41 protein-coding genes and 2 other annotated features (1 of these 43 only partly in view) are annotated in these 57,671 nt (G+C 53.6%); of the genes, 10 read left to right on the top strand and 31 right to left on the bottom strand.

Annotated elements, in window-relative coordinates; all coding sequences use genetic code 11:
- The 3 genes from DQG23_RS12710 to DQG23_RS12700 all read right to left on the bottom strand — a co-directional run.
- Positions 1-3,675, bottom strand: the 5' portion of a protein-coding gene (locus tag DQG23_RS12710) for a DUF4838 domain-containing protein (RefSeq protein WP_113031226.1). 660 nt of this gene lie to the left of the window's left edge; 3,675 of the gene's 4,335 nt are visible here — the first part of the coding sequence; its start codon is at positions 3,673-3,675; its stop codon lies off the left edge, out of view.
- Positions 3,676-3,949: 274 nt separating this feature from the next.
- A complete protein-coding gene (locus DQG23_RS12705) occupies positions 3,950-4,822 on the bottom strand; it encodes an AraC family transcriptional regulator (protein ID WP_113031225.1) in 873 nt (290 codons plus the stop codon).
- A gap of 41 nt (positions 4,823-4,863) precedes the next feature.
- Complete coding sequence (locus DQG23_RS12700) at positions 4,864-6,738, bottom strand: arginine--tRNA ligase (protein ID WP_113031224.1); 1,875 nt, start codon at positions 6,736-6,738, stop codon at positions 4,864-4,866.
- Between the two features lie 48 nt (positions 6,739-6,786).
- Positions 6,787-7,020: a binding site (T-box leader), on the bottom strand.
- Between the two features lie 242 nt (positions 7,021-7,262).
- Between DQG23_RS12700 and DQG23_RS12695 the strand changes: the two genes are divergently transcribed.
- Entirely contained in the window at positions 7,263-8,372 is a 1,110-nt protein-coding gene (locus DQG23_RS12695) for a GIY-YIG nuclease family protein (RefSeq protein WP_113031223.1), read from the top strand.
- Here DQG23_RS12695 and DQG23_RS12690 read toward each other — a convergent pair.
- The 4 genes from DQG23_RS12690 to DQG23_RS12675 all read right to left on the bottom strand — a co-directional run bounded on the left by DQG23_RS12690 (position 8,367) and on the right by DQG23_RS12675 (position 15,123).
- Positions 8,367-9,308 (bottom strand): VanW family protein, encoded by a 942-nt coding sequence (locus DQG23_RS12690; RefSeq protein WP_238177869.1) that lies wholly within the window; start codon positions 9,306-9,308, stop codon positions 8,367-8,369. The genes DQG23_RS12695 and DQG23_RS12690 overlap by 6 nt on opposite strands.
- 64 nt (positions 9,309-9,372) lie before the next feature.
- Positions 9,373-10,764 carry a cobyrinic acid a,c-diamide synthase CobB gene (locus DQG23_RS12685; RefSeq protein WP_158560436.1) on the bottom strand — a complete coding sequence of 464 codons (1,392 nt, stop codon included), beginning with the start codon at positions 10,762-10,764 and terminating at the stop codon, positions 9,373-9,375.
- A 51-nt stretch (positions 10,765-10,815) separates the two neighbouring features.
- The gene (locus DQG23_RS12680) at positions 10,816-13,467 is read right to left on the bottom strand and encodes a LamG domain-containing protein (protein ID WP_113031221.1); all 2,652 of its coding nucleotides are present in this window, start codon (positions 13,465-13,467) and stop codon (positions 10,816-10,818) included.
- Between the two features lie 48 nt (positions 13,468-13,515).
- A complete protein-coding gene (locus tag DQG23_RS12675) occupies positions 13,516-15,123 on the bottom strand; it encodes an RNA polymerase sigma factor (RefSeq protein WP_158560435.1) in 1,608 nt (535 codons plus the stop codon).
- 252 nt (positions 15,124-15,375) lie between these two features.
- Here DQG23_RS12675 and DQG23_RS12670 point away from each other — a divergent pair, with 252 nt between their 5' ends.
- Positions 15,376-16,716, top strand: a complete 1,341-nt coding sequence (locus DQG23_RS12670) for a DegT/DnrJ/EryC1/StrS family aminotransferase (RefSeq protein ID WP_113031219.1) — start codon at positions 15,376-15,378, stop codon at positions 16,714-16,716.
- Positions 16,717-16,902: 186 nt separating this feature from the next.
- On the opposite strand, the gene DQG23_RS12665 is transcribed toward DQG23_RS12670, so the two are convergent.
- Positions 16,903-20,046, bottom strand: coding sequence for a glycosyl hydrolase family 95 catalytic domain-containing protein (locus DQG23_RS12665; RefSeq protein ID WP_113031218.1), 3,144 nt, complete (start codon positions 20,044-20,046; stop codon positions 16,903-16,905).
- Between the two features lie 151 nt (positions 20,047-20,197).
- On the opposite strand from DQG23_RS12665, the gene DQG23_RS12660 reads away from it, so the two are divergent.
- Positions 20,198-21,055: an AraC family transcriptional regulator gene (locus DQG23_RS12660; protein ID WP_113031217.1), complete on the top strand. Its 858-nt coding sequence runs from the start codon at positions 20,198-20,200 to the stop codon at positions 21,053-21,055.
- Between the two features lie 198 nt (positions 21,056-21,253).
- Here the strand turns inward: DQG23_RS12660 and DQG23_RS12655 are convergent, their stop codons facing one another.
- From DQG23_RS12655 to DQG23_RS12640, 4 genes are all read right to left on the bottom strand, one after another.
- Entirely contained in the window at positions 21,254-21,808 is a 555-nt protein-coding gene (locus tag DQG23_RS12655) for a GNAT family N-acetyltransferase (protein WP_158560434.1), read from the bottom strand.
- Between the two features lie 41 nt (positions 21,809-21,849).
- Positions 21,850-22,176, bottom strand: a complete 327-nt coding sequence (locus DQG23_RS12650) for a hypothetical protein (protein ID WP_146762296.1) — start codon at positions 22,174-22,176, stop codon at positions 21,850-21,852.
- A 22-nt stretch (positions 22,177-22,198) separates the two neighbouring features.
- Positions 22,199-22,522 carry a hypothetical protein gene (locus DQG23_RS12645; RefSeq protein WP_113031214.1) on the bottom strand — a complete coding sequence of 108 codons (324 nt, stop codon included), beginning with the start codon at positions 22,520-22,522 and terminating at the stop codon, positions 22,199-22,201.
- A gap of 620 nt (positions 22,523-23,142) precedes the next feature.
- Positions 23,143-24,930: a M3 family oligoendopeptidase gene (locus tag DQG23_RS12640; protein ID WP_113031213.1), complete on the bottom strand. Its 1,788-nt coding sequence runs from the start codon at positions 24,928-24,930 to the stop codon at positions 23,143-23,145.
- Between the two features lie 202 nt (positions 24,931-25,132).
- On the opposite strand from DQG23_RS12640, the gene DQG23_RS12635 reads away from it, so the two are divergent.
- Positions 25,133-25,777 (top strand): GntR family transcriptional regulator, encoded by a 645-nt coding sequence (locus DQG23_RS12635; protein WP_113031212.1) that lies wholly within the window; start codon positions 25,133-25,135, stop codon positions 25,775-25,777.
- A 90-nt stretch (positions 25,778-25,867) separates the two neighbouring features.
- Here DQG23_RS12635 and DQG23_RS12630 read toward each other — a convergent pair whose 3' ends face one another.
- From DQG23_RS12630 to DQG23_RS12610, 5 genes are all read right to left on the bottom strand, one after another.
- Positions 25,868-26,635 carry an SDR family NAD(P)-dependent oxidoreductase gene (locus DQG23_RS12630; protein WP_113031211.1) on the bottom strand — a complete coding sequence of 256 codons (768 nt, stop codon included), beginning with the start codon at positions 26,633-26,635 and terminating at the stop codon, positions 25,868-25,870.
- A 24-nt stretch (positions 26,636-26,659) separates the two neighbouring features.
- Positions 26,660-27,673, bottom strand: a complete 1,014-nt coding sequence (locus tag DQG23_RS12625; RefSeq protein ID WP_238177868.1) for a galactitol-1-phosphate 5-dehydrogenase — start codon at positions 27,671-27,673, stop codon at positions 26,660-26,662.
- Positions 27,674-27,692: 19 nt separating this feature from the next.
- A complete protein-coding gene (locus DQG23_RS12620; RefSeq protein WP_158560433.1) occupies positions 27,693-28,838 on the bottom strand; it encodes a mandelate racemase/muconate lactonizing enzyme family protein in 1,146 nt (381 codons plus the stop codon).
- 109 nt (positions 28,839-28,947) lie between these two features.
- On the bottom strand, positions 28,948-29,589 hold the full coding sequence (locus DQG23_RS12615; RefSeq protein ID WP_113031209.1) for a GntR family transcriptional regulator: 642 nt from the start codon (positions 29,587-29,589) through the stop codon (positions 28,948-28,950).
- 32 nt (positions 29,590-29,621) lie between these two features.
- Positions 29,622-30,209 carry an SLOG family protein gene (locus DQG23_RS12610; RefSeq protein ID WP_192894585.1) on the bottom strand — a complete coding sequence of 196 codons (588 nt, stop codon included), beginning with the start codon at positions 30,207-30,209 and terminating at the stop codon, positions 29,622-29,624.
- A gap of 130 nt (positions 30,210-30,339) precedes the next feature.
- Positions 30,340-30,600 (top strand) — a binding site (T-box leader).
- Positions 30,601-30,664: 64 nt separating this feature from the next.
- Here DQG23_RS12610 and metG point away from each other — a divergent pair.
- Positions 30,665-32,305 (top strand): methionine--tRNA ligase, encoded by a 1,641-nt coding sequence (gene metG, locus DQG23_RS12605; RefSeq protein WP_113031207.1) that lies wholly within the window; start codon positions 30,665-30,667, stop codon positions 32,303-32,305.
- A 400-nt stretch (positions 32,306-32,705) separates the two neighbouring features.
- Positions 32,706-33,215, top strand: a complete 510-nt coding sequence (locus DQG23_RS12600) for a ribonuclease FAU-1 family protein (protein WP_113031206.1) — start codon at positions 32,706-32,708, stop codon at positions 33,213-33,215.
- A gap of 48 nt (positions 33,216-33,263) precedes the next feature.
- Here the strand turns inward: DQG23_RS12600 and DQG23_RS12595 are convergent, their stop codons facing one another.
- The 7 genes from DQG23_RS12595 to DQG23_RS12560 form a co-directional block, all read right to left on the bottom strand.
- Positions 33,264-35,543 carry an FIMAH domain-containing protein gene (locus DQG23_RS12595; protein ID WP_113031205.1) on the bottom strand — a complete coding sequence of 760 codons (2,280 nt, stop codon included), beginning with the start codon at positions 35,541-35,543 and terminating at the stop codon, positions 33,264-33,266.
- Between the two features lie 606 nt (positions 35,544-36,149).
- Entirely contained in the window at positions 36,150-37,607 is a 1,458-nt protein-coding gene (locus DQG23_RS12590; RefSeq protein ID WP_113031204.1) for an ABC transporter substrate-binding protein, read from the bottom strand.
- 21 nt (positions 37,608-37,628) lie between these two features.
- Positions 37,629-39,176: a response regulator gene (locus DQG23_RS12585; RefSeq protein WP_113031203.1), complete on the bottom strand. Its 1,548-nt coding sequence runs from the start codon at positions 39,174-39,176 to the stop codon at positions 37,629-37,631.
- Between the two features lie 44 nt (positions 39,177-39,220).
- A complete protein-coding gene (locus tag DQG23_RS12580; protein ID WP_113031202.1) occupies positions 39,221-41,953 on the bottom strand; it encodes a sensor histidine kinase in 2,733 nt (910 codons plus the stop codon).
- Between the two features lie 249 nt (positions 41,954-42,202).
- A complete protein-coding gene (locus DQG23_RS12570; RefSeq protein ID WP_113031200.1) occupies positions 42,203-43,054 on the bottom strand; it encodes an amidohydrolase family protein in 852 nt (283 codons plus the stop codon).
- 680 nt (positions 43,055-43,734) lie between these two features.
- A complete protein-coding gene (locus DQG23_RS12565) occupies positions 43,735-44,373 on the bottom strand; it encodes a helix-turn-helix transcriptional regulator (RefSeq protein ID WP_420330229.1) in 639 nt (212 codons plus the stop codon).
- 88 nt (positions 44,374-44,461) lie between these two features.
- The gene (locus DQG23_RS12560; RefSeq protein WP_113031198.1) at positions 44,462-45,829 is read right to left on the bottom strand and encodes an MFS transporter; all 1,368 of its coding nucleotides are present in this window, start codon (positions 45,827-45,829) and stop codon (positions 44,462-44,464) included.
- A 156-nt stretch (positions 45,830-45,985) separates the two neighbouring features.
- Here DQG23_RS12560 and DQG23_RS12555 point away from each other — a divergent pair, with 156 nt between their 5' ends.
- On the top strand, positions 45,986-46,645 hold the full coding sequence (locus DQG23_RS12555) for a helix-turn-helix transcriptional regulator (RefSeq protein ID WP_113031197.1): 660 nt from the start codon (positions 45,986-45,988) through the stop codon (positions 46,643-46,645).
- A gap of 73 nt (positions 46,646-46,718) precedes the next feature.
- Here the strand turns inward: DQG23_RS12555 and DQG23_RS12550 are convergent, their stop codons facing one another.
- The gene (locus tag DQG23_RS12550) at positions 46,719-47,615 is read right to left on the bottom strand and encodes an AraC family transcriptional regulator (RefSeq protein ID WP_158560432.1); all 897 of its coding nucleotides are present in this window, start codon (positions 47,613-47,615) and stop codon (positions 46,719-46,721) included.
- A 178-nt stretch (positions 47,616-47,793) separates the two neighbouring features.
- Between DQG23_RS12550 and DQG23_RS12545 the strand changes: the two genes are divergently transcribed.
- The gene (locus DQG23_RS12545; protein WP_113031195.1) at positions 47,794-49,986 is read left to right on the top strand and encodes a family 78 glycoside hydrolase catalytic domain; all 2,193 of its coding nucleotides are present in this window, start codon (positions 47,794-47,796) and stop codon (positions 49,984-49,986) included.
- A gap of 158 nt (positions 49,987-50,144) precedes the next feature.
- On the opposite strand, the gene DQG23_RS12540 is transcribed toward DQG23_RS12545, so the two are convergent.
- Positions 50,145-52,157, bottom strand: coding sequence for a YhgE/Pip family protein (locus tag DQG23_RS12540; RefSeq protein ID WP_113031194.1), 2,013 nt, complete (start codon positions 52,155-52,157; stop codon positions 50,145-50,147).
- Between the two features lie 85 nt (positions 52,158-52,242).
- Positions 52,243-52,848, bottom strand: a complete 606-nt coding sequence (locus tag DQG23_RS12535) for a TetR/AcrR family transcriptional regulator (RefSeq protein WP_113031193.1) — start codon at positions 52,846-52,848, stop codon at positions 52,243-52,245.
- Between the two features lie 243 nt (positions 52,849-53,091).
- On the opposite strand from DQG23_RS12535, the gene DQG23_RS12530 reads away from it, so the two are divergent.
- Positions 53,092-53,373: a cold-inducible protein YdjO-related protein gene (locus DQG23_RS12530; protein ID WP_113031192.1), complete on the top strand. Its 282-nt coding sequence runs from the start codon at positions 53,092-53,094 to the stop codon at positions 53,371-53,373.
- A gap of 140 nt (positions 53,374-53,513) precedes the next feature.
- On the opposite strand, the gene DQG23_RS12525 is transcribed toward DQG23_RS12530, so the two are convergent.
- A complete protein-coding gene (locus DQG23_RS12525; protein WP_113031191.1) occupies positions 53,514-54,161 on the bottom strand; it encodes a nitroreductase family protein in 648 nt (215 codons plus the stop codon).
- 296 nt (positions 54,162-54,457) lie between these two features.
- Between DQG23_RS12525 and DQG23_RS12520 the strand changes: the two genes are divergently transcribed.
- On the top strand, positions 54,458-54,793 hold the full coding sequence (locus DQG23_RS12520; protein WP_113031190.1) for a DUF1516 family protein: 336 nt from the start codon (positions 54,458-54,460) through the stop codon (positions 54,791-54,793).
- Between the two features lie 79 nt (positions 54,794-54,872).
- On the opposite strand, the gene DQG23_RS12515 is transcribed toward DQG23_RS12520, so the two are convergent.
- From DQG23_RS12515 to DQG23_RS12505, 3 genes are read right to left on the bottom strand one after another with little or no spacing between them, the layout of a single operon-like run.
- Positions 54,873-55,493: a histidine phosphatase family protein gene (locus DQG23_RS12515; protein WP_113031189.1), complete on the bottom strand. Its 621-nt coding sequence runs from the start codon at positions 55,491-55,493 to the stop codon at positions 54,873-54,875.
- A 43-nt stretch (positions 55,494-55,536) separates the two neighbouring features.
- Positions 55,537-56,355, bottom strand: a complete 819-nt coding sequence (locus tag DQG23_RS12510; RefSeq protein ID WP_113031188.1) for a protein kinase family protein — start codon at positions 56,353-56,355, stop codon at positions 55,537-55,539.
- Positions 56,356-56,367: 12 nt separating this feature from the next.
- Positions 56,368-57,159: a class I SAM-dependent methyltransferase gene (locus DQG23_RS12505; RefSeq protein ID WP_113031187.1), complete on the bottom strand. Its 792-nt coding sequence runs from the start codon at positions 57,157-57,159 to the stop codon at positions 56,368-56,370.
- Between the last annotated feature and the right edge of the window lie 512 nt (positions 57,160-57,671).

The following is a 57,671-nucleotide window of genomic DNA, read 5'->3' as shown; positions in this document are numbered from 1 at the left end:
CGAAAGATTCGTGGCAGTCGGACGGTTTTTGAACGTCAAAGCGGAAGTAAGCGCAGAGCTGCCGGCATCAAGGATCAGCTCAATGCCTCCGCCCGTTGACGCGTTCGGATTGATGAACATATTGAAGCCGTCGTACGCTGTGGCGGTTACCGGCGAAACTGGGGAGACAGCCGCTTCGCCCGGCGTTACCGACCAGTCCGCAAGCGAGATTGGGGCGGACCGCGTTTGGCGGACAAGCCATACGGGCTTGTAAATACCGCCTGCGCCGGATCGGCTTTCCACTCTAACAACTACCGTATTGCTTCCGGGTCTGATCGAATTTTTGAGCGATATCGTGAACGGATCCTTCCACGCGTTCGGGCTTGTCACGGGATCGTAGATGTTCTCGCCGGCCAGGCTGCCGTTCACCCAAACCTTGGACGACTTATCCACCGCGCCGAACAGTAAGGCGAGATTTTCATCCGCTACCGCAGCATCGAAGGTCGTACGGTACCAGGCGATGCCGTCGTAATCCGTACCGTGCTCATTTTTCCATGCGATGCCGTTCAGCTGCTTTTCCCAAACGCTGTCAATCCCGATCGTATCCCATGCTACGCTCGAGGCTTCGGAAAACCATTGGTCGGTTTCGCCCGATTCGTCAGGATCCCATTTGAAATCCCACTGAACAGGGAGCTTTGCACGCAGATCGTATTTCTTGTATTCCTGATAAAGCGTTCTGTTGATCGTCCGATTCTCGGCCCACGTTGCATACCAAATATTAACCGCGTTGGACGAGGCGATGCTTTGCCTGTAGCTGTCCAGCTGCTGCACGGCTGCGATCAGGTCGATTTCCTTGGCGGGATCGCTTTGGGCCTGCCGGTTTGCCGCCATCATTTGTACGGCCAGTTCGGCATCTACTAACCCTTTTTCCACAAATTCGATCCTTTGCAGCACCTTTGCGTCGCCTGACGCCAATGCTTTCGCTTCGTCTAAAACAGCGTGAGCGGCGGTAAAATCGGAAGCCGTAAACAGCAAATCGATCACGCGATGAAAATCGGCGAAAACGCTGTCCACGTGCATCTTGGAAATATCCAGGCCGAGGAAGGTTTGCTCCGCCCGCTCCGTAACCGTTCCCCAATAATCGAAATATTGCTCGATTTTGTGCTTGGCGGGACCGAATGCGCCGTAATATTCGTCGAGAATCGACTGAACGCCTTTGCCGGCTTCCTCATGCATCCGCGCCACCATGTACAAGCTCGGCCCTTGGGCGGCGAACATCCCTGTCAGGGAATCGAAATCCGTACCAATCATGCCGCGGGAATATGCGAACGCAAAATCGTCTCCGAAAGCTTCGGCATACTGAATCGGCAAATTATGGCCCGCAAGCGTGTAATTCGGTCTTAAATAAATCGAAGCGCCTTTATCATACCAGCCCTCCCACTGTTCCTTGAACGCTTGCGAATTTTCGTCCGTCCACGGAAACAAGTGCGTCGGAACAATACCGATAATGATATCGCTGTTTAATTGCGTATCGACTGGAGGCGCGCTGTAATTTTCATAAGCGTAACCGATTACTTTGGCGTTAGGATCGTAAGCTCTCGCTTTTTGTTGTAGCGCCAAATACCATTTGGCATAGCGGTCCGACAAGGAATAAGGCAGATAGAGCTCCTCCTTGCCTTCCGGCACCGGATACGGCACGCTTGTGTTGTCCAGCGCGAGCGTTTCGGGAGAACGGTCCAGTCCCGGCGTATCGTTCTCGATTCCGTTGACCCAGCTTTTCTTCTCCGTCCGGTTGGCCAGCCATTCCGAAATGACTTGATTCTGCAAGCCTTCATTCCCGACATTCATCGATATCAGGCTTCCCGCGCCGGGGTAATAAGGATGCGAAGGGCGGCGCGTATTGTCCGGCAGCAAATTGAAATATTCCGGATGCGTGTCCTTGAATCGGTCCCAGTAGTTCGTAAAGCCGTGACCGTAGTTCAAGCTGATGCCCTCCGCAAAGCCGTGCCGGCGAAGCCAAACCGATTGATCCTGCATAAACTGCGCTTTCACCGAAGGCGAAACACCCGCTACGTCAGCGACATGCGAAACGTTGCGCCACCGCGTATGCTGCAGCTGCGCTTGCCCCATCAGATCGCGATGATTCATGGAGAAATTAGTTTTCTGCGGAATCTCTTCCCCCAATTCGCCGGGCCACAGCCATTTGGCGCCCAAATCGTTTCTGAGGATATCGTACACGCCGAACAGCGTACCTGCATCCTTGGTCAGATCAAGCGAACTCCCCGCTTCGTCATGACCGGTAACGTAAATCTCGTTTGGTGTAGTCCGAATCGCGTACGATCGCGGCCCCATTGCGCCTCCGTCCAGACCGATATTCAGCGCTGCCTGCGTACGGCCTATATAAACAGGCAGCAGTCCTGCGGGCAATGACGACTCCTTCACGATTTGCAAGGTGACTTGCGTCGATTTCCGAATATGGTATTGCAATTCGCTCGCCGCGTAATCCTCTACGCCGATTGAACCGTCGGGAACGACGATAACCGCCTTAGCCGTACCGTTCTCGACGAAAAGGTTCGGTGAAAGCGTCGCCGTTACCCAAACCGCAACCCCTTTCGAAACCTCGAACTCTGCGGAAACGCCGTTCGTATAGCCGGTTTTCTCCGCTGTAATCGTATACATGCCTGGCGGCACATCGCCAATTATAAACGTCCCTGACGGATCCGTGGCGGCCGTATAGGTGGTTCCGGTCACGGTTACGATAACGCCTTCCAACGGAGCTTGGTTCGCGCCGTAAACCATGCCGGTTACCGTCCCCGTTTCTTCTCCCGCTGGAGTCGGAGTCGGAGTCGGTGTTTGCGATGGTGTCGGTGTTGGCGTGGACGTTGGTGTTGATGTTGATGTTGATGTTGGTGTTGGTGTCGGTGTTGATGTTGGTGTTGACGTTGGTGTTGATGTTGGTGTTGGCGTGGATGTTGGTGCCGATGTCACAGCAGGCGTCTGCGTAGGTTGGATCGCAGGCGTCGAGGACAGCGAACCCGACGGCTTCGGAGATGCCGAGCCTGTGTCTTGTCTTAGTCCCGCCGCCCTGTCCAAAACGACTACCGTTTCGGCACGCGTCATGCGCGAACCGGGCTTGTAGCTTCCGTCTTCATAACCTTCCATAATGCGCTTGGCCAGTAACGCAGCGACGGCGTCAGCTCCCCACTCGGCGATATCGTCCGCATCCGTAAACGGCAGCGGCGTGTTGCGGGTTGCCTGGATATCCAGCTTTACTATTCTGGCGATCATAACGGCAGCCTCTTGCCTGCTGACCGGAAGGCCGACGCCGATCGTGCCGTCTGCATAACCTTCAATGTATCCGGCTTTGACCGCCTTGGATACCTCATCATACGCCCAATGGGCGGCGGATAAGTCGGTGAAAGTGACCGACGCCGTTTCGCCGAAGCCGAAAACGCGATTGACAAGCGTTATAAACTCGCCGCGGCTCACGGCATTATCCGGTTTAAACGTTCCATCGGCGAACCCCGATATGAACCCTTTTTCCATCCAATCGGTCATCTGCTTTTCCGCCCAATGCCCTTTAAGATCGGTAAGCGCCGGTGCAGCTTCCCCGAAAGCGACACCTGCGGTAGAGATTGTCAAGCAAAGGATCAAAAGGAAAGCCAGCATTTTTTTGAATCGTCTGAATACGATCATGTCACCCTCCCGATTTTGATAAATTCGAACCGGATTGTCTGAAGCAATAACGGCCTGCAACGGGTCATTAACAGCCAAGAAAGCGCTGAAACCGATGGCGCCACCCAATAAAGCGCTTTCTAGATTACCCCCAAAGCGAATGTTTGTCCGCTCCTGCGGCGGTTTTCTCACCTCCGAACCATCCCTGCAGGCCGTTTCTATTGCTGACTTTTATCTTAATCGATAGGTGATATATAATAATGGGTTATCATTGCATTTTTATAGGGTCATGTTATCATTGCTCCGGCTCGTGATGATTCTGAACGCTTCGGTAAGCGCGCGGAGTTACGCCCATTTTTCGTTTGAAAAGGCTATGGAAATAGGGCATGTCATGATAACCGACCCGATTGGCGATATCTTGAACCTTCAACGTAGTCGTACGGAGCAGCATGCAGCATTCCTCGATTCGGACATTTTGCACATATTCCATAAAGGTTTGCCCGGTAAACTGTTTGAATAAGCGATGAAAATGGCTGGGACTCATATACGCCATCGACGCCGCTTGTTCCAGCGATATGGATTGACTGTAATTGCTGCGAATGTACAGCATAACGGGTTCAAGCCGGTTAGAGGGAAGCCAGCGCTCATGAATATCGTTCTCGAAGCGGTACAGTAGAACAAGCAGCTCGATTACATGAACAATCAGAAGCGTGCTGTAACCCGATCTCCGCTGCAAAAATTCGCTATGCAGACGTTCGAAAATGCCTTTGGCTTCGTTATGGGAATCGTGGTACCGATAATACGTTCTAACCTCGTTGGAAAAAAGCTGTTCGCTGCGAAAAGGCAGGGGAATCGATTCGCACCATTCGCGCAGCTTTTCTACGGGAAACAAACAGTTGTATACGATAAGCGAAGGATTGTTCGCCTGAATGGCAGGCCGGTAAACGTGAGCCGTTCCGACCGGAATAATGTAAATATCGCCGCTCGTTACCTGCACGACTTCCTCGTCGATATATTGATAGCCTTTTCCCTCGGCGACATAGTTGATTTCCAGAAAGTCATGCGTATGCAGTACCGATCGATAGTTTTCATGATATCTGCTCACATAGATGTTCACCAAAGGATCCAAGTAAATATTGGTATTCCTCGAATAATGCTTCTTGCTCATCGCCGGTCCCCCTTCCTTGCAAATCTTGACGGCTGTCCTCCTCACATCTTGTTCGGAGCCGGCAGTCCCAGCATGTGCAAAGCATCGCGCAGCGTAAGCCGGAAACGGTCCGTCATCCAAAGACGTTTCGCTTTCGTCCGGTCATCCTCCTTCAAAATCGGGCATGCCGCATAAAAATGATTGAACAACGTCGACAGCTCGTAAACGTACGTGCAAATCGTATTCGGCGAAAGCTCCCGAACGGCGGTTTGGATCGTTTCCGGCCAGTACGCCAGCTGCCTGAGCAGTCGTTTCTCCTGAACCTCAAGGTCATCGAGCCGAATATCGCGATCCGAAGTGCCGGAAGCAAACGCCGCTTTATCGAGCACGCTGCAGGATCTTGCGTATGAATAGAGCAAATAAACGCCCGTGTTCCCGGATAGTTCCGTCGCCTGCTCCAAATCGAAAACGACTTCGGTTTGCAGATGATACCTCAGCAAATAATACCGGATGGACGCTGCGGCTATCGCCCGGATGGAGAGGCCGGCCTTGCGCGATCGCTTCGTTTCGACGGACCGCTCCATATGCATAAGCATTTCGGAGACCTTGATGCCGATGCCTTGGCGTCCGGACATCGGGTACGAGCTTTTGCCGTCGGACGTATCCAGGCCCAGCCCTTCGGCCGTTTGCCTGCTCAAGGAAACGACTCCGTAGCTCACGTGCTTAAGCCGCTCCGCCTGCTTGTCGAAGCCGAGCGCCTGCAGCGCTTGCTTGACCATCGCCTGCGGATATTCCTGACGGTGATCGATCACGTTGATGACCGTGTCCGCACGGCCGATCCTTTTGGCGACCCCGTCCGTATGCGTGGACCAAATGCCGTCCGCAAATTTACGATACCGGAACTCTTTGCCGAGCACGCCGAATTTCCACAAATGATACGCGATATCTTTGGCCGTATACGTCAATACCCCGTTGGAGCGGACGAGCACCTTCTCGGCGTGGTAATCGTCCTGTTGGCTCCCGTCATCCGCCGCATCGTTTTGCTTCAGCACCCAGCAGCCCGCCAGCTTGCCTTCCGTCTCCTGCCGAAAAACGGCAGTTCCGCTCAGCAGCTCGAAGGCACGCGACCAGAAGCCTTCCCGCACGATGCTGCTTTCCCACACAAGCACGTCGTAGCCGATGCCGAACTGCTTCATTTCCTCCAGATGCTCCCGTACGATTCGTTCCGCGACGAGATGCCCGAGCCAAGCCGTATTGGAGCAGCCGTTTTCAAGCTCATGGAGAACGGCCGTACGCTCCTCTTGCAGGCCTGGGTTTTCCTTGTATGCCTTATTGATCTTCGCGTACGTCTCCCAGCAAAAATCGCCGAAGCGTGCATAATCCCGCTCCGTCTTCGTATGAAGCATGCCGACAACCGTATCCGCAAGCTGATTGCCCAAATCGTCGATATAATTGTGCACCTCTACGCGATGCCCGGTGATCCGAAGCATTCTCGCGATCGTATCGCCGATGCACGAATTGCGCAGATGACCGATGTGCGCCGACTTGTTCGGGTTGATCGACGTATGCTCGATGATGACCTTAGCCCCATTGGGATAGGATGCAGACGGCATGGCGTGCGGCTCCGTCGCCGACCACTTCTGCCAGTCGAGATGAAAATTGATGAAGCCCGGAGCGGCCGCTTCGACTTTGGCGAACAGCTGCATGACGGTATTGTCGCTCCTAAGCAGCTCCGCCAGCTCCTCCGCGATCGCAAGCGGCGCCTTGCGCAGCGTCTTTGCCAGCGTCATGGCGATATTCGTGCTATAGTCCCCATTGTCCGGATTAGCCGGATGCTCGATCGCAGCATGTATGCTTTGCGGCTGCTGCATGCCGGATCGCTCGAACATTACGGGTAAAACGTTTTGTATCGATTGTTGAAGTTTTCCGCTAATCATCGTTCAGCCTCCTCTTTGTGTTTGAACGCAAAAAGCTCCCGTCTCCAAAAAAGAGACGAGAGCCTGACATTCCCGCGGTACCACTCTATGTGCCGGCCCATACGCAACGCGCTGGTCCGACCACTCGTACGGGTAACGGCCCGTGACCGGATTTGCCTACTTGCTCGCGTTCGGCAAACCATTTCCCGGGTCCGCTTCATCCTTGACCTCCGTACCGGCTTTCACCAACCCGGCTCGCTGCGACTGGCTGTCATGGACTACTGTCCCGATCATCAATATTCGAAATATTCCGTCACAAGGATAGACGGCTTCGCCGTCCTTTATAGAACAGGCGCGTTTACCGGGAAATCGAACAATCAGCGGAGATATACTTTCTGAGATTTAAATAAAATGCTTGAAAACAGTTATACCGGAAGTCCGCGCAGATGTCAAGGGTTCCAGCCCAGCCCCGATTATGCTATCGTTAACAGCAGAGAAAACCGGCGCACGAACGCGTCGTTTGCATTCGCATAAGGAGAGTTGGCATGCGATACGACTTTATCGCCGAACGTTTTCCGCAAACGCACGGCTGTTATCTGATGCTCGACGGGGGAGGCCGCGTGTTGTACGTCGGGAAAGCCGTCAATTTGCGCAGCCGGCTGTCCTCTTATTTCCGCGGCAAGCCGGATCGTACCAAAACGGCGATGCTGGTGCGCGAAATTCAAGATATCGACATCATGATCATGACGAACGAGAACGAAAGCCTGACGCTCGAGCGCGAGCTGATCAAGCATTACAAGCCGCCATACAACCGCGCCATGCGAGACGGTCCTTCGGTTCTGCCGTATATCGCCGTGACGTCCGAATCGATGCCCCGGCTAACGGGAATTGATATCCCGAGATTTCAGGAAGCGGAAACGCCCGTCGGCCCGCAAACGGACGAATACGGCTCCTTGATCGGCCCGTTTCCGAATGTCCCTTACCGCAATATCGTCCTCGATTACATAATCGAATCGTTCGGACTCCCAAACGACGAGCCGATGGATGAGAAATTTGCCCGTCGATTTTACATGGAGCTGCTCGGAAGCGCCGGTGAAGGCGAAGGACGCTTTTCTCCGGAACGGCTTGCCGCCACCTTGGAGCAGGCCGTCGGTTTGCTTCAAAATCCTTCGGCGCTGCTAGAGCATATGCGGGAGCAAATGATCGAACACGCCGTACAGCTTCGATTCGAGCGCGCTCATCAAATAAAAAAGCATCTGGACGCGATCGTCCGGATGCGGGAAAAACAAAACGTCAACCGCCCCGGCATCAAGGCCGAAACGGTCGTTTGGATCGGAGACGCGCACGCATTGATCGCCCATCTCGAGGACGGCACGGTCAGGCGGAGGTTTCTGTTTGTACCCCTGTCCGAAAATCCGGAACCCGCGCATGCGGTCGTTGTCCTATTTGCGGCCATATGGGCGGAGCGAAAGCCTCATGAAATCATAACGAATGCCGGCGGAGACGGAATCGGGCAGCAGGTGCTGGCCGAAACGGCCGCCAGCTGCCCCCGCATACGGCTTTGCGTGCCGCAAAAAGGGCGCAAGCGGGCGCTCCTTGACATTTGCCGGCTTAACCTCGAATACCGGACAAAAAGACGAATGGAAGAATCATAAGCCGGCATCCGTTTCGACCGACACTTCCTCCGGCAGCTTATCGGACATGCTCGGAATTTCCCGCGGCTTGTAGTCGATGACATCGGAAGAATAAATCGAAACGTACATCGTGCCGGAGCCGGCGAAGGCGCGGATCAATATCGGCTGGTTGTACTGATTGTAAAACGCGAAATCCGGCCCGTCCCAGCTGACCGTAGCGTCCCGCCCCGGAAGCACGTACGGAACGCTTTTGCTGTGGGAATAACGCTGAACGATTTTCAAGCCTGCCCGGTCGATGGCGTTGTACAAAGTCGAGGATACTTGGCATATGCCCCCGCCGATCCCCTCCGACAGTTCGCCTTTAACGATGACGGGCGCCTTTCTGTATCCTTTATCCAACGTGCGTCTGCCTACGGTGCGGTTGAACGAAAACGTTTCTCCGGGAAAAACGACGTGGCTGTCCAGCGCTTTGGAGGCGATAGCGATATTGTTCGAACGGTTTTTATTCGCGCTGTTGTAATAGGTTGCGTAGTGTCCTATCGCCTTGACGCGAATGTTCGCAAGCAGCTCGCTGTCGACTCTCGGATAAATCACCTTGCGCGGCGCCTCGACCGCAAAAGGCCCGTTTCCGTAGAAATACGTATAAAAATGCTGCATAAACGCATGCCGGTCGAGCTCGTAACCAGGCTGTTCCTTCACGATTTTACCGGAAGCGTCGATCTTCGCGTTTTGAGGCGGCTGGTACACTTTTTTGTAAACCTGTTCGCGAAAGGATTGATATTTTTGCATATCAACCATCGACATTCCCGGGAGCGTCATATCGGCTCGGTTTGCCGAAGCGACATTGCGTCCCTTGAACTCGACTGCGAACTGTCCGGACACATTCGTTTCCGGGGGCTTCATCGGCTGCGAGGGCTGTAAGAGCAGCAGCACGGCGGCGATCCAAATCAGCTTCAAAGCAGAAACAACTCCTATCGCATTGGCTCTACTCTGATACATTTTCCCAAAACAGCCCGATTTATCAAAAAGTTATGCGGCACCGATCGACAAAACGCTCCGCCGCTTCCGGCGCGGATGCGAAGTGAATATGCGTATATCCGGCTACAAGACCGCGGAATAAAACGCCTTCCTCTTTACTGCCTTTCATCCCCTTGGTCAAATAAGCCGGCGGCAGTTTTTCGGCACCGGCTGTTCCCGGCCTAAAAGTCGAATAGTGAAACTCATGACCTTTCGCCGTCATTTGCATGCCGAGGAGCTCGTTCCCTTCCATTCCCTTGATTTCCCTATAGCCGAGTGCAGCAAGCTTCGACTGCATCGTCACTTCGCCGGGAACGATCCCGACCATCGGATACCGCCTGCCGGCCGTGTCCACGATCGCCTCGGTCAAATACATGAAGCCGCCGCATTCGGCAAGGGCGGTGCGCCCGCTTTCGATAAACCGGCGGATCGACGCTTTGACCGCTTCGTTAACCGCCAGCGTTTCAGCAAATTCCTCCGGAAATCCTCCTCCGATATAAAGGCCATCCGCTCTTTCGGGCACCGCCTCTCCGGCCAGCGGCGAGAAAAAGTCGAGCTCGGCTCCGCAAGCCTGCAGCAGCTCGAAATTTTCCGGATAATAAAAATTAAACGCCGCGTCCCTCGCTACGGCGATGCGCACCGGCTTTGCCGATCCCCGGGAAGCGAAAACAGACAGTCTGCTTTCGCTCTCCATCATGCAGGAGATATCATCGCATTCCGCACAAGTTAATATGGCGTCCAAATGAAACGAAGCGGCAATCCGCTCCCCCAGCGTCTCGAATAACGGCTGCAATCCTCCCCGCTCCACTGACGGCAACAGACCGAGGTGCCGCTCGGGTATTTCCAAGTCGTCCTCGCGCTTCAAATATCCGCAAACCGGCACCCCGCACTCCTGCTCGATCGCCTCTTTCACGATCCTGTAATGGCTTTCGCTCCCGACCTTGTTGGCGATAACTCCGGCGATCCGCACGTCTTCGGAAAAATGCATGAAGCCTTTGACGACTGCCGCCGCACTGCGTCCCATGCTCTGGCAATTGACGACCAGCAGAACAGGGCAATCGAGCAGCATGGCGATTTCCGCGGCGCTGCCTTCGTTCGTCAAATGATTTTTCCCGTCGAATAGTCCCATAACGCCTTCAATAATCGAGATATCGGCATCCTTGCTTGCGCTCTTGAAAATGTCCTTCACCGTCTCGTGAGGCATCATCCAGCTGTCGAGATTGCGCGAGGTCCGTCCCGTAACCGCCGTATGATAAGCCGGGTCGATATAATCGGGCCCGACTTTGAAGCCTTGAACCGTTAAGCCCCGTTCCTTCATGGCTGCCATGAGACCGAGCGTAACGGTCGTCTTGCCTGCACCGCTTCCGGTTCCGGCAATGATGATGCGGCGCTGCATCCGCTTCTCTCCCTTCGCTTGCTCCGTCATGCCGCTCCATTATAACCGCGGCTAAAGCAGCTCCGCCAGTTCTTTGTACGCCTGCAGCGCTCCGATTTCCGCTTCCTTGGCGCCGCGCAGCAGCTCGGCCGCGGCATAGCGGCGCTCGCCGTCCGGGATCGGGCCGAACGGCTGCATCCAAGGGAACATGTCGAACAGCTTCGCAAAAGCCTCTTTCAATCGGGCGGCATGCCGGATTGCCGAATCGAACGGCTTTGCGAGCGACGGATCGGCAATCCGCTCCTTCGCCTCGGTCAGAAACAGCCATCCTGCATCGCGAAGCTCCTTCCATCCGTTCGCATGCAAGCCGAGATACCAGCCGTCGTACCGCCCCTTCTCCAAGGCGAAAATAAGCGCATCATAAGCGGAGGCGCCGGTCATCATACCCGGACGAGCCCAAGGACCGCAAGGGTCCGCAAACTCGACCGCCAGCTGAAGCGCCTGCCGGACGATCGAGCGGTCGGCGGCGGCCGGCTTCGGTTTCGCCCAATAGAGGCGGACGTCCCCCTCCTCTTGCGGAGATAAGTAAGCGCCGGCTTGTTGAACGCGCCAGCAATCGTCGCAAACGCATACGGTGCGTACGGGCCCTTCCTCCCGCCAGCGGTTGCGGCGAATCGTGCAAGGCTCGCACGGACACTGTCCCAGCCCGTACATGGTCCATGGAATCGTTTTTTCCGAAGGCCCGTGCCATGATGTCGTGTAGTAACCGTCCCGGTCATAGCCCCGTATAATCGTATATTCCCCGCCTATAAAATCGACAGCGCGTCCGAAGCAAGCCCATCCTTCGTCTATCGCCTCTCTTGCGGAAGACCAAGCTTGCTCCAGCAGCTTCCGGTAAGCTTCCCCTTGCGCGTTTCCTTCCACGCCGCCAATGTTCAATCCGATATTGCCGAGCAGCCCGATCATTTTCCGTTCCGGCAGCGGGATGCAAAAATCATGTACGTTGATCCGCTCATGCGCGGCGAATAGAAAAGGCCTTCCCGTGGCGCCCTTCAGCCAAGCGTCCGAGCAATCGATCCCATAATAATCGGTGATGCCGCGAAACGTGTTAAGCGGCGACATGCAGCTGACGCAATGATAATGGAGCTCTTGAAGCAGTTTCCTGCTGTCGAGAATATCCGCCAGCCGGCCGAGATGCGAGGCTCCCGACCGTTCGGCTTTCGCCGCTTCCTCGATCGCTCTTGCCGCTTCCGTCCGCCAAGCTTCGTCGCCGCCTTCGCCCTTCGCCGCCCATGCAGCAAGCCGCTCCGCTTGGACGAGCGCTTCCGACTCCGTTCCATACGCAGATACGGCGTGCGATAACAAATCGTCCCGTTCGAGCCCGACGGTCTCGCCGGAGCGCTCCAGAAACCGGACCGCCGACTCCCGGTTATACCGCCACGCCGCAATGATTGCGGCCTGCTTTTCCGCACTGCCTTCCGCCCCCTCCAGCTCCTTCATCAGCTTCGCATAGGCTTCCGCGTTTTGCGCCGAAACGCCGCCTGCCAGCCTGCACGCGAACGCAAGACGTTCCCGTTCGCCCGCCGCTTCGGAAACACGGACAGTGACAAGCCCGACATCGTCCGCCATCAGCTTGTCAAAGGGGACGAATCGTCCGGCACAATCGCTGCCCTCAACTACGATGCCTTCAGACAGGCAGGCCGTGACCGCTGCATAATTTCCATTTTGGGCAAAACGGCCGATCACGGGAACCTCCTGTGCGAACGCTTCGCGGATGTACGCCAAAACGGCTTCGCCTTTCCCGTTCCAATGCGTAAGCTTGATGCCAAGCAGCTTCATAGCGGCTGCGAAACGATCAAACGTTATCGCTTCCGTAAGCGGCTCGACCGGCGGCATGAACGAAATGCCGCTCGTCCCCATCAGCTCCGCTTCCTCGATATAGCGGTTATAATACCGCAAAGCGCCCGTTAAACAGCCGAGCAGCGAATCGGCATGCGGCAGTGGCCGAAAACCCCGAAGAAATAAGCCGCCCTGCGTGAGCCGCATCTGTTCGATCTCCGTCGTTACGGCATAAGCTACGGAAGCGGCCTGCGGCATATTCGAAATACCGCTCGAAGCATGCAGACTTTCCAAAGCTTCAGCCTCTTTCTCTGGTGCGCCTGCACTTGCATAACGACCGTCTGCCGGCAAATGCTCGGTCACCGTCAGCGTGCCGACCTGCAAATTGGCGCGCCATCCGGTGCGCACGCCTACCTTGCCGCTTAACCCGCGGTAATTGCCTGCCAGCGCATAACGCTCCTCCCCGTCGACAAGCAGCCGCATGACGTCCTCCGCAATAATCCATTCCACATGATGCCACCGACCTGTAGGCACCCGGCCGAGTCCTTCCAAATGAAAAGGCTGTCCGGTTGCCGGGTGGCGCACATGCAGAAGATCCTCGCGGCGGTCCCAGTTTAAGATGATTTGGCCTTTGCCGTACAACAGCACGATATTCGTGCTGTCCGTCATGAGCGTTCCTTCTATCGTTAGCGGCGTTCCGTATACGTTCTCGGTATAAGCGGCATGAATGCCGAACGAATCGGTTATCTGCATCCCTTCCGTAGTCCGTACCGGCATGCTGCCGGGGTCCGCCGCAAGCCGATCGATAATGCGGCCGTCCCGGTATACCGGAACAGAAACCTTTTCAGCGACTGTTTCGCTCTTTCCGATCAAATTCGTTCCCATCGTTCGATCTCTCCTCTCATTTTTGCGTAAGCGCCGGTATCCTTTTTGTTACAAAAGCCTGGCCAGCCGCATCAACGACTCAAGCCCGGCTTCCTCATGTTCTTTCGCTTCCTGCAGCAGCTTTGCCGCCGTTCTTGCCGTCTCGGTATCGGCAAGGCTCCCTCCCTCAGGAAAAGGGAACAAGGCGCTTAGCCGTGCGAAGCAGCCTGCCGTCTCGTAATAATGGCCCTCCGCTTCGAAGGCAAGCCGTCCCGCAGCGCCTTCCAATCGCCCCTCGAACCCGCGCAGAAAACGGATCGCATGCAGCCGGGCGTCCGCCGCTACCCGGATCGTATACGCATTGCCCAGCGGATCGGCGGCACCTTCCCGCAGCCTGCGTATCCATACGTCATACGCAGCAAAACCGCATGCATAACCCGGAAAAGTCAATTCGCCGTAAGCATGCGCCGCAATCATGCCGATCGTATGCCTAAGCGTTTGGCGTTCATCCCTCTTCCCGGCATCGCGCTCCAACGCCATTACAAAAACGCCGCCCGCCTTTCCCCGGCCTAACCGGTCGTAGGAAAGTCTCTTAGCCCCGCTTCCGTCGTCTCCGGTAAACAGTTGTCCGGCATCGTCGAAGCCGAACAGCAAACCGAAGCCCGGCTGAAACATATCCCAGGCAATCACCGGCCGTCTCGCCGCTATTTCGCTGCGGGCGAGCATGACCGCTTCGCGCAGCATGTAAGCTGTAGGCGCCGCGCCGCCGTCTCCCGCGAACCGGACGCGAAGTCCGGCATTCGCCAAGCCTTCGGCAAAAACGGGCTCCCAGAAATACATGGACGGCCCGGACACGTCGATACTTCCGGTTTCCACGCACAAGCGAAATGCCTGGCCGGTCCGCCCCATTACATCCGATAGCTCTTCATCCCTATATCCGGCATGAAGCAGCCACTGATGGACGCATACCGCTAACGATGTTTCGCAGGATTTCCAAGCCTCCGGCGGAATGCGCATCGCCAGAACCGCTCCTGCGCTCCCTTTTGACGCGTCGATACTATCCCGCAAATATTCGCGAACCCGCTCCGCTTTCGCTTTCCGGCGGGAACGGGCCAGCAGCTTGTAAACGTTCGCTTCGGTTAAGCCGAGCGCCTGCGCAATCTCCTGCGGTCCGAGCTGCCGATAAAAAAACGCCTCGAATACGTCCCGCTCCCGCAACGACAATCCATGCAGCATGCGATGCACGGCCGCGAAAAATTCCTGCCTCATATAGGCGTTCTCGGGTTCGTCCGTCTCATCGCCCGCTCTTGCCGAACGGGATAACCTGTACAGCAAGCCGTCCAAATCGTTTATGCGGTTCGCGGTAACGTTCTCCTCACGATTTTCGTTCGTTCCCGTCAAGTCGCTGAACGTCGATTCCTTCGCCCGTCTGGAAGAGCGCCGCAGCGACATCAGCGCTTCGTTGCGAACGATCCGGGACAGCCATGGCGCAAAACGTTCCGCATCGGCAAGCCGGTCGATATGCCGGAATGCCCGAATAAGAGCGTCCTGTACGATATCTTCAGCCGTTTGCGGATCGCGGGTTATCCGTTTGGCGATGCCGAATGCTTTCGTCCTGTGCAAACGAACAAGCTCCCCGAACGCTCCGGCATCTCCCGAGCGCGCCAATCTGGCCAAGCCGGCTATCTCTTCGTTCGATCTTTCCGAAACAGTAATCACTCCTTTCCTATTACGGTTTGATGCTGACCGGATTCATTTTTGGACATTTATTTCAAAAAAATATTTCTTCGCCTCCATCGCGGTAGTGAATCCATTTCGACAAGTATGCCGAACTTCCTCCCGGTATCATGATTTGGCCGATGCCGTTTCGTTTTTGTCCGATATGCCGGAAGGAAACGCTTTATAATTGACAAACAGGAGGGGATTAATATGAGCGAAAAGGTAAATTTGGCATTGCTCGGCGGTACGAAAGCGGTAGATCAGGAAAATAACGATATGTTCAAATGGCCGATCATTACCGATGAGGATGAAGCTGCCGCTCTGCAAGTTCTGAGAGATGGAGCGATGTCCGGCACGGACATCACGATCAAATTCGAGCGCGAGTTCGCCGAATGGCTGAACATGGATTACGCGCTTGCTTTTAATAACGGGACCAATTCGCTGCTTGGCGCATTTTACGGCTGCAAAATCGGGGTCGGCGACGAAATCATCTGTCCGAGCATCACCTATTGGGCGTCGGCTTTGCCTGCCTATACGCTTGGGGCATCCGTCGTTTATGCCGAGATCGATCCGGTAACGCTGTGCATCGACCCGAAGGATATCGAGCACCGGATTACGGAGAGAACGAAAGCGATCGTCGTCGTTCATTACCTCGGATATCCGGCCGACATGGACGAGATTATGGAAATCGCCAAAAGGCATAACATCAAAGTCATTGAAGACGTATCTCACGCGCAGGGCGGGTATTATAAAGGCCGCAGAGTGGGGACGATCGGAGACGTCGGCGCAATGTCGCTGATGGCCGGGAAATCGTTCGCCATCGGGGAAGGCGGCATCTTCGTTACGAACGACCGCGAAATATATGAGCGCGCTATCGCCTTCGGGCATTACGAGCGGTACAATGACAGCATCCAAACCGAATATTTGCGCTCGAGCTTGGGATTGCCTTTGGGCGGCTACAAGTTCCGCATGCATCAGGTCAGCTCGGCGGTCGGACGCGTACAATTGAAATATTACGATCAGCGTATTCAGGAAATCGACAAGGCGATGAATTATTTCTGGGACCAACTGGAAGGCGTTCCCGGCTTGCGGGCTCATCGCCCGGCCAAAGACTCGGGCAGCACGATGGGCGGCTGGTACGCCACGCATGGCCACTATGTGCCCGAGGAGATCGGCGGGTTGTCGGTCACCCGTTTCTGCGAGGCGGTTCAGGCGGAGGGCGTCCCCATCGGTCCCGGCTGCAATCTTCCGCTGCATTTGCACCCGCTGCAGCATGAAGTGGACGTCTACGGACACGGCAAACCGACGGTCATCGCCAACGCCGACCGCGATTTGCGGCAGCCGAAGGGAAGCTTGCCGGTATCGGAGAACATTGCGGCAAGACTCTATTCGCTGCCATGGTTCAAGCACAACCGGACGGATGTGATCGACCGTTATGTCGAGGCGTTCCGCAAGGCTGCGCTCGGCTACGAAGCTCTGCTTCCAGGCGATCCGGGCAACCCGGATACGATCGGCGGCTGGAATTTCTTCCGCCAGCGGGCTACCCGTTGATGACCTGACGGGCTGCACAGGCCTAAAAACATATTCAGCCCAGCGTCAATGTTGCAGTTTTGACGCTGGGCTTTTATTTCGGCAGGCTTAAAGCGGCTTACCCGATACATGCACTACAAAATCACAAATCGCGCTCATGCTTAAAATATGACGCCTATAGAGAACAAACTCGCTTATTCCTATCGCCTACAAATACGTGTAGTTTTTATTCACGATCATCAAATTGATTTTCCATTTCAACCCTTCTCGCGTTCGAAAACGAAACTTCGCATAACCGTCTTTTCTCTGCGAAACCGGCATGATCTCCGCAGCATATTCGCCCGCCTTCAATACGCGATCCGGCGTCCAAACGCCTTGTCCTTCGATTTCAATCTCCGTATAGGACGGAGCGCCGTCATCTCCGGATACGAGCAGCACATCGTATCTGCCCCTCGGAAGCTCCAGCAGGAACGTTTTCTCGTCGGTCCCTCCGATAAAATCTCTGCGCAGCAAATCGGGTCCGCCGCCATCTTCCGCGCTTAAACCTTCCGCACTCTCCCAGCCGATTCCCGAATACGGCGTAAATACCGTTTCCGCCGTTATTTTACGAAAGGCTTGGCCGATGACGCCTTGATCCATATGAACTTGTCTCGGAAGCGCCTGCGAATAGTCCTTGTTCAAAAGCACTACGCTCACGCCGAAATCAAGCCGGTATGCGGCCAGTCTCGACTCTCTGTAGTTGCCGGAGTAATAGTCGAACGTAAAATGATCAAGCAGCTTCAAGTAGCCGGTGTCCCTGTTTTTGCCCAAAAACACTTTGCGGCTCGTGTGCGCTTCATGCACCCGCGGATAATCGAATCCAGCCTGTCCGCCATTTCGCTGCGCCGTTTGCGGCGATGAAGTCCTGCAATCTTGCTTAATCGACAAAGACGAAGCCGCTTCCGAGTCCAGGTGAATGGCATACTCGCCGTTTACTTCCGTATCGAAAACAAGCATGCCGTTCTCCAGTGTATAATCGGATGGCATCCATCCAGCCCCACCCAAACGCGAGACCACTAGCCGGTCGGACTGCGCAAACGGGTTGCGGACGACTGCCCGGGCGCCGGCCAAGCTCTTGATTTTGATCCATGCCGTGCGGCCTTTGGACATCGAGGCGCTAACCTCGAAAGCGCCGACAGCAAGCAGCCCTTGGAACGCGCAGTCGTCCCATTTCGGGTACGTGCGCACCTTTTTCAAGACATCGTGCTCGTACATCCCGATCGTCCGCTCCGGCTCGGGTTCCCCCGTCGGCACAGCCGGAAACACTTCGATCATCCCGCTGTAGCTTTGCAGCAGCATTTCATTGACGGCGGCGACCGTCTCGCCGGAAGCTTCTATCATATGAGGGTGATAGAGCGGCTCGTTCGTAATGTTGCAATAGTTCATCCAGCGCTCCGTTTCCTCGGCAAACAGTCCGTTGCTTCGCAGCGACAAGTCGATGCCCTGCTCGTACAGCAGCCGTAACGCCGTGTTTCCTTTGCCGAGCCTGGAAGCCGCCGCCGACAGCCAGCCGAACTGGAACATGCCGTATTCGGTATGGCGCTCCGCATGGCGCAAGGTGTTTTCAGCACGCTGCCGCAACGATTCCTCGCTGTTTTTGTCGATCTCGCCGATCGGATAGATCGGCATGAGCAAGGACGGATGGCGCAAATGCAAATCGGCGGGCGCCCACTCCGAATCCTTGAACACATCGCCGTACCGAGCCGAAACGGCCGTCGGGTAAGGGGCCAAACGAGCCGCCATTTCGCTCCATTTGTCGCGGTCGGCCTTCTCTTCTCCAAGCAGCGCGTTCGCTTCGATCGTCAGCTTCAGTAAATATTTCACAGTCGAAAGCGTACTCACCGAATTCCGGGTTATCGGCCCCTGCTCCGGCGAAATATCCGGGAACACGTCATATTGTCCTTTGACGGGATCGTACTGCAAATAACCCTCGAAAAACTTGACGATCCGCTTAAACGCCGGATATGCCTTTTCCCGCAAAAAACGAAGATCCATGCTGTAGCGGTAGTAATCCCATAAAAACTGCGCGCACCAAGGCCAAATGCTCAAATACAAGGCATGCGGATAATCCGCGGCATAACCTTCCAAACCGTAAAACTGATTAGCCATTCGTTCCGCTTCGGCCGCATAGGACAACAACCCGTCGTTAAACGCCTCCGCCGTCTCCAAGTGATTCGCCGTATAAAGCGGCCAGAAAGCCGCTTGAATGTTGACGTCCCAATACCACATGCTGCCCCATTTGGTCGGCTGTTTAATGTCCCACAGGCCGTTCAGCCCGCATGCCTGCTCGAACATGCGCCCGTTCTTGCCGCTGCTGCATGCGATGGCATACAGGTTGACGTACCATAAATCCTCGAGCATCTTGTCCGGGAGCGTTACCGAGGAGCGCTTCCAAAACCGCTCCCAATGCAACCGATGATGCGTCGTAATAGCCGTCCAGTCCGCTGAAGACTTGCTCAGTCTTTGCTTCGCCGCTTCGAGCAGGTCCTGCGCTTCCTCATCCGTCACGACGGTAGTCACCATCGTTACATGCTCGCCTGCATCGCGCAGACGAATATGAACGGCATCGGAAGTCGCTTCCGCTTCCCCCTTCGCTCCGATCAGCTTCGTCATGACGAGAAACGTAAACGGATCGTATCGTTCCTTGTCCTCGCCGTCCGGATAAAAGGAACCCGTATAATAAAACGTCGTGTCGTCCAGTTTATTATAATTGACCTTCATGTCCGTATATCTTCGCATCGGTACAGTCAGTGCCGCGGCTTCCAGCAGCCCGCCCTTCGATTGTTCGATTTGCGTTACGACGTAGTCGCCTTTTTGAGCGACGAGCGACCTGACGTGAAGCGATTGTTCGCCGTTTTCGATATGCAAATCGACATGCGCCTGCTCGATATCGAGCCGAAGCGTATAGCTTTCCGGATCGGCCAGCTCGGCCGAAGGCATCAGCCAAAGCTCCCCTGTCGGATAGTGGGACGTTCCTCCCGAGGGCTTGCCGTATTTTCGATACATGTTATTGCTCGTAAACGCGTCGCCGTACAAATAGAAAGGGCCTTCATCGGGATTCCGATACATGTCGGACGCCCTTCGTTTCAGCTCGTCGAACGTGAAGCCGTATTGGCGGTCGAATCTGCGGCCCTCCCCGTCCCGGTAAGCCCGGCTGTAACGGTGAAGCTTCCGGTAATATACCTCGTAATGATTCATCGCCAGCGTCAGCCTGTTTTCCTCGAAGAACATCATCCCGCCAAAATGTCCGTTGCCGAGCGGCAGCGCCTCGTTCCAGCTGCTTGGGGCATTTTGATAAGTTATTGTATGCATGGTTGCGGTTCCCCCTCGTTTGATCGCTTGCTCCAATCGTGAGCTTTCCAGCATTATGGTTTATAATATTGTAGTCCACTGCTCTTCTAATAGATTTGAACAAAACATCGCCTTTTGCATAAAAATACCATAATTTAGGTGAGTGCGCCGAATGGATGATAAGCTAAACGATTTTCTGAAGCAATGCCTGGCCAATATGCAAGCCCATGTCACGATTGCGGAATTGACGAAGGTTTCGCCGAGCTGGGGGCATATGAATTACATGCCGGAGGTGCACAAGTATTACTATATTCTTGACGGGGAAGGCTGCTTCAAGCTGAACGATACGCTTTACGAGGCAAAAGCGGGACAGCTGTATTTGCTGCCGGCCGGGGTTAAACAGACGTTATCGACATCCGGCTCGAATACGTGTTATAAATACTGGTGTCATTTTACCGCGTCGATCGGGGACATCAATCCGTTTCAAATTATGAAGCTTCCTTATAGGATCGAGGTCGATAACGCGCTCTCCGGTTTTGTTGAGACATTATTTCGGGATATGATCGCCCATATGCGCCGGAAAGAGCTTGTCTCCGCTTTGAAGGTGAAGTCGCTCTTCTTCGATCTGCTGCATTTCTACATGGAACGTGCAGAAATAACGGAGGTGCGAACCGAGGCTTCCCTGACGTATGAGAAAATGAAAACGGTAGCCGCCTACATGAACGGGCATTTGGCGTCCGATTTGACTACCGAAGAGCTCGCGCGTTTGTTCCACTTGAGCCCCAACTATTTCACGCAGCAGTTCAAAGAAATGCTGGGCGTAACGCCCATCCAATATTTGAAGCGTTTGCGGCTGGCGGAAGCCAAAAAGCTGCTGCGGACGACCGCCATGTCCGTAACGGAAATCGCCTCCGCCGTAGGCATGGAGCTTCACTACTTCAGCCGGCTGTTCAAAAGCTCGGAAAGCTTCTCGCCCAAAGAATACCGGCAGCTGTACCGGAAGCGAAGCGTGATCGATTCTCGCGAATAATCGACGGCCTGCCATATCGGGCTGTACGTCCGGTTCCCATACAGGCAAGCCGCCATTACCTTTATCAAGCGTCCCGGCGGCCGTCTGTTCGCATTCACGCTGTCTGAAGCCGGCCGGCAATCCCGCTTTAAGCCTGTTTCCGGACGTACAAAAGCCGCCCGCGGCGCTTCGCCGGGACGGTTAAGGAGCGGTCGCGGATCAATTGCTCCCGCGATACGCTTTGTTGTGAAATTTGGTAATATAACGGAACAGACTTTCGCCGTCGCCCGGCAAAGGACGGTCCGGATCAAAATTTTTGTACATCGCGCGGTACGTTTCGGGTACCCATCTATACGTATGCACGTATTCCGTAAGCCGATAACCGCAGCGCTCCCAGAAAAGGATCCGACCCTCGTTATCCGTGCCGGGCTCCGCTTCGACCTCGATGACGACGCCTTTGCAGCCTGCAGCCGTTCGCGCCCATGCTTCGATGCGTTCGAGAAACGACCGGCCGAAGCCCCTGCCTCGTACATCCTTACTGACCGCCAAATAATCGATGATCAGAACGGCCGCTTCCGCGTCCATGCCGGTCAGCGCCATCGCGACGATACGCCCGTTTTCGGCTGCGGTATGCAGATGGCACATTCGCTTCTCGAACATGTTGCGAATGATCACCCGCGTCTTGCTGCCCGGCTCCGGAAAAGCCTCCCGATATACGTGTTCCGCCTGCTCCCAAAGCGCCTCGTTCCATTCTGCGGTCGTGTGAACCTCCATTGTCGCTTCCTCCAGCATGCTTCACTGCAGTCTACCCGAAATCAATGCTTCGTTCCTTTAGCCGCCGGCTTCTTTCCCTTGCCTGCTTGTCCGGCTTGCTGAACGGCTGCAGCATATTTTTTCTCGTTCGCTTCCCACCTGATGCTTGCCCCGATCATGCCGAACAAGGGGAAAATGATGAAGCGCGCCACTAAATAAGCCGTCTCGATCGATGCCGAGAAAGCCAGCTCGAGCAAGCTGGTCCCGACGGCCGCTACCATGCCGAAATAAAAAAGCCCGTATCGGCGGACGTACGTTTTTTTGCCAAGTTCCCTTTTGCGCTCCCATTGCCGAAGCCAGCCTTCCTTCATCATTCCGCTCTCCTTCATACTCCGCTCCGGGACAAGTGGGCTACCAGTCCCATTTGCTGTTTGCGAGGCCTAATTTATGCGCTATAACCGTAATCAACTTTTCGGAATGCGGCTTCATCGCCTCTTCCGTGCAGCTCGATTCCGCTTTGAATTGCAGCTCCTTCGCTTGGGCGTACGTCGCCTCCGCCAAATTATTGGTCGTTTCCGCTTGCTCGAAGCACACGGGGGCTATGTACGTTTTGTGCGTCTTCTCTATAACCACCCGCGTATCGTCCGGCGGAGCCGCTTGTACGTTTATGAACAACGTACATAAAATTGCAATGACCAGAATGGCAATTGCAAGGACCGGTCCTTTTCGCTTCATCCTTATTCACTCCCGATGCGATGCGTTTGCCTCAACCTGTCGGCGCTTGAAACGCCGGTGTTTCCCGTAGGTTTAGCGTTTTTTCCGCGATATACTTGCCGCTAGACTAAAAATATCATATGAGGACTTGCTCATTCAACATAATGCGTCCGTGAAATGCCGGTTTATTATGACAATACGGTGAAGTGGCGCCCGCTATTAAGCCGTTTAGCCGATTTCATAGTAAAAAGCTTTAATTCTTAGGTCCGTCATCTCCTCATTGCCTTGATAATTATTTTTCGTGTTTGTTCGCACATATAGGAAATATCCGGCGAATAATATGTATCATTTTACATATATGCATATATGTTACGTAGATTAATTGTCAGACTTTTCTTACAATAGAAAGACTAACGATAGGAGATGGTCATTGTGAAACAATTAGGTTCCGTTGCCAAAGGGATGCTTTACGGTGTAGTCGGATTTGCTGCAGTGCCGTTCCTCGTCGCGAAAAGCATTATCGAAATACTGGGTCAGACTTTATAAGAAGAAGGACGGTCGTCGCGACCGTCCTTTTTCTTGAAATGTAACGAAGCTGCGATACATCCATCCCCTATTCTGGCGAAACGTTCGGTCTTGCATCATGATCCGGTCAGCTCAAGGAATTGGCGCACGTCTTCGACGGATAGCGCGATCGCATTTTCCCAGAAAGCCGGCTGGGTGAGATCCGCACCGAGATGCTTCTCCGCAAGCTGTTCCACCGTCATCCGCCCCGTGTCTTGAAGCAGCGCGATGTAGCGTTCCTCAAACGCCGCTCCCTCCTGCAGAGCAATCGCATAAATGCCCGCAGAGAAGAGGAAGCCGAACGTGTACGGGAAGTTGTAGAACGGCACACCCGTCTTGTAAAAATGCAGCTTGGACGCCCAAAAATGCGGATGATATTCGCTCAGCGCATCGCAGTACGCGTCTTTCTGCGCCTCGGTCATCAGCTCGTTAAGCCGTTCCGGCGTAAGAAGTCCCGATTTGCGCTCCTCGTAAAACCGCGTTTCGAACAGAAACCGCGAATGAATGTCCATAAAAAAGGTGACGGCGCGCTGGATTTTGTCCTTCAGCATAAACAGCTTCTGGTCACGCGTTTCCGCTTCCTTCAAAGCCGCGTCGCTGACGACCATTTCCGCGAACGTCGAAGCCGTTTCGGCGACATTCATCGCATAGCGCTGCGAAATCGGCGGCAGCTCGTCCATCACATGCTGGTGGAAGGCATGGCCGAGCTCGTGCGCGAGCGTAGAAAGATTCCCCGCGCCGGAGTACGTCATGAAAATCCGGCTTTGCCGGCTGACGGGGAATGACGTGCAGAACCCTCCCGGCCGCTTGCCCGCCCGGTCTTCCGCCTCGACCCAGCGTTCCTCGAAGGCGCGAACCGTGAAATCCGCCAGCTTCGGCGAAAACCGGCGAAAATGCCGCTCGATAAATACCGCCGCTTCATCGTAGGACACTTCCATATCCTTGCCCTCAAGCGGTGCGTTCAGATCATGCCAAGCCAATTTATCGACGCCCATCAGCTCGGCTATCCGGCTCAAATATTCGAGAAATACGGGCTTGCTCCACTCGATGGCGCCCCACATCGCCTGGAGCGTCCGATCGCTCATCCGGTTAATCTCAAGCGGCTCCCGCAGAACGGAATCCCATTTGCGGTGCTTGTACAGCTGCAGCCGGAACCCGGCAAGATGATTTAAGGCGTCGGCGCAAAAATCTTCCTGGGCCGCCCATGTCTCTTCCCACTGCCGGAACAGATTTCCCCGCCGCTCGCGGTTCGGCTCCTTCAGCTTGTTCGCAAATTGTCCCGCCGACAGCATTGCCGTCTTACCGTCCTTCTCGTACGGGATGCGGATCTGTTTGACGGTCGTATCGTACAGCGAGCTCCAGCCGTGATAGCCGTCTATCGCCAAATCGTTGATGAGCGTTTCTTGCTCCGGAGGAAGCTTGCCGCGTACCTGCTTCCTTCTTTCGTCCAGGTTGAAGGCGATTGCCTGCCAAGGCTCTCTTTGCATGAGCCGGTCAAACACATCGGCCGGAATGTCCGCCAGAAGCACGTCGAAACGCGTCATGGCGGATTGATAGCCCGCTTGAATGCCGCTTAATTTGCCGCCCAGCGTAATCGCATGCCGGTCAGCCAAATTTTGCGAGGAAAGACAAGTGATGAAGGCGCCCGCTTGCCGGAGCCGTTTTTGCAAATCCTGCAGCTTGTCCAGAAGCTCCTGCAAAACATCCGCCTCTTCCTCCGTCTTCGGTGCCGGACAATTCAGCTCATCCGACAAGCCTTCCGTATCCGACTGCAGCTCTTCCAGAAACTGTTTGAATGCAGGGGATTCGCTGCCCCCTTCAAAAAAAACGTCCAAATCCCAAGTTTGATGTAACGGTAGACGCATGTAGTTTTCCGCCTTTCCAGCTAACAGATATAGTTGTCGTATGTCTTCATTATATGCAGCTCGCTCCATTAGCCCGACATTATTTATTCTACATACGGTCAATAAATTCCTCTACCGAAAACGGAAAAACCGCATTCCTGTCTGCCGATACCGCTCTCCCATGGTATAATAATCGAAAAACTAGCAGCCCAAGAGGTGCAGGATGGCACAGCAGCGCAAGGAATCTCTGCAGCAAGCCGCCTATGAGGCGATTCACGAATGGATCGGCAGCGGCAAATTGGACCAAGGCTCGGTAACGTCGGAAGTTTATTTAAGCGCAGCGCTCGATATGAGCCGTACGCCGGTTCGCTCCGCGCTTCAGCGTTTGGAATGGGAGGGCTACGTTCAAATCGTCCCTAAACATGGCGTACTAATTCTCGATCACTCCGCCAGGAAAGTAGGGGATCTGATCGATATGCTGTGCAGCCAAATTTTGTATGCCGTAAACGCCGCGTATGCGACAAGACGAATCGAATTGGAGGCGTGGCGGAACGAATGCGAAGCGAACGTCAGCCTGATCCTGCAAATACCCGACGAAACGGCTCGCTGCGAGCGATTTGCCGCATATGAGAAAGACGCTTTGCTGGACCTGATCCGTGTCATTCGGAATAACGAGATGGAACAGCAGTTTATTCATACCGTCTACAGACTTTCCTGGCAAAAAAATAAACGGAGGTGGATGCCTCCGTTCGTTCAAGATACGATTCAGCTGTTTCTCCGTCTGCTGGCCGGCATGAAAGCGCCGTCTCAAAGCTTTTTCCCTGCTCTTGCCCAATATGGCGAGCAATTGAAACGAACCTGGACCTGAGCGTTAAAGTACGAACTTGAATGCAGTTTCAATGTCGAATAAGCTCTCCAGGAATCTTCGTGATCACTAGCCGGCTTTTTGAACAACCTTCTACAGATCGATCGTCATGCCGCCGTCCGCAACCAACACCGCGCCGGTCATGAAGGAATTGTCGGGGCTTGCGGCAAAAAGGACGACCGATGCGATCTCCTCCGCTTTGCCGACACGTCCGATCGGTTGGGCGTCATTCCATATTTGCATGATGTTTGCTTTGTCGTCGTCCAGCTTCTTGACGCTCGACTCGAGCATCGGCGTATGAACGGCCCCCGGCAGCACGGCGTTGACGCGGATGTTGTTCTTCGCGTAATCCAGCGCGACCGCTCTCGTCATGGAGACGATTCCGCCCTTGGCTGCGGCGTAAGCCGCATAACCTTCCGAAGTAGCGAGCGCATGCACGGAGCTGAGATTGACGATGGCGCCTCCTGCGGCCTCCAGCATATGAGGGATCACCTCGCGGCACGCCAGAAAAATCGAGCCGAGATTGCAGCCGATTACCTCGTTCCACTGGCTAAAGGACATGTCGGTCAGCTTGATTTGCGGACAAACCGCCGCATTGTTGACGAGAACGTCAATTTTGCCGAAACGGTCCATGACGCTGCGAATCGCCTGTTTCACTTCCTCTTCCACGGCTACATCCGCTTGAACAGCGAAAGCCGTACCGCCTGCCGCGGCGATTTCGGCCGCCGTATTCTCGCATTTGGACAGCGTACGTCCGATGACCGCCACCTTAGCACCTTCCGCGGCAAAGCGGCGGCAAACCGCTTGACCGATTCCGCTGCCTCCGCCCGTCACTACAACCACTTTGTCATGCCAGACCATCCGATGTCCCCGCTTCCGTGTTTTCTATTTTAAGGTAAGCAAAATTTTTGCGATTTTACCCGGAGCGTTAAGCAGTTTCTCAAAGCATTCAGCGCCTTGCTCAAGCGGGTATTTAACGGTCCAAGGCAGCATGTTCATTTTGCCTTTGCCGATCCACTGCAGAGCTCTCTCAAAATCCGCGCTCGAGTAAGCGAACGCACCGGTCATCGTCACTTCGTTGCGAACCGCCGTATTTACTGGCAATGCGCTGTCCGCTTCGTGAAGTCCCGAGAAAACGACTTTCCCGCCCGCACGTACCGAGTTGATGCATTGGCGTCTGGTTACGCCTAGTCCTACCGCATCGACGGCGGCGTCGAAGCCGGTTTTCGTCCACTCTTCGGGCAATGCCTCATAGGATTCCGCCGCAACTCCGCCCAGGTCGCGAATAATATTGAGCCGCTCCGGATTAATATCAAGCACGGCAATGTCCGTTACGCCGTATTGGCGCGCAGCCTGCAGCACGAGCATCCCGATCGGGCCCGCCCCTGCAATAAGCAGCCTGTCGTCAGGCGCCAAACGCAGCAGCTCGGTTATGTGTACCGCCACCGCAAACGGCTCGGCCATCGCGCCTTCCTCGAAGCTTACATGATCTTCAAGGCGATAAACGTTCCGTTCCGGCACGACGATCCATTCCGCGAACGCGCCTGGCTTGCCTGCGCCAAGCAGCTTGCGGCTCGGACATAAATGTCCGTTACCTCTAATGCAGAACGAGCAGCTTCCGCAAGAAAGCAGCGGATTCACGGTTACCCGGTCGCCATTGCCAAAGCGCTTTGCGCTGCTGCCGGAGGCTTCAACCGTTCCCGAAAATTCATGTCCCATAATGAGCGGAGGCTTTCTAAGCGAATTATGCCCCAAATACCCGCTCAATTCCGAGCCGCATATTCCTGCCTGCTCTACCCGGATAAGCACCTCGTCCGCTTCCGGAACCGGAATCGGGACATTGCGCATTTCCATAATGCGTGGACCTTCATAAACAAGCGCTTTCATTGTTGTACTCATATTCGTTTCCGCCTCTCTTCTAGTTGCTTTCTCTTTTTTCCCAGCCTTGTTTAAACAGCGGCAGCCAATTTCCCGCTTGATACGGATGCTTGGATACTTCCTCCAGATTCAGCTCGACGCCGAGGCCCGGTCTGTCGGGAGGCTGCAAATAGCCGTTCTCTACGCGCATGGCCGGCTGAAGAATATGCTCTTCCCACGGCTCGTTGAACTCGTCGAATATTTCATGCATATAAAAGTTCGGCGTCGCCATATTCAAATGGGCGCATACGACGGAGCAAATCGGACCTTGCGCGCTGTGCGGCGCGATAACCCCGTTGTGGGCATGCACCATGCCGCAAATTTGTTTGGAGGCTGAAATCCCGAGAAATTGCGGCTCCAACTGAATGATATGGACCGCATCATGCTTCAGCAGCTCCGCGAACTGCTCGCGGCAATAGTAATCTTCCCCGCACGCGACCGGAACCGGGCTTCTTCTCGCCACTTCTACCATGGAAGAGATGTGCTGAGGCGGTACCGGAGCCTCGAACCACGCCGGCTTGTAGACCGCCATGGCATCGGCGAACTGCAGCGCAGTATGCACGGTGAACCGGTTATGGCCTTCGATCAAAATGTCCCGATCCGGACCGACCGCATCGCGTACGGCGGCAATAATATCGATCGCGAGGGTGAAATCGCTGCGATCCACCGTGCGCCACGCGGCACCGAACGGATCGAACTTCAGCGCGGTATAGCCTTTGGCAACCACCTGCTTCGCTTTCTCGTAAAAGTTCTCCGGCGTTCTAGCGCCTCTGTACCAGCCGTTCGCGTAACAGCGCAGCTTGTCATGGCAGCGTCCGCCCAGCAGCTTGTAGATCGGCTTCCCGGTCGCCTTGCCCATAATGTCCCAGCAAGCCGTCTCGATTGCGGCCAGCGTCGAGCCCTGAATTTGCCCGCCGTCCGAGTAAACATCGCGGAACAACCGCAGTCCGATCGTTTCGACGTCAAACGGATCCATTCCGATAACGAGATGCTTCAGCTCGTGAACGGCAGCCTCCACCGTCTTGGCAAAGCCGTTAAGCGTCCCTTCTCCGATACCTTCAATGCCCTCATCCGTCCGCACTTTGACGAACAGCCAATTTTTCCATGGGTTTCCTACGATATACGTTTCGATATCAACGATTTTCAACCTTGTCCCCCCCAAATTATGGCGATAGTTTAAGTAGCTTTAAATTACCATAGAGGTTGTCGGATATTCAATATGTCTAACTTGTATACATGATGGATAAGAGAAAAAGCTACAGCATAACGGCTTTCACAAGCTCGATATGCTCGGCAACCAGCTTCTCCGTAACGGCAGGATCGTCCCCCTTATACGCTTCCGCTATGCGACGATGCTCCTTATGGCTGCCCCACAGTCTTTCGCGGTTTTTAATAAACCCCGCCTTCAGCGCCATCATAAATTTGTCCTGCATGCGCGACATCGCGTCGTCGAACTCCGCATTGTCCAGCCCCGAGACGAGCAGCTCGTGAAACTCACGGTCGAGATACGTGTATCCGTTAATGTCGTTGCTTCGGATCGCGGCTTCCTGCTTGTCCAAATTTTCATCGATCCGCTGCAAAATGGATGCCGACAGCTTTCCCGTCAGCCTGACAGCCGCAAACGTTTCCAGCGCGAGACGCAGCTCGTACACCTCAAGCACCTTTTTGAGCGACATGTACTGGACGATAATGCCCTGCTTCGGCGACAGCTTGACCAGCCCCATCATTTCCAGTCTGTCGAGCGCCGAGCGGATCGGCGTTTTGCTCATTTGCAGCAGCTCGCTCAAATATTTTTCGGTAAGGAACGTGCCGCCCTCCCACTCGCCGTTTACGATCCGCGTTTTGATGGCCTCATAGGCCGTATCCTTCATTGTCACCGGTTTTTGCTGCTGTACCATATTGTCGCTCCGTTCCTTTCATGCCGACTCAATCAATCCCGATACAACGTCTCTTCATCGGCCGTATTTTGCAGATCGTTCGCGTTAATGCTGAAGATCGGGTAGTTTTCCGTGCCGGCCTGACGCAGCGCCTGCTCCTTGATAAATTTCGGCGAGCCGTCGTTCTCCTCATCATAGACGAGCAGCAGCGCGTCGGAGTTCCGCAGCAAAAACTGGTCTCTCGCCCTGAACTGCCACGGTCCGCTATATTTGCTCTTGGTGACGCTGTTCACGTAGTCGGCACCCGCCAGCACCTGCCTGTATACGTTCTGCTTTTCCTCGCTCCAGTTTTCCTCCTGCTCGAGGAAAGGTGTAATAACCGCAAGCTGCAGGGGATATCCCTGCTCCTTCATCTCGATCGCCGTTTCCGCCGCCCATAGCTCCACTCCCCATTGGCCGCTCACGATGACCCACTCGAGCCCTTCGTCAAGCAATGCGGCGATGCGGCTTTTCAGCGCTTTTTTGATGATACGTATGCCCGGATGCTTAAGCGAGAAAATGCCCAGCTCCGAGGCTTTATAGCCTGTTACGAGCAAGCTTTTCACGTTTGTCTGCCCCTCCCCTGTCCTAAGAAAAATCATTCGTTAAGTTTACCACAACGCTCGCATAAAAGCCGCTGCTGTTTCACTATCATCTCCCGCGGATACATAGGCAGATCTTCTTGACATCCTTCGTTCGTTTCCGTATAATGCCAATAAATTGAATATTCAGATAAAAACGATGAAGATAAGAGTACCAGGACAACGTCTTTTGCAGAGAGCTCCGGCCGCTGAAAAGGAGTAAAGACCGATCTTGGGAACATGGCCTCGGAGTTGCGCATCGAAGCCTCATTAGGCGGTAGGCTGCGCCGGATCCCGCATCCGTTAACGTGCTAGGGTATAAACGCTCGCTGCGTCGTACCTGAAGAGGTGAATGTCGCAAGACTTTGATGAAATTGGGTGGTACCGCGTGAGCACAGCTCTCGTCCCTTTGGGATGAGGGCTTTTTGTGTTTGTCCAATACGTTCTGTGATTTCATTAAAAGGAGGAAAACTTGGATGGCGGCTATTTTTATCGGCGGAGCATGGCCTTATGCGAATGGGTCCCTGCATTTGGGACGGGTGGCAAGTTTATTGCCGGGTGATGTTTTGGCCCGTTATTACCGCGCTAAGGGGGAGAACGTACTGTACGTATCGGGAAGCGACTGCCACGGCACGCCGGTCGCGGTTCAAGCCGTTCAAGAGGGCATTTCGCCGGGCGACATTGCCGCTCGATATCATCGGGAATTTCTCGAATGCTTTCGGAAGCTCGGCTTCTCGTACGATTTGTATACGCGTACGGATCAGGAATTTCATCATTGCGTCGTACAAGAGTTGTTCCTCCGGCTGCTGGAAAACGGGTATTTGTATCCCAAAACCGTTCAGCAAACATATTGCGAAACGGACGGCCGGTTTTTGCCGGACCGCTATGTGGAAGGAACCTGTCCCGTATGCGGAAACCGTGCGCGCGGCGATCAATGCGATTATTGCTCTACGCTGCTGGATCCGGCCGATCTGTCCGACAGAGCCTGTAAAATTTGCGGCAATCCCCCTGTCGAGCGCCCTGCCGAGCACTTTTACCTTGCCCTCTCCCGCTTGCAGGAAGAATTGGCTGCTTACGTAGGGAACCATCCGGATTGGAGAACGAATGCCGTCCAGTTAACCGAACGTTATTTGGAAGAAGGACTTATGGATCGCGCGGCGACAAGAGATTTGGATTGGGGCGTCGACATTCCGCTCGAAGGCTTCGAAGGCAAAAAGATTTACGTTTGGATCGAAGCGGTCAGCGGTTATTTGTCGGCGAGCAAGCAATGGGCGGCGGAGACTAGCGGAAGCTGGGAAGCTTTTTGGCAGGACGGCGGCGGGGAGATTACGGCTTATTACGTGCACGGCAAAGATAATGTGCCCTTTCACACGCTGATTTGGCCTGCGATTTTGTTTGGCGTCGGCGGCTTGCATGTCCCGGATCGCATCATTTCCAGCGAGTACATGACACTGGAAGGCAAAAAATTTTCAACAAGCCGCAATTGGGCCGTTTGGGTGCCGGATATGCTGAGCCGTTATGAACCGGATTCCATCCGTTATTTTCTGATTGCGAACGGACCGGAAAAACGGGATGCTGATTTTTCGTGGCGGGCATTTGTTCATAGCCACAACGGCGAGCTGCTCGGCGCATTCGGAAACTTCGTTAACCGGACGCTGGCTTTTATCGGGAAATCTTTCGGCGGGCGCGTGCCTCACGGGAAAACGGACGGCGAGTGGAAACGGATACTCGAAAAGCTGTACCTGGATGCAGGACTCCTTATTGAAAATGGACATTTCAAAGAAGCGCTGGAGTCGATTTTCGCCGCCATTCGCCTTGCGAACAAAACCTTCGACGAACGAAAGCCTTGGGTGCAGCTTAAAGAAAACCCGGAGGATTGCAGGGATACGCTCCATACTTGCGTACAAATCATCGCCAATTTGGTAAATCTGCTTCAGCCCTTCCTTCCTTTCTCTTGTGGGAAAATAAGTAGCTTTCTGGCTTTGGAGCAGCCGGCTTGGACATTCGCTTCCGTACCGGGTGACAGACAAGTGAACGGACTTCAGCTGCTGTTCGAGCGCATCGACGTCAGCCGGATCGAAGAGGAGACTTTGGAGTTGGAAAAGTACAGGTTATGATGCTTCGGCTGCGCCCGCTTTTTTGAGGCGTTTATTTCCGTCGCGGGTGCGGCAAGCTTTTTTCAATGGGGTCACATCATGGAAAACATGCATTTATTTTTCTCGATTTTGATCTTTCAGCTCGACTCCATGGAAATCATGCATCTAATTTTGCGATTGCAGCCCAAAAACGGCGATGTTGCCGAAAATAACTGTAGCTTATCCAATAAGATGTTCATTTTCCGTTGATTCGTGAAAAATAGCTGCAGGTTTTCCAGTTAGGGTTATCTCGCTTCTAGCATCTCAAAAAATGGTAATCGACGTACACATCCACTATAATCGATTTAACGAATATTTGTTTTATAAGGCCGTTTATGCCTATCAAAGCCGCAAATCACAATAACAAAAGGCGGGCATCCGAATGCTGGAACGAAAAATACGCTATGACCGCTCCGTCGTCGAATACGACTGCCGTTTGCTGCACAGAGATGACCGGCAGGCCGTTCTTCGTTATGAGATAACCTCCCCTTTTTCCATTCCCGCGGGTGCGGCGGATTTGCTGATCCCTGCCGGAAGCTTTACGGTCGCATATTATTGGATCGATAAGCCGTACAACGTATATATGTGGCGGGATGCGTCCGGCCGTTATCTCGGTTCATACTTCAATATCGTCAAAAACACGTCGTTTTCGGAAGCTGCGGTTACATTCGAGGATCTGATCGTCGATGTGCTTGTTCTCCCCGACGGCAGCCGGTTTATACTTGACGAGGATGAGCTGCCTCAGCCTTTAGCAATATTCGAAAACGGCTCCGTTCACCGTGCGCTGACATCGCTTATAAGCTCGGTCAACGAGCTGTTATCCGATCTCATGCGAGACACGGTGATCCGCGAATACCATATGACGCCTGCACCGTTATTGAAGCGGAGTTGAAGGTTCTTTTTTCGTATGATGAGGGCTGCCGGGGCAGCCCCTTCCGCATTACGGAGTCCAGCCTTGAATCAAATATTGGGCATCGGCGATAAGCGCCGCTTGTGCCGACTCGGATATTTCGTCCTGTCTCGGACCGTTACGGATATGCTTCAAAAAATTATCCATATGGTGAGCTGCCTGAGCCAAGCGTCCTTTAGACAAGTGATGCACGACCTGGTCCAGGCTGTTTTGCAGCTGCGTCCCTAAAGGATTTTGCAATTCGCCGGAAGCCGCATATGCCGCAAGCAGCGCCTTCATCGTATTAACGTCCGTTTGCACAAGCACAATCGCCGTACGCTCGGTTCGATTGCCCGCCGCATCGTATACGGCTGCCGATACCGTATGGGCGCCAGGCTTTCCGCGCAAGTCGAGCTGCGTTCCCTGCTCGTAGGGAGCGCCGTCCCATGTGATGGCAACGCTCTCGATTCCGGATTGAGCATCCGATGCAGCAACCGTAATCGCTAGCACATCATTCTCCAAAAACGCAGCCGAATCGCCCATCTCCGTACCGTTCGACAATAGCGAGACCTCCGGGGCCAGCCGGTCGATGTTGCTGATCGTGAATGTGGCCGCCGCACTCGAAATGCCGGCATCGCTAATGGAATACGCCTCCACCTTGCCATTGCTCGTCATAATAATCGGGCCGGAATAATCCGTCAGCGGACCGTTATCAATGCTGTATTTGCGCTGATCCGCGTGCTCCGGATATGCAATGCTCAGCGTTACGCTGCCATTGGTTGGCGATAGCGGCTGAGCGCTCATGAGAGGGGCATCCGGAACCCTATGTCCGTACAATTCGATTTCGTTCAAGCCTGCCCAGCCGGAGGAAGCCGTTACTTGTACTTTAATATAACGTACCGGCATATTTTGGCCGAACAGCTTATAATCGACTTCCGTCGTATTCGCGTTCGAATACGATTGTGCCGGACTCCCCCAATTGATGCCGTCATTCGAGAAATAAATGTCCGCCGATTCCGTATAACCCGGCTTCAGAGCGACACCCAGCTTGCTGACCGAATAATCGCTTTTCAAATCTATGATGTAAGAAGCGGGGGCTTCCGTATTTTTGAACGCGGAATGCCAATAGTCCGTACTCCCGTCAAAGACCGAGGCAACCCCGACATCGGGATATGTCGGACTGGTCCAGGTCATATCGGTGGCGACCGTCAAGCTTCCGGCATTGTACATCGCTTTCAGATCGAGTTTGGGACCGAAATCCTTTTCCCAGTCGACGATGTTTGAGAATGTCCCGCCGATAATGCGTTTGGAAGCGTCATAATAGACCGTTAGCAGATCGGTTGCGCTCAAAAGCACGGTTCCCGAATAGCCCATATCGCCCGCTCCCGTGTGCGTGTATAAAAACTCGCTATGCCCGGAAGACCACGGCGCGTTCAAATATCCCATTCTTACCGTCACCGCACGGCCGTATGGACTGCCGACTTCGCTCCAAGCCTGAAACACCTTATCCGTTCCCGGAATTCGGAACAGCTCGGGCGCATGTATCTTCGCATCCAGCTTTTGCGGAGCCCCCCATGAAGCTCCATAATCAAACGAATGGACCTCATATCCGGACAAATCGCCCCCTGCTGAACGTACAAGCGCCTTAATATGCCCGTTCTCAAGCTCGGCGATCCCTTCCTCGTTCATGCCGATCGTACCGCTTGCCGCCAGCGTAACTTCCGATGAGGACGGCCAGGTCAAGCCTTTATCCGTGCTTCTGACGACCGTCGCACGGTCGCGCGGCACTCCTGCAACTCTTCCGTATAACGGGATCAATAAATCCCCGTTTGACAGCTCGATGATTTTGGCGGAGACGGCCGACCACGCCAAGCCGGTGCCGACAATCACTTCATTCGTCCACGTAGCGCCGTTATCCGAGCTTCTTTTTACGCGAACATCAACTGCGCCGATTCCCGGCGTGTAAGTAAACCAAGACAGCAGCAGCGTGCCGTCCGCCAGCTTCATAATGGATGCATCGCGGTCGTCGTAGGAAGTGTCCACGATGGTCTGCGCAGAGCTCCAAGTCAATCCGCCGTCCGTACTTCGCTTCATCACGATGCTCCCGTTATCTCCGACATGCTGCGTAGCCCAATAATGCACCACGAGCAAATCGCCGTTCGCCGCTTTCGTTATATCCGGAAAATATCCTTCAAAATTGCCCGACGGCTGCGTAATGACAACATCCGGTATCGATGTGTGCCGCACCTCTCCGTAAACCGGAGCGCCTGCAAGCATGAAAGCGGTTATACTGAAAAATAAAACCAGTTTGACAGCCCATTTATTCCGCATGATCGAAACCTCCCGAATAAAATTCGTGTGCCGGTTACTTCGTTGAACTTACTTTACAACCCATGATCGCCCTGCGGAACCGCAAATTGAATGCCGAAAGGATATACCTTACTATCCGATCATGCCCCCCTCCTTCGGTCATGTCGTCCGCCCCTTTCACCGGTATTGCGGCTGTATCGCATAAGGTCCAGATATCCGGATGTCTGCCCGACTGGCGGGCTTGCTATCATTGTAGTCTTCTTGAAACCGCTTTCCCATGTGGTAAAACTAATATAATGTGTGTGGAATTAACTAAGAGCAGACAACCTAACCGCTTGGAAGAGGGGGCCCCCCCTATGACAGCGCGGCTAGTCTTATCATAAGGGGAGGCGAATCTTCAGACTCGGCAGCCTTTGACCGTACCTCGTCGTTATTTGTCGGGAAAGTGGGGATTTGTATAGCGGCACCGATTGTTTACTGTTCGGGGGTATGCGATGCATCCTGATTGCGTGGAAAAAGCTTTCGGACAAGCATATACGGGCAGCTTTTCTTTGCGCTTTGCGCCGTTCCTGATCGATTTACTATTATCATAGAAGGCCTTCGAAGCCTTCGTCATCGCAATATTGCCTACTCCGTAGCAGCACCCGCACTCGCCGCTTCCCTTTCGGCAAATGATTGCACGAGCTCCAGCAATTCTTCGACGGTGATCATCCCCGAAAAATAACGGTCGGCTTCCCGATTGAACACTTCCTTCATTGCCGTTAACAGTTGGGCGCCGGTTTTGTCAGGCGGAGCTCCCGCTTCGAGCGGAACGGTTTCCTCCATCACATCCTTCAGCTTGCGAAGAAAAGCTTCGGGATAAAGCTCCGTATGTTTGACGTTGTTCTTATCTATAAACGTATTGAAAATTTGATTGTACAGCGGCATATCCGCTGTTTTGTCCGCCGGAACATACCCGATCAGATCGGGGATTTCAGTCGTCAGAAACTTTGCGAACATGTACGCCTCCAACGGATGTTTCGTTCGGGCATTGACCGCATACCCCCATCCCGGCAACACTTCCTGCCGCTTAAGCGTCGAGGTCTCATCGTACCGCGGAAGGAAGGTAATATCGTAGCGGAAGCCGGGAGCATCCGGTTCGAGCGTGCTGTTGTTATACTTTTGCATGCTCCAAAAAACCGGCGGCCACCAATTATCCACCATCATCGCCGCCTTGCCCTCCGCAAATAGAACGGAAGCCTTCAGCTTATCCAGCCGCAGCTGAAGGTAGCTGGGGCTTGCGCCCGAGTCGAACAGTTCCTTATGGAGCTCAAGCGATTTGCGGACGCGAACATCGGCAAAGCTTGTCGACCGCACGGCCTCCATCCAGCTCCAGCCCGCATTGAACGCCGGCTGCAAAGGGTTTTTGCCGATGTACCCCCATACTTTGCCGCTGCCCGCCCCACCTTGAAGCCGTTTCGCCATCGAAACGAGCTCCTCGAAGGTCGTATACTCATCCGGATAAGGCACGCCCTTCGAATCGAACAGATCCTTGTTGTAATACAACATCTCGACGTTTAACGTATAGGGCAGCTGATAGTTATAACCGCCCAACTGAATGCTTCTTAGCTTGCCGCCAAATATAGCGTCGATGCTGTCGTTCGCCTGAAGCGCCATGCTGTCGAGCTCATGAAGCTGTCCGTTCTGCGCGCGCGGCAGCACCTCCTCGTGAGATAGCAGCAGCACGTCCATCGTTTCGTTCGAAGAGAACGCTCCGTTCAGCGCCTGCGAATAAGAAGGCGGCTCCGCTGGAAAATCTTTATAGACAACCTCGATATTCGGATACTTGCCGTACCAGCGAGCCAAGATCGCGTCCTTCTTGCCTCCGGAAAGCATATTGTACCCGACCCAAACGAGCTTGACTTTATCCCGGCTATAAGCCAAATCCGAAGCGGTCAGCGGCATTCCATGACTGGAGGACGCACCGGACACCTGCCGTTTGTTTTCTTGGAGCGGAGCCCGATCGGTGCAAGCCGATGCGGACATCACAAGGATCGTAAGCATCGTCGCCATCCGCATCCCGCGTATCCTGTCATACCATGACATTCTCCCTGCCTCCTTCAGCCGCTACCGCGATTCCGCGTATTGTTTGGGCGTCATGCCCGTACTTTCCTTGAACACTTTGGAGAAATGACGAGGATCGCTATAGCCCACCTGTTGAGCCAATTCGTAAATCTTGAACGTACAATCCGCCTCCATGAGCTCCATCGCCCGCTTCATTCGGATATCCCGCAAATAAACATTGAAGTTGACGCCCTCCTCTTTCTTGAACAGCGCCGACAAATATTCCTGGGAGATCGAATATTTATCCGCTAATTCTGTCAGCATAATCGGCTCGGCAAGCCGTTCGTTCACGTATCGCTTCATTTCCATTACAATTCTGCGCTTTTTATCCTTCGCTGCGGCAGCCAGCCGACCGGCGATTTCCTCGATTCGGCGCAGCGTATCGCGATGCAGCAAGAAAAGCGTCGGTAAGCGTTCGGACAAGCCGGAACCGGGATTTTCCTCCGTAAACGAGCGTCCACCCAAGACCGCCGCTTCTTCGGCGGCGCAGCACATTAGCCATTTGTAAATCTGGCGGACGCTGTCCGGATCGTATTGAGGGTTCGCTTGCAGCATAAAGTACAATTCGGACATCGTCTGACGGATAAGCTGCAAATCATTCCCGCGTATCCCTTCCGTTACGGCTTTTCCCAGTTTATCGTCCGGCTCAAGCCGGCGGCGCGTACAGGAAGGTACGGAAGCTTCAAGCCTAATCACCTTACTCGAAGCATAGAACAGCCTTCGCTCCAAATATCCCGTTTCGACGGCGGAATGGGCATAACCGATCCAATCTTTCGCCGTCAACAGCGGTCCGATGGCAATCGCATCCGCTCGGTTGTCCAGTTTGTCCGCGAGCGATCGTTCCATTTCGGCCAAATGAAAACCGTTATTTTCCGGATGGGAGTCGCCCGGCTGGAAAGCGGCAAGAAGCAGTCCATAATGGCTAAGTTCCGTGCTAACCGCCATTTCGTCGCCTAATCGTTCCGACAGTTGTTCCGACGCCGTTTTCTTATCAGTCCCGACATCGGTACCGGTTCCGGCAATGGCCGCAAGCCGAAGCTCATACCCCGCGAAATGCCGGATGAAGCTTTCCATGCTATCTTCGCTTAGACCCGTCAACCCTCCGGCTAATTTAAGCAGAACCGATTCGAGCAGCTGACAACGAAATTGCAGCCGTTCGGCTTCCTCCCGTTTCCGCCGATCCAGCTGTCCGCGAATGCTTTGCATTAGCGGAATGAGCTCATCCATATCGACCGGCTTCAGCAAATATTCGACCGCCTTATATTTAACAGCCGCCCGGGCGTATTCGAAGTTGTCGTAGCCGCTCAGAACAACGGGAATCACATCCGGCTCGCGCTTCGCCAGCTCCTCAAGCAAGTCGATTCCGGACATGCGCGGCATATGAATGTCGACAAAGACGACATCGATATCTCCCTGCAGGATGCGTTCCAGCGCTTTTGCGCCGTTCTCCGCTTCAGCCGTTACTTGAAAGCCCAGCTCCCGCCACGGAATAAACGTGCGCATTCCGCTGCGCAGCACCGCTTCATCGTCCACAAGCATAACCGTATACATGCTATCCCCCCGGATTCAGCCGATTTCAAGCATATTTTCGATTCCTATTCATGACTGGCAGCCGTTTGTTCCATTTGCCCGTTTTCCTCATTCCGTTTAAGCGGAAGCGCCAAGCTGACGCGCGTCCAGCGGCCAATGACGCTTTCGATCCGCAAGTATGCTTCGTCCCCGTATAGCAGAGAAAGCCTTCTGCTAATGTTTCGAAGCCCGACGCTTTCCCCGGCCGAGTCGTCCTTTAGGTTCGCGTGAATCGCTTCCAGCCGCTCAGGTTCGATGCCGGCTCCATTATCGGTTACGCCGATAACCAGCTTACCGTCCTTCTTCACAATGCGAATCAGCAAGTACGCCTGTGTCTCTTTTCCATCGATCCCATGCATGAGTGCGTTTTCAACAATCGGCTGAAGCACGAATCGGACGATAGGCACTTGCTCCAAGCCGTCTTCCACTGCCCATTTGATCTGAAGTTTCCCGCCTAAGCGAATTTGTTGAATATAGAGATAAGCGCGCACATGGGCCAGTTCCTCTTTAACCGTCACCATCCGCGTACCGGCATGCACGCCCGAGCGCAGGTAGACGGACAGCGCGCGGATGATGCGGGTCACTTTATTTTCGCCGTTCGTCATTTCCATCGACATCCACCGGATCGTCTCCAGCGTGTTGTACAAAAAATGGGGGCTTATTTGCTGCAGCAGGCTGGAAAGCTCCGCTTTTTTATAATCAAGCTGAATTTCCCGGTTGCGCACCTCTACGTCGTAAATGTAATGCATCTGCTCCTGGATTTTATGGATCATCGCGCGGATATGGGCTGCCAGCTCGCCGATTTCGTCCTTTTCCGCAAAAACCGGTACCGTCGTTTTCTCGAATTTATTATCCATAACAACCCGGATGTGGCGGTTCAATTCCAGCATCGGCCTCGCGATCCGCCTCGACATGAAATAAATTAATACGAACAAAGTGAGCAGAACGGCAAGCAAGGCAAAACCATTAACAAGCAGCACGTCCTTCGCTCCTCGAAACGTTTCGGCTGAATCAATAACGCTGATGAACGACCAGTTCGTCTTGTTCATCTCTTCATGCATGACGACGGTGTTACGGCCGTCGATCTTCTGCTCCGTTATTGCGCTCGCACCGCCGGTTACGGTCCAGTAATTTGGCCACGGCTTGCCGACAAGCTCTTTGTTTTTGCTGTAGATGACCGTTCCGTTCGACTCCGTTACGAGAAAATCGAGCGAGGATAAACCGAAGCTGTTGTTCATGATCTCCAGCTCGCGTTCGTTGACGGCGAACATATAGTAGCCGATAATACGGGGACTGCTGCCGGAATCGTAAATTTTTTTGGCGGCGGTTATGACATGATCCCCGAAAGGGTCTTTATTTTCGTTCACATAGATGGTTTCGCCTGATGTTTGCTGCAGAGAGGGGTAAACGTTCCGCGTTTGGATCGAGCCTTCGTTCAGAAAGCTGTTGACTGTGGAAAAAAGCAGCTCGCCGCGGCTATCGTACAAGTTGATGTAGTTGATATTTTTGCTGAGGACATGCCGGTAGGAGAAAAACTTTTTGAATTCGTTGCGCATTTCGTCGGTGCTGCCGGCCGCGGTAAAAAAGTGCTGGAGCTTGCTGTCGCTGACAACCGTATTTAATACTTGCTCCGAGCTCCGCAGCGTCGCCTCCATCCATTTGCCCGATTGAACGACGTATTCCGTGTAATACTGCTCCAGATTATGTTTAATCAGCCGAGAAGCGTAAGCATAGTTGATCGTAAAAAGGACGGACGCCCCCGCTACATATACAACGGCAAGAAAAACGAATATTTTGACCCGGAAGCTTAACGGTCTGATGCGGCCCGCCCTGTAATTCAGGACGGAGCTTACGGTGTCGAATTTCTTGACGTCTTCGATTTGCCGTTTAATCTCCGCGATCGGCTGCATGAGGCCGCGTACAAAGAGCAGCGCTGCGGCGAACGTCGAAAGCATAAGCGCCAAGACCGCTATCAGCAGAGCTTGCCTGTTATTCGCCGTCATACGCGTGCCTTCCGAATCCTCCGATGATGCGACAACCGCGAGGCCGAAACGCGCCGTCCCCTCCCCTTTGGCCGGAGGATTTGAAGGAAGAACGGGTTGAAGCTCGTACCTGAATACGGAATCGCCGGCAATCAGCGACTGCATGCTGCGGTAATTGACGGTTATCGTTACGGCTATATTGTTGGTTAAATGTTTGATGTAAACGAACCGGTCTTTAAATACGACATCTTGATCGGATAGCCGCCCTACAGTGCCTGTGGAGGGAAAAACCGGCGGAGGCAGCCAGGCTTCGCTGCGGCCTGCCATCGCTTCGTAAAACTGGGGGAGCCTAAAGAAGTTGAGAGTCCGCCATTCGTCCGACGTTAAAAAATATGGGTTGGCGGATACATATACGTTGCCGCTTTTCTCCGAAAGCTGAATCGATTCGATGATCGGCGTGAATGTCAGATTCATCCGAAACAGATTCGTTTCGATGGACTCGACGCGGCTCCATTCTTGCAGCGCATCGGCTCCCCGGCCGGTCACTTCGTTCAGCAAGTCATTATTTTCTGACAATAGGAGCGCAATTTTCTCCGCCTGCTCGAATACGGTGGCGATGTTCAGCGACGCCTGCTCCTGAATGCCGGCAAGCTGCTTCGCTTTCTCCTCTCCCACCTTCTGCAAGGACAAATAGTACGAGACAGCTGCCGTTGACGAATAAACAATGAGCCCCAATAACAAGGTAAAGGTGACCAGTTTGCTGCGGATGCTGCTCATATTCAGCTCCTCATAACATATTCCGTTATTTCGCAACGCTTATATCATGATGTGATTTCCATTTTATCACAGCTATTCCGCAACGGGCAGTAACTTTTTCAGCTAAACAAATGGCTTCGGCATGCGCTGTTGATGGTACCGCCGCTGTAAGCTTATTCAAGGACAAACGCCAGTAAAAACGAATGCTCCGCAGGTCATAAATGACCGAACGGAGCATTCGTTTTTCGGTAAACTCAGAAAATCGGCGCATTACTCATGTTCTTCCCAAATTTCCAGCCCGTAGAACCGGGCAGCGTTTCCGCCGTATACCGCGTTTTTCTCTTCGTCGGTCCACCCTTCGCCCAGGCAAGCCTCGAAAAGCTCGACCACCTGATCGTACGTGGCTGAAAATAAACATACCGGCCAGTCGCTGCCGAACAAAACGCGCTTTTTGCCGAAAGCTTCGATCACGCAACGCGCAAACGGGCGAATCGCCTCTATGGACCAAGGGGCGTCCAACCGCTCCGGCACCATCCCCGAAAGCTTGCACATCGTATTCGGATATGCGGCGATTTGCCGCATATGGGCGCCCCAAGGCTCCAGCTGGCCCTCACCGATCGGCGGCTTGGCCAAATGATCGACGACGGCGCGCAGATCAGGCGCAATCTTAAGTAGCTCCGCAATATAAGGCAGATGCCGCGGATTCGCCTGCAGATCGACCGGAAAGCCCGCATCGGCCAGCAATTGAAAATGGCGGAGGACTTGGGGCTTCACGATCCATTCGGACGGCAAATCCTGAATCATCGGCCTCAGACCGATAAATTTCGGGTGCTGACGCAAACGCGCCAACTCCCGCTCGAAGCCGTCGGCTTCCATATCCAGCCACCCGACGACGCCTGCGACGCTCGGCTCCCGATCGGCGATTTCGAGAAGAAACGCCGTTTCCTCCACAGTCGGTGCGGCTTGTACGATGACCGTTTTCCCGATGCCGTGCTTCTTAAGCAATGGCTTCAACTGCTCAGGCATATAGTCCGCATAAATTCGGCCCAGCGTTGGCTGCAGCCAGCCATAATCCGTACGGGACGTAATCCAATAATGTTGATGCGCATCGATTCTCATCATAAGCAGCCTCCCGGCGGATGTCGTTCATATGAATCTCACAATATCTGCTAGTATTGTAGAAGAGCCGCCGGAATCTTGCAAGAGAAAGGATAAACGTTCATGAAGAGCCACTCCTACGATATACTTTCCGAATAAAACAAGGATAAACGGCTTCACCGTCCTTTAAGGATAGGCGCGTTTATCGATGAAATATCAGGCTTAAGTAATTGTGAAACATATAAATTCTGATATTTCGAGAAAACCGCCTTGCGGCAACGTTAGTGTTCGATATCGTTTGTTCGTTGGCGAGGAAGGGGGGATAGAGGTCGTCCTCCAACCGGTATTCCTACCTGCTTCCCCCTCCTCGCTCGTCGCTTACATGCGCTGTACTCCGATTTTGCCCACTTGGATTCGAGTACGGCTTCCTTTCCCTGCCTGTAGTCCGAAAACGCCTGCTTGCAGCGGGTATTTTGCTCGGCACAACGTAGAATCCGTTCTCCAAACCGGTAAAATCGGACTCCAGCGCAAGGCGAACCTCGATTCCTTGCTCCAAGCGTGTTATTTCGGACTACAGCATAACCTTAATGGCATCTCCGAAGAAATACGACTGACGGCGTTTTACGTGCACGATTGGCAGCCCATAGCGGAGCTCATTGCGCTCTCCTCGCTTTTCCGAAGCCGCGCATCGCGCCATTGCCGTCTCACGTTCGTTCCCGTATATGATAGATGCATTTACGCCCTTTGACCGCCATGCAATCGGTTCGTTCGACATCGGCATCCAACAGGGCTTCGAACAGCTTCAGCTCCTCGCGGCATACTTGCTCATAACGGTTGGCGATATAGGAAACGGGACAATGATGCTCGATAAGCTCAAATCGTCCGGATTCCGTATCATTTTCCGTCCACCAGGCCATAAACCCGTTTCGATCCTGGATATCGGCAAGCAGCGCAACTTTGTCTTTCAACGGTTTGCCTTGCATTTCGGGTTCGTATTTGCGAAGCAAAGTCTCCGTCCGATTGATAAATATTCGGTCGACCGTACCCGCACCCGTTTCATGAATCAATTCCTCCAGCAGTTCGGCAGCCAGGAAATGATAGCCGGCAGGGAATAATCGCTCGCTTTCCTCCGTTAACCGGTATAGGAACGCCGGCCTGCCGATCGCTTGATAAATCGTCTCGGATCGAATCATATGTTGTTTTTCCAGCGCGTTGATATGACGCCGTACGGCAGCATCCGTTATATGCACCCTTTTCTTGATTTGACTTGTCGTAAGCGGGCCTTCCGTTTTTAACAGCCGTACTATATTTTTGCGGGTAGATAAATCGTCGGCATGATGCAAGGACATCGCCCCCGTTTTCAACTATTCGTCCAGCTTACGCCCGGAACAAGCAAAGGCAGGCTGCTTCCTGCCTTTGCTTACACCGCCGCTACACAAGCGACCTTCTGCCGGTCTTTAACCGCGTACTTGCAAACAGACTCATCGCAATCAGCAAGACATGAAGGGCCATAGCGCCAACGATTCCATACCCCATGGTCATCCCCGCCGCTTGACTGACGGCAACGATCGCGCCGCCCATTCCGATAACGACACCTGGCGTAAAAGAATCCGCGAATTGCAGATTTGCGGATATTTCCCCGGATTCCCCTTCCTTCGCATTTACAAAAGCGACGGCGCCGCTAGTCGGGTGGGCCATTCCGATTCCGATGCCGGTAATCATTTGTCCCAGCACCGATAAAGCGATATTGACGCCGGGAACCCAAACGACAATCGCGATTCCAACCCCCATGAGCAGCACGCCGGTTATGATCCGTTTTTGACGTCCCTGGCCTTGGTCGGCCGCGTCCCAACGGGACTGCAGATACGATACGGCGCACCAGCTAAGCGCGGCGCTTGCGACGATTAACCCGGCCATGTCTGCCGCTACTCCTTTTACATCCGTCAGCGCAAGCACCAAAAAGTTCTGCGTACCGGCATATGCGGCGAAAAACAACCCGCGTGAAGCCAATAGCGACGGCAGTCCCGGACGAAACGTCAGCGTGCCCTCGGGCAATAACTTGCGCAGCGGCTGCACCATCAGCAACAAGCCGGCTGCCAGTAAAACAATCCCTTGCGTTTGCGGGAGCATGCCTAATCCGCTTAAGAAAAGTCCCGTTCCCGCAGCCAATAAAACGGAAAGCCAGGTGGCCCGAGTCGTGCCCTTCTCCTGAACCGCCGGCACCTTCAATTTGCGAAATACGTTCAAGCTAAGAAGAGCCGCCAGCAGCAAAAACGGCAATACGCCCCAGAATACGAACCGCCAAGACAGCTGCTGCGCGATGACGCCCGCAACGTAAGGACCGATCATGGACGGCAGCACGTAGGCGGTGCCGAATGCGCCCAATATTTTGGTGCGGAGCTCGTCCGGGTAGCTAAGCGATATGGCCGTATACACGCAAGTCATCATGGCTCCTGCACCGAAACCTTGAAGAGCCCGGGCTACGATCAGAACAATCATATCGCCTGCAACCGCAGCAGCTATTAATCCTATGGCAAATATAATAAGCGCAACGGTAAAAGGCCATGCGGGCCCTTTACGGTCGATTTGCCGTCCGACAACCAGTGTTCCGATTATTTGCGCCAGCAAGTATGCGCTGAAAATCCATCCGTATAAACGGATGCCATCCAAATCCCCGGCAATGGCGGGAGCTACCGTAGTAACGGCTAATCCTTCAAACCCGACGGCCATGACAGCCAAAATAATTCCGATCGTCAGCGCAGCATAGCGCGGGCTAAAAATACTGTGTCCTTCCGACATCCCTTTCCCCTCCTTATGCCTAAGTCTTATGTAAACGTCGTATCCGGATACTTTGTAAACATAATTCTTTACAAAATACAATGTACGGTCACACTTTGACTTTGTCAACATTTTTCTTTAGAATGTAAAGAAACCGGTACGGAGAGGTACATTCGAATGAGAAAAAAAGAACCGCAAGGAAAAGATGGAACTGCCGTCAGAACTAGAAGGGCTATCATAAAGCTGCTGAAGGAAGAGGGGCCGATGGATGCCCTCCGGCTAGCGGAGCATTTCGGGGTGTCCGGAATGGCTGTGCGGCAGCACTTATACAATTTGCAAGAGCAAAATCTGGTCACTTTTGCGGAAGAACCGAGGGCTATGGGCCGTCCTGCGAAAATGTGGAGACTGACGCATGAGGCCAATCGTTTATTTCCCGACGGGTACGCCGATCTTACCGTCAGCTTAATCGAGTCGATGAAAGAAGCTTTCGGCGAAGAAGGCTTGGAGAGGATGCTCGATATTCGCAACCATAAACAAGTGGAGGACTATCGGCATAAAACGCCTGATAGCCTGTCTTTACGCGGGCAGCTGGAGGCACTTGCGCAATGGCGCACATCTGAAGGGTATATGGCGGAAATCATCGAAAATCCCGATGGAAGCTTCTGTTTCGTGGAAAAGCATTGCCCGATTTGCGCAGCCGCAGCGGCTTGTTCGGGTCTCTGCCGCAAGGAGATGGAAATGCTTCAGCGCATTCTCGGCGATTCCGTGTTTGTAGAACGCAGCGATCATATTTTAAAAGGCGCAAGCCGGTGCGTCTATTTGATCAAGCCGATTTAAGTTTTCTCGAGCCGAATGTTCAAATCAGCAGATTTTCGTTTTACCGATCTTTCCATACCCGCTCTGTCCCCAGTCATAACCTCCCGCCCGAACGGTACTTATTCCGGTATTCCCTCGGCGACATGCCCATCCGTTTTTTGAAAAGCTTGTTATAATGGCTCAAATCCCCGATTCCTACGCTTTCCGCTATGCAAATGATTTTGTCGTCCGTTTCGCGCAGCAGCTTGAGAGAAGCGTGAATACGCACCTCGCTTCGGTATTCGGTGAACGTTTGGCCTACCGTCTGCTTGAACTTTTCCGTGAAGCTCGTCTGGCTCATTCCGCACATTTGGCATACCTGCTCCAGCCGGATCGGCTCGGCGTAATGCAACTCGAGAAACTCGCATACCCGTCGAATGGCCGTCGATTCATTGGACTGGAACAGCGTCTGGACAACCCGTTCCTCATAGCGGCGGCTAAGCCACACGAGCAGATCGATCAGTTGGGCTTTTACGGAAATACGGTAGCCGAGCGCTTTTTGCTCATACTCCGCCACAAGCCTGTCAAGCCGCTGACGAATCTCGCGCGCCTCGGGAAGCGTCAGCTTCATATGCGATTCGAAGTCCGGGTTTTGCCTCATGAACGGTTCCACATAGAAAAAATTGACGAACGGCGTCACTTCCGACAGTACATGAAGCTCCGATTGCAGAAATGACGGCAGAAAAAGAACGTTATAAATTTCCATGGGAAGACCGCCGACGACTCGGTAATCATGCACGGCGTAAGGCGGAATCACGAATATATCGCCTTTGGAAACCGGAAAAGCATGTCCCTTGTACAAATGCTCGCCGGCGCCTTCCGCCACATAAACGAGCTCGACGAAATCATGCGCATGCGGCGTCGGCTTCCGTTCGGGCAGCGTTTGCATCGGAAAGCAAGCGAATGGAAATCCCTCCCCTTCCAAATACCGCTCCTTCGGGTACAGAATCATTTGGCTCTCTCTCCTGATCGCTAGTGATATTCTAATTGTAGAAGAGGAACCCCTTCGTGACAAGCTTCGGTAAAACGGCCCAATTCCGCGGCAATAACTCCGAGATTCCAGGCTTTTATTCCGGTACGATACGCCTATATGCACTATCCCCGGCAATCGCCGGAAAGGAGCCGAGCAAATGGATAAACAATGGTCCGCCACCTGGATCATGGATCCCTTATTCGAGGGTTTGCAGCCGATCGATCTTTTTCATAAGGAAATGACGACCGTAACGCTGCCTTTGCATAAGGAGGAATTGAAAAATCGCCACATGCTGGCAAGAAAAACATTTAAGCTGGATAACAGTGCCATCGAACGTGCAATGCTGGACATTACGGCCGACGACTATTATAAGGTTTATGTCAACGGACGTTTTGTCGGACAAGGTCCGGCGCAAGGCCCGTACGACCATTACCCGTACAACCGGTATGACGTTGCGGATTATTTGCGGGAAGGCCCGAATGTGATCGCCGTCCACGTCTATTATCAAGGACTCATTTGCCGGGCGTTCAACAGCGGCGATTACCGCCAAGGCCTGCTCGCCGAGCTGAGCGTAAACGGCACACTTGCTGCAGCGACCGATTCCAGCTGGAAGGTCACGTTGGCTCCGGAATATGCGGACGGCGGCATTGTCGGCTATAACACGCAGTACTTGGAAAATATCGATAACCGCCTGAAGCTGAACGGCTGGAAGCAAACCGGCTTCGACGACTCGAACTGGTCGCGTCCGGTTGTCCATAAGGAGGACGATCACCACTTGCTCCTTCAGCCCACCACTCCGCTATCCGTATACCAAGTAAAGCCCGAACGCATGATTCCGCTTGCGGATAACGGCTTTCTGCTCGATTTCGGCGGAGAAATAACGGGCCAATACATCATGAAAGCACAAGGAAAAGAAGGGCAAACCGTCGAGATTCGATGCGGCGAGGAGCTGCTGGACAACGGACGCGTCCGATATGAGATGAGATGCAACTGCACCTATAAGGAGCTTTGGACGTTATCCGGTTCGGAGGACGAGCTGGAATTTTACGATTACAAGGCGTTCCGCTATGTTGAGGTGCTTGCTCCTTGCGGCTTAATTTTGGATACGGACAGCTTTGCAGCCGTCGTCCGCCACTACCCGATGGACGAAAAGGCCTGCGTATTCGAAACGTCCGATCCGATGCTGAATGCGATTTGGTCGATCTGCAGAAACGGGGTCAAATACGGTGCGCAAGAAAATTATGTGGATTGCCCATCGCGCGAGAAAGGCCAATATTTGGGCGACAATACCGTGATCGCTCACGCGCATCTTTACCTGTCAGGCGATTTGAAGCTGTTTCGCAAATCGCTTTACGATTTCGCTTTATCCGTTCGCACATGCCCGGGATTGATGGCTGTCGCTCCCGGTCATTTGATGCAGGAAATTGCCGACTACTCGTTTCAATGGCCGATGCAGCTCCTTGAATACTGCAAACAAAGCGGCGACATCGCATTTACGCGCGAAATGCTCCCGACTGCCGTTGGTATGCTCAAGCATTTTGAACAATTCGAGCGTGACGACGGCTTGCTCGTGCAGGTCGCCGACAAATGGAACCTTGTTGATTGGCCCTTCGGGCTGCGGGACGGCTACGACTTCCCGTTGGATAAGCCGGTCGGTCCGGGCTGTCATAACGTCGTCAATGCGTTTTACTACGGAGCGATGACCGCCGTCGAAGAGCTGGAGCGGATTCTCGGCATTTCGGAGAAAGCCGTGACGGAGGAGCGCCTTTCCTTATTCCGACAGTCGTTCCGCAAGACATTCCGTAACGGGGATACGCGGCTGTTTGTCGACGCGGAAGGCTCCCGCCATTCATCGCTTCATGCGAATGCGCTGCCGCTGTTATTCGGCCTGACAGCCGTTGACGACCGCGCCGAGGCGGTAAAGCTTCTTCGCGCCAAACGGCTGAGCTGCGGCGTGTATATGGCTTATTTCGTTCTCAAAGCGCTGGCCGCAGCCGGAGAACATGATTTGGTATACGAGCTTATACGCTCGGAAGAGCTGCATTCCTGGGGCAATATGGTCAAGGAAGGCGCAACAGCCTGCTTCGAGGCTTGGTCCAAGGAGCTGAAGCAAAATACGAGCCTATGCCATCCATGGGCAAGCGCGCCGATTCCGCTTCTTATCGAGGAGATCATCGGCTTGAAGCCCGCATCGCCGGGCTGGCAAACCGTTTCGTTCCGGCCGCGGCTGCCCGAAACGCTCGAGCGGATCGAGCTTGAGTTTCGCATTCCCGCCGGCCGCGTTTGTTTCTCCTTCGACAAGGGAGAAACGAAGCTATCGCTTCCGGAGGGCGTCCGGCTCGCCGAATGATAACCAGCAGCCCGAGAGCTTGATTCCAGTTCTTGGGCTGCTGTGTTATTAACAGGCCCACGCGGTGTGCTGATAGGAAAAAAGCTGCCGAGATATTCTCGACAGCTTTTGTTCGCTTCAATCTGCGCCTCGGCTAGGCATATAAAAAATTCGAGCGCTTAAACCTCGACGCTTTCGATTTTCGCCGCCGGCCGGCGTTTATGGATGACGATAAAGTAGGTCATCGTAAGAATCGCGCACAGGCCTGTGAACATGGCCAATATACCGGCATTTTGCCAGAAGAATCCGAAATCGCCGCTTGAAATGACCGCTTTGTAGCCCGATACGGAATACGTCATCGGCAGCCATGCCGTAATATGCTGCAGCGCATCAGGAATCAATTCCACAGGGAACGTTCCTGCGGAGGTTGTCAATTGCAGGATCAGAATGACGATCGCCACGAAACGTCCCGGATCGCCCATCGTCGTAACGAACAATTGAATAAGCGCCATATAAGTCCAACTGGTCATCAGACTGAACAGGAAAAATAACGGCATGCTTCTCACTTCGATGCCTAATCCGTAAAGCAGAACCAAATTGACGACTACCGCCTGAATGGCGCCGACGACCAGCATGAAGCCGAATTTGCCCAAGAACAAGGCCAAACCTGATTTAGGTACTCCCGCCGGCTCGCGAAGCGGAAAAACGATCGTCAGGAGCAGCGCGCCGACGAATAAGCCGAGCGACAAGAAATATGGCGCAAAACCTGTGCCGTAGTTCGGTACCGGGTTCAGCTTCTCCTCCTCAACCTGAACCGGGCTGGCAACCTTATCGAACAGCTCGTCGGAGCCTTTGATACCCGACGTCCGATCCGACGCTTCCTGCAGCTTGCCGGAAAGCTCGTTCGTGCCGCTGGCTACCGTGCTTGCCCCCTCGCTCAGCTTCTTGGCGCCTTCCTCAAGCTTCATCGTGCCGTCGGATAACTGTGCGACGCCGCCGGACAATTGCGCCAGGCCGCTTTCGAGCTTCGCTCCGCCTGCCATCAGCGTCACGGCGCCGCTGGCAAGAGCCGACCCGCCTTGCTTGGCTTCGCCAAGCTTTTGGGCGAACAGCTCCATCCCGGACACGAGCTGCTTCTCGCCATCCAGCAGCTTAACCGAACCGTCCGCAAGCTGCTGTTGGCCCGCCGACAACGAACCCGCTCCATCGGCCAGCGCTTTAGCCGTGCCGACTAGCTTCAAATAAGACGGGTCTTGCGCCAGCTCGGGATGTACCGCGGCGAATTGCTCCAAACCTGCGGCCAGCCCAACCGCGCCTTCGTTTAGCTTAACGGCTCCGTTCACAGCGCTGTTAAGACCGCTTTGAAGCTGAACGGTTCCGGCTTCGGCTTGCTTCGCTCCGTCAAGCAGCTTGCCATGGCCTTCTTCCAGCTGCGTTAATCCTCCAGACAGCTGTCCCGCTCCCAGCTTCAGCTGATCGAGACCGGTCCGAAGCTGCCCTGCGCCGCCCAGCAGCTCATTCACGCCGTTCTTTAGCGGCAGCGTGCCTTGCGCCAGCTTTGCAATATTTTCATCGATCGTCACGATGCCGGTTTCCACGCTTTTGGTGCCGTCAGATAGCTTTAACGCTCCGCTTGCAGCTTGGGAGAGTCCGTCCGACAGCTTGTGAATGCTTGTAAAAACCGTTTCCGTGTAAGCTTTGGTCAACTGGCTCGACAGCTCCGCCTTCATTCGGTCAACCGCCGTCTTGCCTATTTGCGATGACAAGAAATTGAAGCTTTCGTTCGGATAAAAGCGGAAAACCGCCGGGTCCGGGTGTTCTTCGAGAACATTGGTCGCTTTGGCCGAGAAATTTTCCGGAATTTCGATGCCTAAATAATATTTATTTTCCTTCAATCCCTGTTCCGCTTCCGCTTTCGATACAAAATTCCAGTTGAAGCCCTTCGTCTCCTTGATCTTCTCGACGAATTCGTCGCCGAGCTTCATTTCTTTGCCTTCGAAGGTTGCCCCCTTATCCTCATTGACGACGGCAACCGGAAGCGTATCGAGCTTCGCATACGGATCCCAGAACGCCCATAGAAACATCGAGCTGTACAATAGAGGAACGAGCGCTACGGCTAGAACCGGAATTAGCACTTTTTTGTTTTTTAACACAGCTAGCAATTCTACCATAAAATATTTCGGGCTTTTCATGACCGACCTCTCCTATCCTTATACCACGACAATCGCGTTTGTATCCAAACTGAATATATACATTATGACCATTTCGTCCAATAAGTCATTTTACTTCTAAAAAAACAGCTGCATCCTTCACAGCCAAGCCTTCGACCAAGTATGTTTGAAACAATTCGGCAATGTTTCGGTTGCTCAGCGGCTGCGTGCCGCGCTTATCCCAGTCGTGTACAAATGCGACATACAGCTTCAAAATAACAAATGCCGTAATCTCGGGATCACAGGGCTTGATCTCGCCTTTATCCAGTGAATCCTGCACCTTCCTTCGCACAAATTCGAGTATCGCCCGCTCGACTTGTCGCATCCCTTCGATCGCCTTCGGCGTTCCGATTTCCTTCACTTCATGGGAAAGTCTGATCGTCAGCTCATGCTGCCTCCGAAAATCCAGAAGCTCGAACAACAGCGGGTGCATATTGTCGAACAACGGCTTATCGTCATCCAGCACCTGCTCGGCCAGTCCCCGCATCTCTTGGATGAAGTTGCGCATAATTTCATCGAACAGTTCTTCCTTTTGGGCAAAAAACGTGTAAATCGTGCCCTTGCCGACTCCGGCGATTTTGGCCACATGCTCCATCGTCGTCGCTTTATAGCCCATGAGCGCGAAGCATTTGGCCGCCGCCTCGACGATCTGTTTTCTGCGGTCAGCCGACATACTCGTTATACCTCCTTCGACCCGCCATTTTACGTTATGACCGTTTTCGTCATTCGGTCACTTCGAATTCATTATAAAACAGTCTCGACGATTGCGCAAGAAGATTTTTCATATTCCAAAAGGAAACGCTGCCAAAGCATTTCCGCATTGACAGGGTATTTTAAACATTATTATTATAGAAACTATGTGTCGGAGAAATCCGGCACGCCAAGGGCGGCTTAGACAAAATAAGGAGGAACCGACATGCATATTCGTCCGTCCGACGAAACGCAAACACAAGGGGAGCAAGGAAACGCCGTGCAGGAGTCGAAGGAAGCTGTTCAACCGAAGCCGGAGCTGAAGCATACCGTAGTATGGAGATGCAAGGACAGCGCATGCAAAGCGTGGGTACGCGAGGAATTTGCCGAAAGCGAGTATCCGCCGTGTCCGCTATGCAAAGGGCCGACGATTCGCACCTTCAAGTTTCTGCCTGACATGCCCAAGAAGAAAACGAGAAAACCGAAGGCCGGCGGATCGAAGAAATAAAGAGCAAATCCGCAGGTACCATGACACCATTGCTCGAACTCGCAGAAAAAACGCAAACCTCCAACCCGCATGCACAGCGGTTTGGAGGTTTGTTTGCTTAGGGAAGCAGGAGGCAGGCTCCTGTTTGCGTATTGCTATTATTAGCCGTTCATATGGTTCCAATACGTTACATCGTCCACGGACATGCGAGCCGTCGGATGGCCTTCTTTCGCCGCTTTGCCTAGCGCGATAAGCATGACCGGCGCATATTGCTCCGAGATGCCGAATGCTTCCTTCAGCTTCGCAGCATCGTAACCGCCCATCGGCACGGTATCGTAGCCTTTGGCCTTCGCAGCCAGCATTAGCTGCATGGAGACGAGCCCGCCGTCGACTAATGCGATATCTCTGAGCTTCGCCGGCGGCAGCGAGCCGTACATGCCGACCGTGCGCGAAACGAAATCCGTTTTCGTCGCTTCCGACATATATCCGGCTTTCACCGCCTGGTCGTAAATAAGCTCCGCCTTCTCATAGCTCTTTAGATCGGCAAGCACCGCAATAACGGCCGACGCTTCGACAACCTGCTGCTGATTGAACGCGATAGGCAGCAGTTGCTGCTTCCGTTCCGCATCCTGAATGACCAAGAAACGCCAAGGCTGCAGATTGGACGAGGAAGGCGCAAGCACGGCAGTCCTCAAAAGTTCGTTGATCTCATCTTTCGAAATCGCGAAATTCGGATCGTAAACCCGGACGGAACGGCGGCTTTTCACAACCGTCAAAAAATCTTGCTTCTGTTCGATTTGCATCGTCATCTTATATCCTCCAAGTTTGTTTGAATGAGTTAACTGTGTTTTAATAAGTCACAGTATATATCGTTAACTGCATCATTGTCAAGCACAGTATATCCGGATGAAGAAGCTTACCGAAGTTAGCGTCAAGCAAAGCTGCAATCCGCTCACTTTATGAACATTGTGTATACAATGTCAAGAAAGCATTGCCATAACGATCGCTTCGCTGTTACTATTCAATTGGGTCAAAATGCTGCAAGCTCCCGCTCTCCGCGAGTACGGTTAAGCTGCAGCGACAACTTGCTCAGGAGGCTTCATTCATGTTTAATATGTTCTACCAAATGCACACTGGCTCTTGGCTGATAACGATTATTTTGTTCATTCTAAGTTTTCTGTTCCAGGGCCAAAAAGTAACGCCGATGCTTCTCCGTTTGTTTTATCTCATCATGCTCGTGTCCGGCATCTCCATGCTGTTCATTCTGGAATTCCCGCTGGCGTTCATCATCAAAGGCTTGCTGGCCGTCGTCATGATCGGCAGTATGGAAATGATTTTGGGCCGCAAACGCCGCGGCGAGAAAACGATGCCGCTTTGGCTCGTATTCGTGGTACTGCTAGCTATCGTTGTTCTGATGGGCTTCAACGTCATTTCCTTCTAATCAGGTTTATTATGCGCCAAAAAAGCGCAGCTGCGATCGGACAAGCTTTCGTCCTTTCGGCAGCTGCGCTTTTTATTCACTATCCCGTAAACTGGAGATGTTTCGTATCCCCGAGCTTCTTCAGTAAACGCAGGCCCGTATCATGGACCGACAGCTCGGTAATGCTTCCGCTGGGCGTTTGGAAATGGGCGTGCTCCAACGCCTCGGAGGGAAGCTTCAGCCACCAGGCGATAAACATCGTAGCTGCAAACCCGTGCGTAAAGATCAGCATATTTTCGACACCTTCGGATTGGAGCTTATCCAGCTTCGCATAAATCCTTGCCATAACGTCTAACCTGGATTCCGCCCCCGGCAAGCTTCGGTACGTTAATCTGCTGCCCGTCAGCGGTATCGTATTCCGATTCAGCCATTCTACCGATTGGCCGGTACCTTGACCGATATCGATTTCGCGAAAGTCCGCAACCCGCTCGGGTACGAATCCGGCGATGCCGCCCGATATTGCAGCCGTCTCCAAGGAACGTAATAAATCCGACGTATAAACGGAATACTCTTTGATGTTCGGGTAATCGCTTAAAACATGGCCAACCTGCTCTGCCTGCTTCCTCCCCAACTCGGTTAGCGGCCAATCGGTCCAACCGCCTGCCATGCCGCTAACATGATGCTCCGATTGGCAATGCGGGATGACGATCATCGATTTCATTTCTATTTTCCTCCGTAAGATCGTTTGCAATTATGCCTGCAAACTAATTTATCGCCTTCAGCCATTCGCTGTAAAAAGTCCGCACGCTATCGTAACGCTCTCCCCGTTCTTTGGATGCGGCTTTGCTTGCCACCCGATAGGCCGCTTCGGAGCCTCTCCAATCTTCGCGCGCGCGGCTGCCGTCTGCGAGAAAGACGAATGCGGCCGCTCCCATCGTAAAAACATTCGTTATTTGGTCAATTCGGCTATGCTTCACAAATTCCTCAGGAGCCATAAAACGGCTGGAGCCGAATAAGCGATCCGTCTGGAGTAGAAACGGCCCTTTGGCATAATGATCAAAATCGCATAAATGCAGCGTATCGGTCCCGAAATCGTAAATCATGCAGCCGTCATAAAAGTCGACCGCGACAAAACCTTTGCTTTCCAGATACTGATGGATGTCATATACCGTCGTGAGCGTTTTTACGATTTTGGCGGCAGTCAGCTGTCTGAAGCGCAAATGAGGGGAATCCGGGTGGTTCCGCCCTTCCTTGCCGGGGAAGTCGGGTGTACCCATTACTTGGCCGTCCACCCACTCGTAAACGAGGGCAAAGCCGCGATCGGTATGGAAAACGTTTAGAAGCTTCGGGATATTCGGATGACTTACAGCATTATGGAACGCTTCCGCATTTTTCATATATCCGACGGCTTCCGTGCTCTCCGCATATTTGACGAACCAGTTTCGTTCCGCCGTACGGACGCCGTAGGAGATGCAGCCGGAATCCTGCTTATCGAATACCTGGAAAATATCCCCGATGCCTGACAAAAAAGAGATTAAATCCTTATCGATTTTTTCAGCCGTCAATAATGGGCTTTGGTTCACGGGCGGCGCCTCCTATTCGTTTTTGGATTTGGCATGGATCAGATAATGAAAAGTAGTCATCTTCAGCCCTTTATCGCTGCAGTGGCGGTCGAATTGAACCCGGACGTCGTCCATGATTTCGTCCCTGACTTGCTTTGCCACATGTTTCTTCTGACCGAAGCAGAGCAGCTCGATCACATCTTCTGCCGATCTTATATATACCGTCTCGCGCAAAACGCGGTTAACCTTTACGTTCAGACCGCTTTCCGAGAGTCTCGATTGAATGAGATCCCCTACGGGCGTCCCTTTGGCCGGCGGCGGAAACAATCCGGGAAAATAAACGCCAAGCTCTCCGCCCTCGCCGTTCCCGTCTCCCGGATGCAAGGACAGGACGTCTCCGCCCGCTTTGACTATTCTCCCCGCCTCGGGGTACCAGCTGGTCGGCCCTTTTTTCGTATAAGCGACGTCGAATTCGCCATTCCCGAAAGGCATTCCGTCTTTCGTGTTTCCAAGAACGAACCGGACGTTCGTTTTTTTATTTGCGTTTGCCGTCGCAAGAAAGCCTTCGGTAGTATCGAACCCGACCACTTCTTCGGCCCGATCCGCCCATAAATTTGTAAACTCCCCATGACCGCAGCCGACATCGAGCACTTTGCCGCGTATAAGCTTTGCAAGCTCCTCTTTAAAAACGTCTTCAGCCGCAGTCCCTTCTGACGTAAACGTCCACGGATAAGCGTAGCGGCCCGTCTGCGCAGCCAGCTCGTTGCACCATTCCTTCGACTGCGCTCTCAACCACTCCGGATGCAAAGTTACATTAGGAAACAAATTAGCGCCACCTCCATACTATTTTGCCGGCCGGCATCAATAAACATATAGCAAAATTTACAAAAAGTGTAGACTTATAATCATCCGTCGTTTATACTACTATTATAAGGAGCTAGGAAGAGGCATCTCTATTTGTTGGCACCCATTAACGCAGACTCAACACCGTCATCAGGTGTTTTTTTTATTTTCAGGGATTTCTGTGAGCCGCATGGTATTATTTCGGGCTGCCACAAGGTATCCTGATTATCGATCTTTTGGCGGGACCTCGCCCCTTGCGGCGCTGAACAAGGATAAACGCTATCGAAGAAAGCGACTTGTAAGCATAAGCTGGGACGCGCGCGTTTACCATCGAATATAAGCACTTGATACGTGAAACATATAAAATTCCGCGTATTTAAATAAACCGCCTTGCGGCGGCTTTGGCGTTCGATATACGTTTGTCGTTGACGTCGCAATGGGTATTAGACGGCCACAGCCGGTATTCCCTGCTACTTGCCCCTTCTCGCTCGTCG

It is taken from the genome of Paenibacillus contaminans, assembly GCF_003285015.1.
In the GTDB taxonomy this organism is placed as follows: domain Bacteria; phylum Bacillota; class Bacilli; order Paenibacillales; family NBRC-103111; genus Paenibacillus_V; species Paenibacillus_V contaminans.
The sequence above is the reverse complement of the archived record's forward strand: the minus strand, read 5'-3'. Positions and strand labels throughout refer to the sequence as shown.

Coding starts and splice junctions, on each gene's coding strand:
- DQG23_RS12705 (WP_113031225.1), bottom strand. CDS start 4,822: ATGAGCAAGAAGCATTATTCGAGGAATACCAATATTTACTTGGATCCT.
- DQG23_RS12700 (WP_113031224.1), bottom strand. CDS start 6,738: ATGATTAGCGGAAAACTTCAACAATCGATACAAAACGTTTTACCCGTA.
- DQG23_RS12695 (WP_113031223.1), top strand. CDS start 7,263: ATGCGATACGACTTTATCGCCGAACGTTTTCCGCAAACGCACGGCTGT.
- DQG23_RS12685 (WP_158560436.1), bottom strand. CDS start 10,764: ATGCAGCGCCGCATCATCATTGCCGGAACCGGAAGCGGTGCAGGCAAG.
- DQG23_RS12680 (WP_113031221.1), bottom strand. CDS start 13,467: ATGGGAACGAATTTGATCGGAAAGAGCGAAACAGTCGCTGAAAAGGTT.
- DQG23_RS12670 (WP_113031219.1), top strand. CDS start 15,376: ATGAGCGAAAAGGTAAATTTGGCATTGCTCGGCGGTACGAAAGCGGTA.
- DQG23_RS12665 (WP_113031218.1), bottom strand. CDS start 20,046: ATGCATACAATAACTTATCAAAATGCCCCAAGCAGCTGGAACGAGGCG.
- DQG23_RS12660 (WP_113031217.1), top strand. CDS start 20,198: ATGGATGATAAGCTAAACGATTTTCTGAAGCAATGCCTGGCCAATATG.
- DQG23_RS12655 (WP_158560434.1), bottom strand. CDS start 21,808: ATGGAGGTTCACACGACCGCAGAATGGAACGAGGCGCTTTGGGAGCAG.
- DQG23_RS12650 (WP_146762296.1), bottom strand. CDS start 22,176: ATGAAGGAGAGCGGAATGATGAAGGAAGGCTGGCTTCGGCAATGGGAG.
- DQG23_RS12645 (WP_113031214.1), bottom strand. CDS start 22,522: ATGAAGCGAAAAGGACCGGTCCTTGCAATTGCCATTCTGGTCATTGCA.
- DQG23_RS12640 (WP_113031213.1), bottom strand. CDS start 24,930: ATGCGTCTACCGTTACATCAAACTTGGGATTTGGACGTTTTTTTTGAA.
- DQG23_RS12635 (WP_113031212.1), top strand. CDS start 25,133: ATGGCACAGCAGCGCAAGGAATCTCTGCAGCAAGCCGCCTATGAGGCG.
- DQG23_RS12630 (WP_113031211.1), bottom strand. CDS start 26,635: ATGGTCTGGCATGACAAAGTGGTTGTAGTGACGGGCGGAGGCAGCGGA.
- DQG23_RS12625 (WP_238177868.1), bottom strand. CDS start 27,673: ATGAGTACAACAATGAAAGCGCTTGTTTATGAAGGTCCACGCATTATG.
- DQG23_RS12615 (WP_113031209.1), bottom strand. CDS start 29,589: ATGGTACAGCAGCAAAAACCGGTGACAATGAAGGATACGGCCTATGAG.
- DQG23_RS12610 (WP_192894585.1), bottom strand. CDS start 30,209: ATGATTTTTCTTAGGACAGGGGAGGGGCAGACAAACGTGAAAAGCTTG.
- metG (WP_113031207.1), top strand. CDS start 30,665: ATGGCGGCTATTTTTATCGGCGGAGCATGGCCTTATGCGAATGGGTCC.
- DQG23_RS12600 (WP_113031206.1), top strand. CDS start 32,706: ATGCTGGAACGAAAAATACGCTATGACCGCTCCGTCGTCGAATACGAC.
- DQG23_RS12595 (WP_113031205.1), bottom strand. CDS start 35,543: ATGCGGAATAAATGGGCTGTCAAACTGGTTTTATTTTTCAGTATAACC.
- DQG23_RS12590 (WP_113031204.1), bottom strand. CDS start 37,607: ATGTCATGGTATGACAGGATACGCGGGATGCGGATGGCGACGATGCTT.
- DQG23_RS12585 (WP_113031203.1), bottom strand. CDS start 39,176: ATGTATACGGTTATGCTTGTGGACGATGAAGCGGTGCTGCGCAGCGGA.
- DQG23_RS12580 (WP_113031202.1), bottom strand. CDS start 41,953: ATGAGCAGCATCCGCAGCAAACTGGTCACCTTTACCTTGTTATTGGGG.
- DQG23_RS12570 (WP_113031200.1), bottom strand. CDS start 43,054: ATGATGAGAATCGATGCGCATCAACATTATTGGATTACGTCCCGTACG.
- DQG23_RS12560 (WP_113031198.1), bottom strand. CDS start 45,829: ATGTCGGAAGGACACAGTATTTTTAGCCCGCGCTATGCTGCGCTGACG.
- DQG23_RS12555 (WP_113031197.1), top strand. CDS start 45,986: ATGAGAAAAAAAGAACCGCAAGGAAAAGATGGAACTGCCGTCAGAACT.
- DQG23_RS12550 (WP_158560432.1), bottom strand. CDS start 47,615: ATGATTCTGTACCCGAAGGAGCGGTATTTGGAAGGGGAGGGATTTCCA.
- DQG23_RS12545 (WP_113031195.1), top strand. CDS start 47,794: ATGGATAAACAATGGTCCGCCACCTGGATCATGGATCCCTTATTCGAG.
- DQG23_RS12540 (WP_113031194.1), bottom strand. CDS start 52,157: ATGAAAAGCCCGAAATATTTTATGGTAGAATTGCTAGCTGTGTTAAAA.
- DQG23_RS12535 (WP_113031193.1), bottom strand. CDS start 52,848: ATGTCGGCTGACCGCAGAAAACAGATCGTCGAGGCGGCGGCCAAATGC.
- DQG23_RS12530 (WP_113031192.1), top strand. CDS start 53,092: ATGCATATTCGTCCGTCCGACGAAACGCAAACACAAGGGGAGCAAGGA.
- DQG23_RS12525 (WP_113031191.1), bottom strand. CDS start 54,161: ATGACGATGCAAATCGAACAGAAGCAAGATTTTTTGACGGTTGTGAAA.
- DQG23_RS12520 (WP_113031190.1), top strand. CDS start 54,458: ATGTTTAATATGTTCTACCAAATGCACACTGGCTCTTGGCTGATAACG.
- DQG23_RS12515 (WP_113031189.1), bottom strand. CDS start 55,493: ATGAAATCGATGATCGTCATCCCGCATTGCCAATCGGAGCATCATGTT.